Source organism: Nocardioides sp. GCM10023255 (assembly GCF_042653125.1).
GTDB lineage: Bacteria > Actinomycetota > Actinomycetes > Propionibacteriales > Nocardioidaceae > Nocardioides.
In genome coordinates this window covers 55573-113243 of sequence record NZ_JBHSHU010000002.1, presented here as the reverse complement: position 1 = coordinate 113243, position 57671 = coordinate 55573, and the positions used below count along the sequence as shown (strand labels likewise).

Genomic DNA, 57671 nt, shown 5'->3' with positions numbered 1-57671 from the left:
GGTTCCCTGCGGCGAGTACTTCGGGGTCCGCGACCAGGCGCTGCTCGCGCACGCCACCCAGATCGACCCCGACGGCTTCTGGTTCGCCGTCCCGCGGGAGCTCCAGGAGAAGGTCTGGCCGACCGAGGACTACGAGCTCGTGGTGAGTCACGTCTCCACGACCACCCCGGAGGACGACCTGTTCGCCGGCATCGACACCCCCGCCTGAGAGACTGGTCCCATGCCGTTCGACGCGCTCCTCGCCAGCCCCGTGCTCAGCCCGGTGCTGCCCTTCGTCATCAGCCTCGTCGACGAGAGCCCGGAGCCCGAGGACGTCAAGGCCGGGTGGACGGCCTTCGCGATCTTCCTGATGCTCGCGGCCGCGGTCGTCGTCCTCGGTTTCAGCCTGGTCAAGCAGCTGAAGAAGGCGCAGGCCGCCAAGGACGCCGGGGTGTACGGCGACGAGCCGGAGCAGCCCGCCGCCGAGCCCGAGAACCACGACCAGCAGCCTCGCTGACCCCGAGGTCCGCACCGGCCGGGACGTTCCGCACTACGGACCTGCCTCCGCACCACCCAGACTGATCGGGGAGTGGGAGCGACCGAGCCCCCACCGGGCCGAGGGGACACGTGGTGGCGACGAGCGGGCAGGTGCATCCGTCCGGTCCGGGGCGGGTGGTGCCGCTCGGGGGCCGGCGCCGGGTCTGGGCTGCCGTGCTCGCCCTGCCGATGGTGCTCTCGCTGACGCTGGGCCTGCTCGACCCGCTCGAGGGCGGGATGGCCCTGCTCGTCGGGCTGGTGCTGGCGGCGCTCGTGTGGACGCTCTCGCGCGTGCCGGTGCCGCGGTGGGCCGGGTTCACCGCGCTGGCGGCGGTGGTCCTCGGCGCGGCGGCACTGCTGTGGGCCGGGGCCACCCCGGACGACGACGGCGGCCGGTCGTGGGCGTCGGGACTGGTCCTCGGGGTGTTCGTCGTCGGCTACGAGGTCTCCGTCCTCGCGACGGTCGTGGGCGGCGTGATCTTCGCGGTGCGGGTGATCCGGCAGGCCCGCCCGCCTCGACCCGCCGAGCCCGGTGGCTCCTGACGGTCCACCTCCACGACGCCGACGGGCCGCTCCGGTCAGCGGGTGCGCACCAGCTTCACGAGGCAGTCCCAGGCGGTGCGTGACTCGTCCCCGCCGTGCCCGTCGGCCACGGTGCGGGCCACGCGTCCGGCCCGCAGGGTCTCGAAGCCGGCGCCGGCCAGGTCGTCCAGCACGTCCTCGGCCGTCATCAGCACCGCCGGGTCCTGGGGTCCGCCGGTGCCCTCGGCGAGGTTGGTCGAGTCGTGGGCGACCAGCAGGAACGTGCCGCCGGGCCGCAGGGCGGCGAAGGCGTTGCGCACGGCCGCGCGGCGCTCGTCCACCGGGAGCTGCAGGTAGGCGACCACCGCGACGTCGTACGCCGTGTCGGGCTGCCAGGTGGTCGCGTCGGCGCACACCCATGTCACCGAGCCGGTGAGCTCGCGATCGGCCACGAGGCGCCGGCCCTTGGCCAGCCCGACCTCCGAGAAGTCGACGGCCGTGACGTCCCAGCCGCGCTCGGCTAGCCAGATCGCGTTGCGGCCCTCGCCGGCCGCCAGGTCCACGGCGCGCCCCGGGGCCAGCCCCTCGAGCTCGGCGGCCACGAACTGGTTGGGCGTCACCGACCAGACCAGCTCGGCGGCGGCGTACCTCTCGTCCCACGCGGTGGCGTCCATGGCGCCACGCTACTGCGCCGCGGGGCGCGGGAAACGTCCGTTCGTCCCACCGCGCTGGGACCTGGTGCCCTGCTCGCCCCCGGCGGCCGGACGGGAGGCTGCTGGGGGCACGTCACCGGAGGCCTGCCGCAGGAGGAGTCGCGAGATGGACGCTCGAGGAGCACGAGGATGAGGGGGTCCGAAGCCGTTCCCAGGCCTGCCCGCACCGCCCTCCCGTTCCGCGAGGTCGTCGAGCTGGCCTGCCGCGCGCCGAGCGTCCACAACACCCAGCCCTGGGTGTGGCGGGCGGGGGGCTCACGCCTGCGGCTGTACGCCGACCGCAGCCGCCAGCTCCCGCACGCCGACCCCGACGGGCGGAGCCTGGTCATCAGCTGCGGGGCGGCGCTCCACCACGGGCAGGTCGCGGCCAGGGGGCTGGGCTGGGAGGTCGCCGTGGAGCGGTGTCCCGACCCGGGCGACCCCGACCTGCTGGCCACGCTGGACCTGACCCCGGGGCGTGTTGTCCCCGCGGCCGAGGAGCAGCTGGAGGCGCTGCAGGCGCGCGCCACCGACCGGCGCCGGTTCACCTCGTGGCCGCTCCCGGCCGAACGGCTGGACCGGCTCGCCGAGCAGGCCCGCGAGTGGGGCGCGCTGGTGATCTCGCTGGTCGACCCGGCCAAGCAGACCGACGTGGAGGAGATCCTGCGCCGGGCCGAGGAGGTCGAGCGCGCGGACCCGGCGTACGCCGCGGAGGTGGCGCCGTGGGTCCGGGCGGAGGGGCCCGAGGGCGTGCCGGCGTCCAGCATCCCGGAGATCAACCCGCACCGGCCCGCGATGCCCTCGCGCTACCACGAGGGAGCCATGGCCGACCCGCAGGTCGAGAAGGTGGAGTTCGTCGAGGGGCTGCTCGCGCTGGCCACGGTCGACGACGACCAGGTCTCCTGGTTGCGGTGCGGCGAGACGCTCAGCGCGCTCTGGCTGGCCGCGGTCCGGCACGGGCTCTCCCTGCTGCCGCTCAGCCAGCCGACGGAGGTGCCCGAGACCCGGGAGCGGCTGCGGCGCGACGTGCTCGAGGGCCTCGGTCGGCCGCAGCTGCTGGTGCGGCTGGGCTGGCAGGAGATCACCCGCGGCGAGCTGCCGAGGACGCCACGGCGCCCCGTGGAGGAGGTCCTCCGCTTCGACTGACGCGGGCCTGCTCAGTCGCCCACGACGCGACCGTGCGGGCGGCCCGGGTCGTCGTACGCCGGGCTGTGCTCCCCGGCGCGCAGCGCCTCGAGCTGGGCGCACACCGCGACGCCGTAGAAGAACGCCATCGCCGAGAGCAGCGACCACAGCAGCAGGGCGACGATGCCCGCCAGCGGCCCGTAGGTGCTGCCGAAGGAGGAGCTGAGGTGGACGTAGACCGCCAGCGCCCCGGTGGCGAGCAGGGTCAGGACCACGGAGACGAACGCGCCCAGGGCCAGCCAGGACAGCGCGGGCTGACGGCGCCGCGGCGCGTGGTCGAGCAGGACCGCGATCGCGAAGACCAGCAGGGCTATGCCGGCGGGCCACCGGACGACCTGCCAGACCAGCAGCTGGTCGTGGGTCCAGCCGTACTGGCTGGTCATCGCCTCGCCGAAGGACCCACCCGCGACGAGCATCAGGAAGCCCACGCCGACCGGAGCGGCCAGCACGCCGGTGAGCACCGCGGCCCGACCGTACTTCGCCAGGGCCGGCCGGTCGCGCCGGATCCCGTAGATGCGGTTCGAGCCGCGCTCCACCTGGGCCATGGCGGTCGTCATGGAGACCAGCGCGAAGCCCAGGCCCAGCACCAGCGCCAGCTCGCCGGCCTCCTCGCTGGTGCTCGGCCCGCCGACCGCCCCGGCGAGCGCGTCGCCGCCGTCGGAGCCGGGGGAGACCTTCTGGATCGTCTCGGCGACCACCCGGGCCGGGCGCTCGTGGTCGAGGTCCGCGGCCAGGCCGGTCAGCGCCAGGAGGAACGGCACCACCGCCAGGCACGCCTGCAGGGCCAGCGCCCGGCTGTTGGTGAACCCGTCGCCGTACCGGAACCGCACGAAGGAGCCCACCGCGATCCGGCGCAGCCCGTGGTGCCGGACCAGCCGCCACGCGTCCTCGGCGTCGAGCTCGTCGCCGTCCATCTCGGTGGTGACGGGGACGGTCCGTGCGGTGGTCATGCGCTGAGCCTAGGAGGGAGTCCGCCGGGGCGCCCGACGACCTTCACCGGGCTTTCATCCGGGGGACGTAGCGTCGAGAAGAGAAGAGACCGCGCGGTCGGTCGACAGGAGCGGAGATGGGCAACCTGGTCGGGCACGTCACCTCGCTGCTGACGTCGGTCCCCGCCCCGCTGGCCCTCGCCGTCATCGGGGCCCTGGTCTTCGCCGAGGCGGCCCTCTTCGTCGGCTTCGTGCTGCCGGGGGAGACGGCGGTGCTCCTCGGCGGGGCGCTGGCCTCGGCCGGGCACCTGTCCTTCGCCGAGCTGCTGGTCGTGGTGGTGGTCGCCGCGATCGTGGGCGACAGCGTCGGCTACGAGGTGGGTCGGCTGGCCGGCCCCCACCTCCTGGAGTCGCGGCTGCTCCGGCGCCACCGGGCACGGCTGGAGGTGGCCCGGTCCCGCCTGCAGCGCAAGGGCGGCGTGACGGTGGTGGCGGGGCGGTTCACCGCCCTGCTGCGCGCCGTCACCCCCGGGCTGTGCGGCATGAGCGGGATGCCGTACCGCCGATTCCTGCTCTTCAACGCGCTGGGCGCGCTCGCCTGGGGCACCGCGGTGTGCGTCCTGGGGTTCGTGGCCGGCAAGTCCTACCAGCGGGTGGAGGCCAGCCTCGGCGGTGTGGGCGCGGTGCTCCTGCTGCTCTTCGTCGTCGCCGGCGTGGTGCTCTGGCACCGTGGGCGCGCGGCCCGGACGGCGGCGCTGTCGGACCGGGACGACCCGTCGCGCTGACGGGTCAGTGCACCAGCGGGTTGTCGTCCGACCGGAAGTTGGGCGCCCACGGCGCCCCGGAGATCCCGATCCCCGCGAACGCGCCCGCCGCCACCGCCGCGAGGCGCTGCAGCCCCTCGACCTCGTGGTCGGTCGGCACGTCCACCTCCTGCCAGTAGGCGCCGATCGCGCCCACCGCCGGGTTCCCGATCGGGACCATGACCAGGCTGCGCACGAACGTCGGCCGGTAGGCCTCGCGCGGGATCCGCGCGGAGACGTCGATGTCGGGGACGACCGCGGGCAGGCCGTTCGTCATCGCCCAGCCGCTGATGCACTCCGACATGGGGAACCGTTGTCCCTTCCACAGCGGGGCGATCGCGTCCTCGTCGGCGTAGAAGCAGCGATCGTCCTCGCGCAGCACGAAGGTCGCGCCGTCGGCGTGGGCGATCCGGCGCGCCGCCGTGCGCACCACCGCTCCGACGTCCTCGAGGGTGCGGGCGCTCTCCAGCGCCCGAACCTCGCTCGTCGTGGGTCCGTTCCTCACGTCAGCTCACCTCTGAACCGCAGCTTCCCCCGAAGTCCTTGCACTGGGGAGCGTACGCCGTGCGGTGGCGCCAGGCGACGGTTCACGGCAGGTGGACGCGGCTCAGCCGTCGCCGAAGCGCGGCGACAGCGCGTAGCGCATCAGCACCACGTCACCGATCGGGCGGGTCTCGACCAGGGCGGCCCGGCGCCCGTCCCGCCACGGGAACCGCCCGTCGCCCACGAAGCGTGCCGCTCGCGGGTCACCGACGAAGAGCGGCGCCACGACCACGTGCAGCTCGTCGGCGAGGTCGGCGGTGAGGAACTGGGTCAGCACCGACCCGCCGCCCTCGACCAGCAGCCGGCGTACGCCGCGACGGTGCAGGTCCTCGCCGATGCCGCGCATGTCGACGCAGCGGCCACCGTCCACGACGGTGGCGACGGCCGCCAGCCGCCGCCGGGCCTCGTCCAGCGCCCCGGTGGGGCAGTAGACGAGCTTGGAGCACTCGCCGGTGCTGAAGAACGCAGCACACGGGTCGAGCCGGCCCCGCCGGGTCACCGTCACCTTCCTCGGGCTCTCGGGGAGCCCCGCGGCGCGCCGCTCGAGCACGCGCACCGGTGAACGGACGAGGAGCCGCGGGTCGTCGTTGCGGACGGTCGCGGCACCGACCAGGATCGCGTCGCTGCCCGCCCGCACCTCGTCGACGCGGTCGAGGTCCGCCGCGTTGGACAGCAGCAGCCGGGCGTCGGAGCCGTCGTCGAGGTAGCCGTCGAGGGACATCGCGCAGCTGAGCACCGTGTAGGGACGATCAGCCATGGGAGTACGCCGCCTCCCGCCGTCGTCGGCCGTGGGTGCGGCCGAGCAGCAGCGCAGCGCCGGGCAGCGTCGCCGCCAGGGCCATCACGCCGTAGACGACGGCCACCGTGACGCCCTGCTCGGCACCCGCGCCGGTGGCGGCGAAGGCCCACGCGGCCACCCCCTCCCGCGGGCCCCAGCCGGCGACGTTCACCGGGACGGCAGCGCCCAGCAGCACCAGGCCGGCCAGCGGCAGCACCCGGTCGGGCGGGACCGTGACGCCCGCGGCGTGCACGGCCACGACGAAGACCGCGGTGTGGCCGAGGACCGCGACGGTGGAGGCGACCACGACGCCCGGCAGCACCTCCCGCGCGAGCAGGACGTGCCGGAGCTCCGCGGCCGTGCGGCGCAGCGGCGACGGGGTGGTCGCCGGCCACGCGCCGACGACCGGCCCGAGGGCCACGGCGGCCGCCAGCACCACGACCAGGACTGCGAGCAGCACGGCGAGCAGCACCGCATGCCGGCGCACCGGCGAGGGCAGCAGGAGCAGCACCAGCAGCGTCAGCGACACCTGGACCGCCTGCCCGGCGCACCGCTCCCAGACGACCGAGCGCACGCCCCGGCCGAGGTGGCCGGCGTCGCGGCCGTGGCGGACGGCGCGGTGGGCGTCGCCGAGGACCCCGCCGGGGAGCGTCGCGTTGAGGAACTGGGAGCGGTAGCACGCGGCGACGGCGGTGCCGACCGGCACGTCGACCCCGAGCCGCCGGGCGACCAGGCTCCACCGCCAGGCGCAGGCCAGGGTGGTCAGCGCGGTGAGCGCGAGGGCCGCGGCCAGGGGCGCCGAGCCGGTGCGGCGCAGCCCGTCCAGGAACGGGTCGATCCCGACCTCGGCCAGCAGGACGCCGATCAGGGCGGCGCCGGCCACCGGCCGCGCGACCCGGCGCACCCGGGCCCAGGCCTGCCCGTCACCACCTGACCGTCCCATGCCCCGTCCTACGACGGGGGCCGGCAGCCGGTTCACCGGCGCGCAGGTCATCGGCGCACCTCCTCCAGCACCGCGGACATCCGTGCCGACACGTCCGCCCAGCCGGGCAGCTGCGCGCGGCGTCGTACGGCGGCGTCGCGGAGCGCGGCGCGCAGCCGGTCGTCGCCGAGCCAGCAGCGCAGCGCGTCGGCCAGGGCCGCCGGGTCGTCCGGGGGGACCAGGAGCCCGGCCGGTGCGTCCTCGCCCCCGCCCAGCGCCTCGGACACCCCGCCGACGTCGGCCGCGAGGACCGGGATCCCGTGCGCCAGCGCCTCGGTCACGACCATGCCCCACGTCTCGGTCCGGGAGGGCAGGACCAGCAGGTCCGTCCGGGCGAAGGCGTCCTCGAGCGCCGGCCCGGTGCGGGGCCCGGCGAGGTGCACGCGGTCGCCCAGACCGAGCTCGCGGACCTGGTGGGAGAGCCGGTCGACGAAGCCCGGGTCCAGGTCGAGCGCGCCGACGCAGAGGCAGCACCACGGCAGGTCGGCGGTCCGGCCCAGGGCCTGCAGCAGGACGTCGTGCCCCTTGACGGACGTCACCGCCCCCACGCAGAGCAGCCGCCCGCCCCGGGCGGACCCGGGAGCGGCAACGCCGACGTCGGCGCCGGGGGAGACCACCCGGACCCGCGCTGCCGCCAGCCCCTCGTGCTCGAGCAGCCAGCGGCGGGTCCAGGCGCTGGTCGTGACGACGAGGTCGGCGCTCGTCAGCACCGCCCGCTCGGCTGCCCGCACAGACGCCGCGGGGGACCCGAGACCGAGCGGCAGGTGCACGAGCACGACGAGGCGGAGCCGGGTCGCCGCGGCCGGCAGGGACTCCGGCGCCGCGCACGCGACCAGCCCGTCGGCGAGCACCACCTCGCCGTCCGGGACGCCGGCCAGCAGGTCGGCCAGGGCGTCGCGTGCGACCTGGTCGGGCCGCGGCCAGGTGCCGGGCACGCGCAGCTCGCGCACCGTCCACCCGAGGGCCCCCAGCCCGTCGCAGACCCGCCGGTCGTAGGTGTTGCCGCCGCTGGGCCGGGTCGGGTCGTCGATCCCCTCCGGGACCACGACGTGCACGGCGCGGCGGACGTCCACCGCGCTCACAAAGCTCGCTGGTAGCTCGCCCACGCCACGTGCGACTCGTGCAGCGTCACCGTCAGCCCGGTCACGCCGCGGGCCGCCTCGCCCAGCTCGCCGGCGTGCACCCGCTCGGCCAGCCGGTCGGCGACCAGCCGGGCCAGCACCTCCGTGGTGGTGTTGACCCCGGCGAGCTCGGCCTCGTCGTCCAGGTTGCGGTAGCCCAGGGCGGCCAGCACCTCTCGGAGCGCCTGCGTCGCACGACCGATGTCGACCACGATCCCGTCCTCGTCGAGGTCGGGACGGGCGAAGGCGGCGTCGACGACGTACGTCGCGCCGTGCAGCCGCTGGGCCGGCCCGAAGACCTCCCCGCGCAGGCTGTGGGCGACCATCACGTGGTCGCGGACCGTCACGGTGAACACGGCTCTCACCCCTCCTCGTAGCTGATCGTGTGGCAGATCCCCGGGACGGTCCCGGCCGTGAGCCCGGCCATCAGGTCCGGGAGCTCGGTGAAGTGCGACGTGCCGGTGAGCAGGGCGTCGTAGGCCGGGTCGCGCAGCAGGCCCAGCGCGATCCCGAGTCGCTGCGCCCGCGTACGACGCGCGCTCCTCGAGGGCGCCACCGTGCCCACCTGGCTGGACCGGATGGTGAGCCGTCGGGAGTGGAACTGCCCGCCGAGGCAGAGGCGGGTCTGCAGGTCGCCGTACCAGCTCAGGTCCAGCACGACGCCGTCGGTGACCAGCAGGTCGAGGGAGAGCTGGAGCCCCGCGGAGGTGGCACTGGTGTGCACCACCAGGTCGCGGCCCCCCTCGGCGTCGGGCGGCAGCGCGAACCCGGCACCCAGGGCGGAGGCGGTCCGCGCACGGTCGGCGTCGACGTCGACCAGCTGGACCTCGACGCCGGGGTGGCGCGCGAGCAGCCGGGCGACGCAGCAGCCGACCATGCCCGCGCCCACGACGGTCACCCGGTCGCCCACCAGCGGAGGGTGGTCCCACAGCGCGTTGACGGCCGTCTCCAGGGTGCCGGCGAGCACAGCACGCGACGGCGGCACATCCTCGGGGACGACCGCCACGGCGCCGGAGGGCACGACGTACCGGGTCTGGTGGGGGTGGAGGCAGAACACCGTGCGGCCCCGCAGGTCGGGAGGACCCTCCTCGACGGTGCCGACGTTGAGGTAGCCGTACTTCACCGGACCCGGGAACTCGCCCTCCTGGAAGGGGGCCCGCATCGCGGCCCGCTGGTCGGGTGGCACGGCGCCGCGGAACACGAGCGTCTCGGTGCCGCGGCTGACCGCGCTGCGCACCGTCCGCACGAGCAGGTCGTCGTGACCGCGCGGGGGCAGCGGGACGGCCCGGATCTCGCCACGGCCGGGCTCGGTCACCCAGAACGCGTGCGCCTCGTCGGCCACGGGACCACCTCTCGTCGCGGGTTTGAACCACGGGGTCGTTGTGTGCGTACCACTCTGGTACCCGACGGCACGGAGGAACAGTGGTGGCGGTTCAGACAGCAGCGAGGACCCGGCCCGGTCGCGTCCTGGGGCCGGCCGACCGGGTGACGCTGGTCCGGGCGGTCCTCGCGGTGGCCGTCGCGGTCCTGGTCGTGGTGGCCAGCACGCGTGGTCCGCTGCCGGCGGCGCTCGTGGGCTGGCTGGTGGCGCTCGCCTCGGTCGCCCTCGTGCTGGACGCGGTGGACGGCCACGTCGCCCGCCGGACCGGGACCGCCTCTGCGTTCGGTGCCCGCTTCGACATGGAGACCGACGCGTTCCTGATCCTGGTGCTCTCGGTGTACGTCGCGCGGACGACCGGGTGGTGGTGGGTGCTCGCGATCGGCGCCGCGAGGTACCTCTTCGTCGCCGCCCGCCGGGTGCTGCCGCGGCTGCGCGGGACGCTGCCGCCGCGTCACTGGTGCAAGGTGGTGGCCGCCCTGCAGGGCGTCGTCCTCACCGTGGTGGCGTCCGGGCTCCTCCCGTCCGCGCTCGCCGCCGTCCTGCTGCTGGTCGCGCTGGCGCTGCTGGCCGAGTCGTTCGGCCGGGAGGTCGTCGACCTGTGGCGTGCCTCCGCGGGCCCGGCGCCCCGTGAGTCCCGGCCGGTCCGGCCGGTGGTGTCGAAGGCCGCGACGGTGCTGGCCGGCCTGGTGGTGTGGCTGGCCCTGGTGCTGCCGAACGAGGCGACCCGGCTGACGCCCGCCGCCTTCGTGCGGATCCCGCTCGAGGGCCTGGTGGTGCTGGGCCTGGCCCTGGTCCTGGCGCCGTGGGCACGGCGTACGACGGCGCTGGTCGCCGGCGTGACGCTCGCCGCGCTGGTCCTCGTCAAGGCCCTCGACATGGGGTTCCACGCCGTCCTGGACCGGCCGTTCGACCCGCTCGCCGACTGGACCTACCTCGGGCCCGGGTACGGCGTCCTCGGCGACTCGGTCGGTCGGGCGGGCGCCCAGGCAACAGCGGCGGCGGTCGTGCTGGCCGTGGTCGCGGTGCTCGTCCTCGTGCCCTGGGCGGTGCTGCGCTCCACCAGCGTGGTGGCGGCGCACCGGGACCGGTCGGCCCGGGCCCTCGTGGTGCTCGGGGTGACGTGGGTGCTGTGCGCGGTCGCGGGCGTCCAGGTCGCCCCGGGAGGCCCGGTCGCGTCGACCAGCGCAGCCGCGCTCGCCGTCGACGAGGTGGGTCGGGTGCGGGCCGACCTCCACGACCGGCAGGTGTTCGCCGCCGACATCGGCAGCGACCGGTTCCGCAGCACCCCGGGGGACCGGCTGCTGACCGGCCTGCGCGGCAAGGACGTGCTGCTGGTCTTCGTGGAGAGCTACGGCCGGGTCGCGGTGCAGGACTCGTCGTTCTCACCGGGCGTCGACCGGGTGCTGGACGCAGGTACCCGCCGGCTGGCGCGGGCCGGCTTCTCGGCCCGGAGCGCCTTCCTGACCTCACCGACCTTCGGGGCTGCGAGCTGGCTGGCGCACTCCAGCCTCCAGTCCGGGCTGTGGGTGGACAGCCAGCAGCGCTACGACCAGCTGCTCTCCTCGGACCGGCTGACGCTCACCAGCGCCTTCGAGCGGGCCGGCTGGCGCACCGTCTCGGACGTGCCCGCCGACACGCGGGACTGGCCCGAGGGTGCGCGCTTCTACGGCTACGACGCGATGTACGACGCGCGCAACGTCGGCTACGCGGGGCCGTCGTTCAGCTACGCGAGCATGCCGGACCAGTACACCCTCGCGGCGTTCCGGCGCCGCGAGCTCGCCCCGGCGGGCCGGCGACCGGTCATGGCCGAGATCGACCTGGTCTCGAGCCACCACCCGTGGACGCCGCTACCGCATCCGGTGCCGTGGCAGGAGGTGGGGGACGGGTCGGTCTTCGACGGCATGCCCGAGCGGGGTGCCCCACCCGAGGAGGTCTTCCGCGACCCGGAGGCGGTGCGGGCGGCGTACGGCCGGTCGATCGAGTACTCCCTGGGCACCCTCGTCTCGTGGGTCCGCGCCCACCCCGACCCGGACCTGGTGCTGGTCGTCCTCGGTGACCACCAGCCGCACTCCTACGTCACCGGACCCGACCCCGGCCACGACGTCCCGGTCAGCGTGGTCGCCCACGACCCGGCGGTGCTGGAGCGGATCTCGGGGTGGGGGTGGCAGGACGGCCTGCGGCCGCACCCGGACGCCCCGGTGTGGCCGATGGACGGCTTCCGGGACCGGTTCCTCGAGGCGTACGGGCCGGGCTAGGCCCCGTCCGGCGCCGAGCCGGGTTCCAGCTGCTCGGTCAGCAGGCCGATGAACTCGTCGGCCATGTCGAGCTGGCGGCGCAGCCTCTCGCGCCGCTCGCGGGCCTGGTCGAGCACCTCGAGCAGCCGTGCGGCGGCGGCGTCGTACGCCGGACCGCCGCCGTCACGCGGTGAGCCGTCGGCCGGGTGGAGGGTCTCCAGCACGTCCATCACCTCGGCCATCTCCTCGAGGCTGAACCCGAGCGGCTTCATCCGGCGGATCACGAAGAGGCGCTCGACGTCGGCCTCGGCGTACAGGCGGAACCCGCCGTCGGTGCGGCCGGAGGGACGGAGCAGGCCGATCTCGTCGTAGTGGCGCAACGACCGCTACAGCCAGTTCGGCTACGCCGGCGACCCCGAGCGTGTCGTCGTCGACCTGACCGCCTCGCACGTGTGGGACGCCTCGACCGTGGCCGCCCTCGACGGCATCACCACCAAGTACGCCTCGCGGGGCAAGAGCGTGGAGATCTGCGGCCTCGACGAGGCCAGCGCCTCGATGCACGACCGGTTGAGCGGGTGGCTCGCCGCCCACTGAGCCGGGTGCCCAGGGGTGCCCCCGTAGTCGCGCTGCGCTGACCGCGACCGGCTGTCGCAGTCACGACATGTCGCATCTGTGAACCCTGACGCCACTGCCGCAGGACCTGACCGGGTCGCAGGCTTGTTCCGCTCCGCAACGAAAGGAACCCCCGCATGCCCCGGCACCCACGCAAGGTCCTGGCCCTCGCCCTCGCGGCGGCCGTCCTCGCGACCCTCCCGCCGGGAGGCGACGCCGCCCAGGCGTCGCCCCCCGGGTCCATCCCGACCTCCGCACCCCCGTCCGGCGCCTCGGCCGGCGATGGGGACACGGTCACCCTGATCACCGGTGACGTCGTCACCGTGGCGTCAGCCGGACGCGGTCGGTACGCGGCCTCGGTCGACCCAGGGCCAGGCCGCGACCGCGTCACGTTCCAGACCTTCGAGGTCGACGGTGATCTGCGCGTCATCCCCGCGGACGCCGTCCCCTACCTCAGCTCGGGTCGGTTGGACCCGGACCTGTTCGCGGTCTCCCGCCTCCTCGAGGACGGCTATGGCGACGAGGACCGCGCCGACCTGCCGCTCATCGTGGAGTACGGCGAGGGCCCCCGCACCGCGTTGCGGGATCCGGGTGTCACGCGCACGCACGCCCTGGCGAGCGTCGACGGTGGCGCCCTGAGCGTCCGGCACGACCGCCTCGACGACCTCTGGAAGACCATCGCCACCGATGCTCCGGGGGTCGCCGCTGCCTTCGACGGCGGCGTCGCGCGGGTGTGGCTGGACGGCCGGGTGCACGCCGTGCTCGACCAGAGCACCGGCCAGATCGGTGCACCGACCGCGTGGGACCGGGGCCTCGACGGCACCGGGGTGGACGTGGCGGTGCTCGACACGGGTGTCGACCTGGACCACCCCGACCTGGCCGCCCAGATCGCGCTCACCCAGGACTTCACCGGCAGTGGCAGCGTCCAGGACGGGTTCGGTCACGGTACGCATGTCGCCGGCATCGTCCTCGGCACCGGCGCCGCCTCGGACGGCAGCCGGCGTGGTGTCGCCTCGGGAGCGCGGCTCTTCGCCGGCAAGGTCCTCGACGACTGGGGCTTCGGCCAGGAGTCGTGGGTCATCGAGGGCATGGAGTGGGCCGCGGACAACGGGGCCGACGTCGTGAACATGAGCCTGGGCGGGGGCACCGGCAGCGACGGCACCGACCCGCTGAGCGAGGCGCTGGACCAACTCTCCAAGGACACCGGCACCCTGTTCGTCGTCGCCGCCGGCAACGAGGGCATGGACGAGTCGATCGGCAGTCCCGGCGTCGCCTCCGAGGCGCTGACCGTCGGCGCGGTGGACCGCGACGGCTCCTTGGCGCCGTTCTCCAGCCGTGGACCGCGTTCCGGCGACCTCGCGGTCAAGCCGGAGATCACCGCTCCGGGAGTCGGCATCGTGGCCCCCCGGGCGTTCCACACGTGGCTGGGCGAGCCGGTCGATGACCACTACACCCGCGCCTCGGGCACGTCGATGGCGACACCGCACGTCGCCGGGGCGGCCGCGATCCTGGCCCAGCAGCACCCGAGCTGGACGGGTCGCCAGATCAAGTCCGCGCTGGTCAGCAGCGCCGTGCGCAACCCCGACCTGCACCCGTTCCAGCAGGGCAACGGGATGGTGCGCGTCGACCGGGCGATCAGCGAGCCGGTGTTCGGCGCGGGCGTCGTCGACCTCGGCATGTTCATCGAGGGCACCGACACCGAGCCGGTCGTCGTGGAGACCGACTACGTGAACACCTCCGAGGAGGACATCACCCTCGACCTGGCCCTGGACGTCACGAACCTGCAGACCGGTGGGAGCGAGAACGATGCGGTGTCGCTGCAGCGCGACAGCGTGTTCCTCCCCGCCGGCACGAAGGCGACCGTGCGGATCGACGTCGACCCGGCCGAGCTCGGCCGCGGCCGGAACGCCGGCTACCTGACGGCCACGGGTCCTGACGGTCTCAAGATCTCGACCGCCCTGGGTGCCGGGGTCCAGCCACCGACGTACCAGGTCACGTTCAAGGGCGTCGGCATCGACGGCGGGATGTCCGGCGTACCCAGCCTCACCCTGTTCGGCAGCGGCACGACGCCGGACCAGATCAGCTTCATCCACTACCAGGTCGGCAGCGTCACCCTCGACGTGCAGGCCGACACCTACATCATGACCGCGCTCATGGAGCACGGCGCACCGCTCGACGAGCAGGTCACCTACCTCGTCGACCCCGAGCTCGAGGTCCAGGGCGACATGACCGTGGTGCTCGACGCACGGGACGGCAACCCGATCCAGGTGGAGACACCGAAGCCGGCCGAGCAGCAGGGCATCCTCAGCTACTACGCCCACCGGGTCATGCCCGGCGGTCGCCAGGTCGACCAGGGGGTGATGCACTTCAGCACCGTCCAGCAGATCAACGTGTCGCCGACGCGGCCGCTGGACGGCGGTGAGTTCGAGTTCGCTTCGCGCTGGCAGCTGGTCGCGCCCATGGTCGCCGCCGCGGTCGATGGCGTCCACGGCGACTGGGACATCAACCTGCTGCACACCTCGCCGACGTTCCCGGGCACGAAGAGGCTGCCGCTGGCCTACGGCGGCACCGGGACACCGGCCGAGCTCGACGACCTGGCCGGGAAGGCCGTGGTCGTGGAGAGCGATCCCGAGGTCTCGGAGTCGCAGCAGATCGAGGCGGCGGCGGACGCCGGTGTGGCCGCGCTGCTGATCGTGCGGCCGGCGGACTTCAGCGCCTGGACGGTGTGGCGCCCGGTCGGCGACCGGCTGCCGATCCCGGCGATGGTGGTCGCCCACGATGACGGCCAGGAGCTGCTCGCGAAGGCCAGGTCCGGGGTCTCGAAGCTGAGCCTGGCGCTGGAGACCTCGAGCCCCTACCTGTACGACGTGCTGACCGTGAACGACGGCGTGGTCCCGGACCGGATCGTCCACGAGGTGACGTCGGCCGACTCCGCGCGGCTGAAGGTGGACTACGGACACATGGGTGGCTTCCCGTGGGAGAAGGAGCAACGGTTCGGCTGGCGTCCGTGGCAGCACTACGCCTGGAACGACACCCAGCGATTCGTGCAGACGCGGAAGGTCCGCTCCGAGTGGGTCAGCGCCGGCGACTCGCTGTGGCAGCACCGCGTCGACCATGAGTACTTCTGGGACGACATGAGCCCGGTCGCGACCGGCCTGGTCGGCCCCGTGCAGAAGTACGCCGCGGGCACCGGTGCTGAGTCCTGGTTCACGCCGGTCGTCCGGCCGGCCGCCCCGGGCACGCCGGGTGCTCCCGTGTCCACCCGTACGGCCACGGCGCTGTCGTTTGACATCCCTGCGTTCGTCGACGCCGGCCACCACTGGGGCTCGCTGCGGTGGGGGTGGCCCGGGGAGACCGCCCACCTCGCCGTGCGGCGTGACGGCGTGCTGCTCGGCCAGGCGGACTCCGGCCGACTCGACCTGCCCACCACCCCGACCGGGGCTGCCTACCGGGTCCGGCTCACCACGACGCGCTCGGACGAGGAGTGGACCTCCGCGACCCGGACGAGCACGGAGTGGCGGTTCTCGTCGCGGGCGCCCGCGGGCACCGGCGCCGAGGCGTTGCCGATGCTGCAGGTCGACTACCGGGTCGGCCAGGTCCGCACCGGCGGGACCGGGAAGCCGGAGGTCCGGCTCGGCCTGGACTTCCGCGATCAGCGCACCAGGGCCGCCCGGGTGGACACGGTGGTCGTGAAGATGTCGAGGGACCATGGGACGACGTGGGCCCGGGTGCCCGCGACGCGACTGTCTGGCAGCGGGTGGAAGGCGCTGCTGCCCGTCGGGAAGGCGCGCGCCGTGTCCCTGAAGCTGGTCGCGACCGCCCGCGACGGCCGCCAGGTGCGTCAGACGGTCGTCGACGCCGTGCGGCTGCGGTAGGTCACGACAGCGCCCGGCGGCGCCCCAGCAAGTAGGCCAGCTCGACGCGGGTCTCGACGTTCATGGACACCATGAGCGTCGAGACCCGCCGCTGCACGGTCCGCAGCGAGACCCCCAGCTGGGATGCGATGGCCTTGTCGGGCACCCCGGAGACCACCAGCGACAGCAGGTACCTGTCCTCCGGGTGCAGGTCGAGCAGGTCCGGGCCCTCCGTCACGTCGGTCGCCGAGATCCGGCCCAGCGGCGTGGCGCGTTCCCACAGCTCCTCGAACAACGCCACGAGCACCTGGCAGAGGACGCTGTCGTGCACGACCGCCGCCGTCGGTTCCTGGCCGCGAGCCACCGTCGTGGTCAGCGGAAGCACCGCGGTGGAGCGGTCAGCGACCGCCAATCGCACCGGCAGCGACGGCAGCACCCGCGCCTGTTCCCCCCGCTCGATGCCGGCCGCGATGTTCGCCACCATGCCGGGCTCGGTCAGCAGTGGCCGTTCGTAGATCACCCGGTAGGGCACCCCCCGGTCCAGCGCGCGGAGCTCTGCGGTGTTGGCCTCGCTGGGCAGCGCGACTGCGTTGGCCTTGCACAGCCAGAGCATCTCGTGCCGCGCCTGCTGCTGCACAGCCTCGAGGGTGCCGCGCAGTGTCGTGCTTCCGGTGATCACCTCCAGCAGCCGGACCGGCTCCTGGCGTCGTCGCGACGCGTAGAAGTCCTCACTGAGCTGCGAGGTCAACGTCGACAGGGCCTGTGCCGCCGTCGTCAGCTCGGCCAGCCGCGGGCGGAGCGCGGTCGCCGGGTCGACGGCCAGCACCTGCCCGTGGCCGGACCGCACCAGGCCACTCGTGGTGAGTCGCCGGATGGCGGAGGCGACCTGGTCCGTGGTCAGTTCCAGGGCGGACTGCAGCCCCTCGGGGGTGATGGCGCCGACGCCGACGATGAGCCGGTAGACGGCGAACTCGTCCGGCGTCAGCCCGAGCATGTCGATCAGCCGCTCGGATGCAGCAGTGTCGCCGGTGTTGGGCACGGCCGTTGCCACCGCGACCGGGGAGGTCGTGTTCATCTCTCGCTCCTTCCGCGCCACAGCCAGACGCCGCGATGTGAGCCTGACCGCCGGGATCGACACATCAGCCTGAGGCCGCTGCGGTTCTGGCGCCAGCGGATTTCGGGTCGTGCCGCCGATCGGTCGGCTCGACCCTGGGGTCCTGACCTGTCGTGCGGCTGTCGCTGGCTGTCGGTGCGGCACCAGTTCTGGACAGGGGGTCGACAGCGAGCACCGGCGGCGGCAGCGCGGGGGTGTGGCCGGCCTGGTCCGGATCCCGTCGGCGGGCATGGACATGTCCGGGCTCTTGACTTTTGCATGCGCATGCATAAATCTGTGACCCAGTTCACGCCCGACGCGGGGGGCCGGGCAGAGTCGATCGGCACGAGGCCGGTCCGGCAACAGGAGAAGGGCATGAAACGCATGCGCACATCTCGTCTAACCCTGCTCGCGGCCTCGTCCGCGACAGTTCTCGCCCTGGGCCTCTCCGCGTGCGGCTCGTCGGGCGACGACGGCGGCTCGGGTGGCTCCGGCGGTTCGTCCAGCTCGTGCGAGCCGAGCGGTGGGAAGGTCAACCTGACGTTCTCCACCTGGGTGCCCGGCATGGACAAGGTCGTCGACGTCTGGAACAAGCAGAACCCCGACATCCAGGTGAAGGTCAACACGGTGGCCGCCGGCAACTCCGGGACCTACCAGAACTTCACCAACGGCCTGAAGGCCGGCACGGCGCCGGACCTGGGGCAGATCGAGTACGACACCCTGCCCAACTTCCGACTCCAAGACGGGCTGGCGAACATCGCGTCCTGTCCGGGTGTGTCGGACGCCGAGAGCAAGTTCGTCCCGTGGACGTGGAGCCAGGTCGACTTCAACAGCAGCGACGGCGTCTTCGCGATCCCGCAGGACAGCGGACCGATGGCTCTCTTCTACCGCAAGGACATCTTCGACAAGCTGGGTCTCAAGGCGCCCACCACCTGGGACGAGTACGCGCAGGCCGCCGCCAAGATCCACGCGGACGACCCGAAGCGCTACATCACGTTCTTCTCCCAGAGCGACCCCAACTGGTACACCGGGCTGTTCTGGCAGGCCGGGGCCCAGCTGTTCGACACCAGCGGTGACAGCGTGTCGGTCACCATCTCGCCGAACTCCCAGGTCGACCAGGTCAACTCGTACTGGCAGGACCTGATCGACAAGAAGCTGGTCGCCACCAACCTCCAGGGGTTCTCGACCGAGCTCTACAAGTCGTGGAACGACGGCGAGGTGGTCAGCTGGATCAGTGCCGCCTGGGGCTACAGCACCATCCGCGACAACGCCCCGGCGACGAGTGGCAAGTGGGCGGTTGCTCCCATGCCTCAGTTCACCGCGGGCGACCAGGCTGCGGGCAACTGGGGCGGTTCCTCCACCGCCGTCTTCAGCAGCAGCGAGCACCCCGCCGAGGCGGCGAAGTTCGCCATCTGGCTCAACACCGACCCGGAGGCCCTGACCCTGGAGAACGAGCTGGGTGGGCTCTACCCGGCGGCGACCGCCGGCCTCGACCTGCCGGCCCTCCAGAAGGGCGTCCCCTTCTACGGGGACCAGAAGATCTTCGACGTCTTCAAGAGCGCCAGTGGCGGCGTCGACGACAGCTTCGAGTGGGGCCCCACGATGACCGACACCTACGGAGCTCTCAAGGACGGCATCGTGAGCGCCCTGTCCGGCAACGCCACCTTGGACGACGCCACCAAGTCTGCCCAGGACAAGACCGTCGAGTCGCTCAAGGCACAAGGCATCTCCGTCGCCGAGTGACCCTGCTACCAGCACGAGCGCCGGGCTCGACGCACGTCGAGCCCGGCGCCGGATCGGAGAACCGATGACCGTGCACGAGATGCCTGCGGACGTGTCCGGCGAGGCACCACGTCAGGGCAGGTCGCGGGTCGGCCTGGCACCCGCGCTCTTCCTGCTGCCCTTCCTGATCCCCTTCGTCCTGTTCTACCTGCTGCCGATCATCTACGCGTTCTGGCGCAGCCTGCACAAGATCACGCGCACCGGCGGGGTGTTCGGCACTCCGCAGGAGCAGTTCGCCGGGCTCGCGCAGTTCGGCAACGTGCTCGACGACGCGGACTTCCGGTCCAGCGTCGTGCGGGTCCTGGTCTTCGGGGTGGTCCAGGTGCCGGTGATGCTCGTGACCGCCTTGATCCTCGCGCTGCTGCTCGACTCGACCCTGGCGCGGTTCAAGCGGACCTTCCGGATCGCCTACTTCCTGCCCTACGCCATCCCCGGCGTGATCGCGGCGCTGATCTGGGGCTTCATCTACAGCCCCAACCTGTCGCCGATCGTCAGCGCCCTGGGCGACGTGGGGGTCCACCCCCAGTTCCTCAGCTCCCAGCTCGTCCTGTGGTCGATCGCCAACGTCGTCACGTGGACGTACACCGGCTACAACATGCTGATCCTCTACTCGGCACTCCAGGCGATCCCGCAGGAGATCTACGAGGCGGCGAAGATCGACGGCGCGGGGAACTGGGCGATCGCGACCCGGATCAAGATCCCGTCGATCCTGCCGGCGCTCGTCCTCACCGCCGTGTTCTCCATCATCGGCACATTGCAGCTGTTCACCGAACCGATCGTGTTCAGCAAGATCGCGACCACGATCACCTCGACCTACACGCCGAACATGGTGGTCCTCAACGCTTCGCAGAACAACTACGACTACGCCGCCGCGCTCTCGGTGACGCTGGCCCTCGCGACGTTCGTCCTGTCCTTCGGGTTCCTCAAGATCACGCAGCGGCGGGCGGAGTCATGACCGTCACCGCCACCCCACCGCCCGCTCGCGCCGACCGGGGTCAGTCGCGCCCCGGCCGCAGGAGCGCGGTGAAGGACAGCCCCGGCAGCGTGGCCGTGGCCGTGGGCTTCCTGATCCTGATGGCCACCTACTTCATGGTCCCGGTCTACGTGCTGGTCACGGCCTCGACCAAGACGCAGGCGGAGCTGAGCCAGGGCGGGGGACTGTCACCCAGCGGCTCGCTGCTGTCGAACGTCACCTCCCTGTTCGCCGAGGACGACCACGTCTTCGTCCACTGGCTCGTCAACAGCGTGATCTACGCCGTCGGCGGTGCCGCCATCGGCACCCTGCTCGCCTCCATGGCCGGGTACGCACTGGCCAAGTACTCGTTCCCGGGCCGCGAGCTGATCTTCAACATCGTGCTCGGCGGCGTGCTGGTGCCGGCGACGGCGCTGGCCCTGCCGCTCTTCCTCCTCTTCGCCTACGTGAACCTGACCAACACCTACTGGTCGGTGCTGCTGCCGTCCATCGTGAGTCCGTTCGGCGTCTACCTCTCGCGGGTGTTCGCATCCGCGTCGGTGCCGAACGAGCTGATCGAGGCAGCGCGTCTCGACGGCGCCAGCGAGTTCCGGATCTTCTGGCAGATCGCCCGGCACCTGATGGCCCCGGCCCTGGTGACCATCTTCCTGTTCCAGTTCGTGGTGATCTGGAACAACTTCTTCCTCCCGCTGATCATGCTGCAGAACCAGAAGCTCTATCCCGTCACGCTCGGGCTGTACACCTGGCAGTCGCAGGTCTCCCGCGCCCCGAACCTCCAGGTCCTGGTCGTGGTGGGGTCCCTCGTCTCCGTCATCCCCCTCATGATCATGTTCCTGCTGCTGCAGCGCTTCTGGCGCAGCGGCCTCTCCGCGGGGGCGGTGAAGTGATGGACCGGCTCACCGAACGCCTGCAGGGCATGGCCTTCGGCGGTGACTACAACCCCGAGCAGTGGTCCCCGGAGGTGTGGCTCGAGGACATGGCCCTGATGCGGGAGGCCTCCGTCAATCTCGTCACCGTCGGCGTCTTCGCCTGGTCCCTGGTCGAACCCCGTCCCGGGGAGTTCGACTTCACCGTGCTCGACCAGGTCCTCGACCTCGCGCACCGCAACGACATCGCGGTCGACCTCGCCACCGCCACCGCCTCGCCGCCGCCGTGGTTCACCCGGCTGCATCCCGACGCGATGCTCGTCGACGCGCAGGGAGTGCCACGCACGCACGGGGCGCGCCAGGCGTACTGCCCCTCCTCGCCGGCGTTCCGCGAGGCGGCCGCCCGGCTCTGCAGCCGCATCGTGGACAGGTACGCCGACCACCCGGCGGTCGTCCTGTGGCACGTCTCGAACGAGTACGGGGACCACAACCACCACTGCTACTGCGACGTGTCCGCGCAGTCGTTCAGGACCTGGCTCGAGCAGCGCTACGGGTCGCTGGCCGAGCTGAACCGGGCCTGGGGCACCGCGGTGTGGAGCCAGCGCTACGCCGACTGGGAGGACGTGCTCCCACCTCGCGCCGTCTCGTACAAGTCCTTCGCCAACCCCACCCAGCAGCTGGACTGGTGGCGTTTCAGCTCCGACGAGTTCCTCGCGCTGTACCGCGCGGAGGCGGCCATCATCCGGGGTCGCAGCTCCCTGCCCGTGACCACCAACTTCATGAGCTTCTTCAAGCCGATCAACTACCACCAGTGGGTGGGCGAGGTCGACTTCGTCAGCAACGACGACTACCTGCTCTACGTCGATCCCCGCCGCGAGCAGCGCACGGCGATGGCGGCAGACCTGATGCGCTCGCTGGCCCGGGGCAAGCCGTGGCTCCTGATGGAGCACTCCACGTCGGCGGTGAACTGGCAGCCGCGCAACCTGGCGAAGACGGCCGGGGAGATGCGCCGCAACTCGCTGCAGCACGTCGCCCGAGGTTCCGACGGAGCGATGTTCTTCCAGTGGCGGGCGGCGACGTACGGCGCCGAGAAGTTCCACAGCGCGATGCTGCCCCACGCCGGGACCGACACAGCCGTCTGGCGCGAGGTGTGCCGGCTGGGCAGCGACCTGCGACGGCTGGCCCCGGCCATCGGCAGCGTGGTGGAGAAGCCGCGCGTCGGCATCGTCCTGGACTGGGAGTCGTGGTGGGCGGCCGAGCTGGACTCCCATCCCACGGTCGACGCCACACCGATCACCCAGATCCGCCGCTGGTACGGCGTGCTGTGGGATCACGGCGTCGTCGTGGACTTCGTCGCACCGGACGGTGACCTGACCGCCTACGACCTGGTCATCGCCCCGTCGTGGTACCTGGTGCGCGACGAGGACGCCGGGCGGGCCGCCGACTTCGTGGCGGCGGGGGGCAACCTGGTGCTGACCTACTTCTCGGGGGTCGTCGACGAGAACGACCACGTCCGCACCGGCGGCTATCCCGGAGCCTTCCGTGACGTGCTCGGCCTGGTCATCGAGGAGTTCGCGCCTCTCCTCGCGGACGAGCAGGTCCAGCTCAGCGACGGCGGCGTCGGCTCGATCTGGACCGACCGGGCCCGGGTCACCACCGCCGAGGTCCTTGCCGGGTACGTCGACGGTCCCTCGGCGGGGTCCCCGGCCGTCACGCGCAACGTGGTCGGGGAGGGGGCGTGCTACTACGTGGGCACCGAGCTCGGGGAGGCCGACCTGGTGCGTCTGGTCGGGAACCTGCTGGCGGGCGTGGGCATCGAGGCCTCCCCGCACCCGCCCGGCGTCGAGATCATCCGCAGGACGTCGGCGGACCAGGCGTACCTGTTCGTCCTCAACCACACCTCCGAGGAGGCGCTGGTGGCTGCGTCGGGCCACGAGCTGCTCGACGACCGCCGGGTCGACGGCGAGCTCCGGGTCCCGCCCGGCGGGTGTGCCGTGGTGCTGGAGGCACCACCGGGGCCGTGAGCGGCACGTCGAGGGCGGACGAGCACCGGTCCGGTCGGCAGACCGGCCTCGGCTAGCGTACGGCCATGAGTCGCGCCGCGGTCCGCACCGTCACCATGGCCGACGTGGCCCGCGAGGCAGGCGTCTCCCAACCGACGGTCAGCCGCGCGCTCAACGGCGACACCCGCGTGGCCACCCGCACCCGAACGGCCGTGCTGGAGGCCGCCGACCGGCTCGGCTACGTGATCAACCGGGCGGCCCGCACCCTCGCGGGCAGCTCCACCAACTCCATCGGCTTCGTCATCGCCGAGCACGAGGCCCACGTGTGGGGCAACCCGTACATCCCCCGGATCATCTCCGGGATCAGCAGGGAGCTGGGCGAGCAGGGCAAGCAGCTGGTCCTCTACGTCGCGCAGAACCGGCACGACCAGGAGAAGCTGATCCAGCACGTCTCCCGGGAACGCACGGTCGACGGCTTCCTGATGATCACCGACAACCGGTCCGACCACTTCCTGAGGTTCCTGCTCGAGCGACACGTCCCGGTGGTGGTCGGGGGGCGACCCCTGGGCCTGAAGCAGGCCAGCTACGTCGACGTGGACAACATCGCCGGCTCGGTGGCGGCCACCAGCCACCTGCTCGACGTCGGCTGTCGCCGGATCGGGATGATCACCGGCCCCCAGACGACCGGGGCGGGAGTGGACCGGCTCGTCGGCTACCGACGCACCCTGGTGGCCCACGACCTCAAGGACAGCGGCGCGGTCTACTGCGCCAAGGACTGGGGCATCGAGGAGGGCTACTCGGGGATGCTCGAGGTCCTGCAGGAGCAGCCCGACCTCGACGGGGTCTTCGCGGCCGGTGAGCTGCTGGCGCTGGGTGCTCTCTCGGCACTGCGAGCAGCCGGGAGACGGGTCCCCGACGACGTCCGGTTCGTCGGCTTCGACGACTCGCCGGCCGCCAGCCGCAGCGACCCGCCGCTGAGCTGCGTCGCGCAGCCGGTGGAGGAGCTGGGCCAGCAGATGGCCGCCCTGCTGCTGCGTCAGCTCGCCGGGCAGGAGGAGACCAGGCACCTGATGCTCCCGGTCCAGCTCAACGCCCGCGCCTCGACCCTCGGACGGGACGTCTAGCTGGGAGCGGGTCCGGGGCTGCACCACACCCCGGGCGTGTGCACCTCGTGCACGACCCGCAGCTCGGTGTCCGCATCGCCCAACGGGTCGGGACGCAGCTCCTCGCTCGCTCGCCAGGAGTACCGGTCCTCGGGCGGCGCCCACCGGGCGTGCTCCGCCAGGGCGAGCGGGATCAGCCGCATCCGGGCGCGGGCCCAGTCGAGCGTCCAGGGGCCGTCCTCCGCGATGCTGCGGACGGAGCGGAACTCCAGGTAGACGGTGCGCCGCAGCTCGTTGGCGACCGCGGGTGGCGAGCCGTGGATGATCATGTCGTCGTGGACGAGCACGTCGCCGGGCTGCAGCTCGACCTCGACGGCGCCGGGCATGTCCCAGCCGTGCTCGTCGGCGAGGGCGCACGTGTCGGCGCCGAGGCGCTGCGAGCCGGGGACGACCCGCAGCGCTCCGCGGCCGCTCACCGACGCGTCGAGGTAGACGCCGACGTTGAAGATGCGGTGGCGTCGTGCGTGGACGGCGTCCTGGTGCCAGGGGATGGGCGCTCCGTCACCGGCGGACTTGAAGACCATGGACTCGTAGGTGGGCACGAAGTCGGGGCCGGCCAGGCTCTCGGCGATGCCGAGGACCTCCGGGCTGCCGAGCAGCTCCAGGGAGGCGGCGCGTCCCTTGTCGTGCAGGTAGTCGACGCGGTACATCACCTGCCCCGAAGGGCGCGAGGCGTACAACCAGTCGCCCGGGCGCTCCCGGTCCGGGTCGGAGCCGTCGGCCACCCAGCCCTCCGCGGCTCGCTGGAGGCGCTCGAGGAGCGGCGCCGGGATCCGCTGCTCCAGCACCAGGAACCCCTGCTGGTCGAAGCGCTCGACCTCGGCGTCGGTGAGGGACCAGGCCCCGGGAGCCGTGGGGGCGGATGCCCGGGTGCGGTCGTCGGGCGGCAGGTGGGTCGAGGACGAGTCGATGGCCATGGACACGACGCTAGCTGCCCTCATCCGGGCAATACTTCACTCATGGTGGCGCGTTCTTCCCGGATCCTCGCCGACGGCGGCGTGGAGCACCAGACCTCCGGCTTCGCGTGCGGGCTGAGCTCCTCCCCGGCCATGGCGCGAGCGCACCGGCACGACGACGTGGAGGTGGTCCTGTCGCTGCGCGGCACGGCCGTGCTGGACCTGGCCGGCACGGTGTTCCACGTCGGCCCCGGCGAGTGCGCCGTGTTCTGGGCCGGGATGCCGCACCGGATCGTGGAGACCAGCGAGCCCGACCCGGCCGCCCGCGGGGACGTCTCCCTCCGCTGGGTCACCGTTCCCCTCGTCGAGGTCCTGGGATCCCCCCTCCTGCCGGCGGCCTTCGCCGGCGAGCTCCTGCGGGGCGAGCTGCTCACGTTCGTGGCGCCCGTCGCACTGGAGGCGAGCATGCAGACCTGGAACGAGGAGATCGGCTCCGAGCCGCTCCTCACCGCGGCCGCGCGCCGGGAGGCCGAGGCGTTGCTCCTCCGGGCGAGCCACCTGGCCCGCCCCGACGGGCGGCCCGCCGCTCCCGAGGAGTCGGGCTCTCGTGCCCTCGCCACCGCGATGGCCTCCTGGATCTCCCGACACTTCCGGGAGCCGGTCTCCCTCGCGCAGGTCGCGGCCGTCGCGCACGTGCACCCCTCGACGGCCGCGGCGACCTTCCGGCGTCACCTGGGCGTCACGATCGGTGACTACGTGTCGCAGTGCCGGATCGCCGAGGCCCAGCGGCTCCTCATCTCCACCGACGCGACCACGACGGAGATCGCCGTGCGCGCCGGCTTCGGCTCGACCAGCCGCCTCTACGCCCACTTCGCCGATGCGCTCGGCATGCCGCCGGCCGCCTACCGGCGCAGCATGCGCTGATCCACGGGGACGCGGAGGCGAGCGCCCCGGTGCCCGACCGGCTGAGCGCGCGGGCCGCCACCCCTGAGCCGCCACCGGCCGACGGTTAGGTTGGCCAGATGTCCAACCGGCTACGCGACGCGACCTCGCCGTACCTCCTCCAACACGCGGAGAACCCCGTCGACTGGTGGGAGTGGGGGCCCGAACCGTTTGAGGAGGCCCGGCGCCGCAACGTGCCCGTGCTGCTCTCGGTCGGGTACGCCGCCTGCCACTGGTGCCACGAGGTTCCCCGGTCAACGGCTGTCGACGGTAATCTGCGAAACCGCAGGTCAGCGGCCTAGTGGCGGTTCGCGTCGAATCGGCGAGCGCCGCCGTTGGACACCGTTTCCGGGGCTTCGTGCATCACTCTCGTGCATCACTCGGGCGGTCCCGGCTACTGGAAAGATCTACTGAAACATCGGTGTTGCAGTAGATCAGCGCAGCGACCAAGACGCGCGGGGGTCCTTGGGTCCCTGACCGTCCCAGGTAACGAGTTCAAGCTTGCGCAGAGTCTGCAGGTGTCGTGATGCCGTCGGTCGGGCGATGCCGGCCAGCTCGGCGATCTGGCCGGTGCTCATGGGGCGACCCTCCAGCCGGAGTGTGTCCAGCACCTTCCGTGCGGCTTTCGGCAAGCTAGCCCGGACGTCCTCGGGCAGCGCGTCGGCTGAAGAAAGGACAAGGCGAACTGATCCACTCGATTGCGAGTAGATCGGGTCGGTCAGGCCGAGGGACCGCATTTCACCGAAGATTCGTTTGATGCCCTCGCCGAGTTCCCGGGCGATCCCCAGATCGGAGCAGACGCGGACAATGCGAGGGTTGCGGGCGTAGCGGCTGATGGAGAGCGGCTTGGAGGGATCGGCGAGCCCTGGGAAGCGCCCTGGGTTCTCGATCTCGATCCGGTTAGGGAAGATCTCGACTCGAACGTGGTCTCCCGCCATGGAGTAGGACCGGTGAAGCACCGCGTTGACGAGTCCTTCGAGCCAGACGTCACGCGGGATGATCGGTCGTGGTTCGAACCTGCCACTCGGCGCCAGGGCCTGCACCCGGGGGAGCCACTCCTCGATCACCTTCGCGGCCTTCGTGATCTGCTCGGGGATGGAGCCTTCACATCGGACGTCGCCGCCTTCGTACAACGTCATCGCGGCACCGGTGCCGCGGTCGGTGTCGGCATAGCGCAGCACACGAACCACTGCGCTCGGGAACAGCGACTGTGGCCGTTGTGCGAACAGCAACCAGCCGGCGACCGTGAGCCGCCCGTCGCGGGTGAGGAGGTCGCGTGCCGCGAGCATGCCTTCTGGGGTGGCTGCGCCGATCGAAAGCTGATACGCAGCGACTTGGCCGGAGTCAAGGTCGACGACCTCGGCGTCGACGCCAGTGCCGTCGAACGGGGCGCTGCCCCGGTCGTACTCCAGTTCTCGGCGCTGTGCGTATCCAAGCCGCCGCGACTCATCTCCGACCCGCAGGTAGACATCGCCCCTGGTGGTTTCGTGAACACGTTCCCCTGGGTCGACTCGCAGGACGAGCAGGACTCGGCTGTCGCTCGTGGTGAGTTCGGTTGTCGAGCACCGCACGACGGGCGTGGTGAAGTCGAACGCAGACTGGCGCAGGGCGTTTAGGCGGTTCTCCTGGACACCTTCCACGGTCCCGTCGTGGATCCCGACGATGACGTAACCACCCTCGGCATTGGCCATCGCCACCAACGGGACGGCAAGGTCCCTGGGGTTGATGCGACCGGATTTTCGCTCGAACCACTGGCTTTCGGGCAGGGTGGCGAACTGCTTGACTGCCTCGTCAGGGGGCAGGGCAAGCACGCGATCGACGACGCCTGGATGCACGCAACTACTGTAACATTGTTCCAGTACATCCCAGCAGGCGAGTAGAGGACGGTGGCGTGTGAGCACGATCTCGTGGACCACAGTCGACCCTGACACGATTGAGCGAATCATCGCAGTGGGCCTGTGTCGTAGGCACAAACGAGCCCGGCGCATCAAGCCGTCGCAGGGCGACGGCGGTCTCGACGTCCTCGTGCCGGTGCCGGGTGGGTCCCAGCTTCAGGTTGAGGACTATCAAGTCAAGAAGTTCGCAGACGTCCTCAATGACTCGCGGGAGCGTCAGATCGAGAAGTCGTTGAAGCGAGCGATCAAGACGCACCAAGAAGAGAGCTTCGGCTACAAGATCTCCAAGTGGCACCTCACGCTGCCAATGGATCTCACGCGCGAGCAGGAGAAGTGGCTCTTTGACCTCGCCGACGGCCTGGACTGCCCATTCCCGGTCGAGGTGTTCGGACTGACCGAGATCGAGGAGTTGCTGCTGGAGTCTCCCGACATCCGTGAGTACTACGTCGGCGACGGCATGGACAGACTCCGAGAGTTGTTCGTGCAGATGAGCAATCTCAATGGGCTCACCAACCTCAGGAACCTAGCCGCAGATCCGCTTGCCGTCGCTCCTTCCGACGTCACGCGCGCACTCGTCGACCTTCACCGCCACCTGAACGCCGCCGACCCGCACTTCGACTACGACTTTGAGGTGACCAACGAGCTGCCGGTGCTCGCGGTCGTCGCAGGACGGATCGCCAGCGTGGTGGGACGTGATGACCCAAACGACCCCTACATCACGTGGCACGTCTCGACGAAGTACGACACCGCTCTCGAAGACCGCAGCATCCCCGGCGGCTACACGGTGTACCCGGATCGGATGACACCCGAGCAGCGAACCGCATGGGAGCGGTGGCACCTGTACGGCACGCCCGTGGAGTTGGAGGGGGATGTAGTCGGTGATGTCCACGTCGACCTCCCCGGCGGACTCGGCGGGAATCTCCCGGACGGTGAACAGGTACTGCGGATCGGACCTGCCGTTGGCGAGTTCGACGGCGAGCCGGCCGGACGTGCGCTGTGGGTCATCGAGGACGCGGACGGAGCAAGCTTGGCCGAGCGGCTGTTCACGTTCCGAGTCAAGGGGCGTGGGCTTGGGGGTGGCGAGCACCGTCATGGGGTCGATGCAGACGGGTATCTGTCGGTCGATCTTTTCGCGCGACCAGGGGAGGTCGCGGAGCGTTCGCTGCAGGTACAGCTCCACGCGGAAGGCGCACACTGGGTAGGGGAACCGGTGCAGCGCATCGGACCTGCGATTCGGTTCGCCGCCGCGTTTACGAAGGGAAACCTACTGCGGCCGCGAGACGAGTTCGGTCTCAAGGTCAGCACCGAGGCGTTCCCGCTGCGTGGCGAGTCGCCGATCCCGATGACGGCGGTGGAAGCGGTCGAAGACCTCATCCGCATCAGCTCGGCGACCCGGCGTCCGATCGGATTGCCGGCCAACATCATCGCGCTGGCCCAGCAGAGGGGCGTCGGGCTGCGCATCATCGCGGACACGGTCTCCGGTCTCGATCCGCTGGTCGGTATCGCTGAACTGGTGGTGCTGCACGAGGACGATCCAGCAGCGTTCGAACACCTTGTCGCTCAAACAGAGGCCGGCACGCTCGTGGTCCCTTGGGACGTTCCGTTCGACCTCCTCGGAGGGGACTTCACCTTCTCATTCAGCCTGGAGGTCATGGGCGAGGTCACTCTTGAGCCCGACGAGCCGAGCGAGTCCGCCGCAGAGCGCGGCATGAAGGCTGTCCGACTGATCCCGACCGCCAGCACGCGCGGTCGGATGCGCTGGTCCCCGGACCAAGGGGCGCGTCCGAGCGCCTCGGGCAGCCCGGGGGGTGGATGATGAGCCATCTCACGCGGGGTGCCTTCGTCGCTTGGCCTGCGGGAGAAGGTCGGTGATCGCGATCGGCTCCCGCTCGAGCGCGACGAGCGCGTCAAGAGCTGCCTGAGCCAACTCCATCCGCTTCTCCTCCCACGCCAGGAGCTGGTCGAGGCGCCAGCGGTCGGGATGTGTCATCACCGGCGGCGGCACCAGTTCCCGGTCCTTGAGGTTCTGGTAGCCCTTCGTCTTGCCCCAGCCGTAGCGCGCCATCACCTCGCTCGCGCTGAGGAACACGTGGCGCGGGTCGTTCATGGGTCTCACACCGCGTTCGGCTTGCCGAGCACCGGCTGAGAGGCGAAACGCTGCATCCGGATGAAGGTCCGCAGGTCGCCGACCGTCGTGTAGAGCCGCCGGCCGATCTTGAAGAACTCCGGGCCTGTGCCCTCCTGGCGCCACCAGCGCACGGTGTTGACCGGTGTCCGCAGGATCTCGGCGACGTCATCGAGCGTGAGGAGCTCGTCGTCGTGGCGCGCGTGGAACGGGACGTCGTGGGTCTTGCTGTTCATGGTTCCTCCTGCTTGTCGAAGGCCCGCGAGGATCGTGGGCGACAGGTAGGTGTGTGGGCCGCGCCGCGTAGAGCACCAAGTACGTCCGATCGGATATCGTCGAGAAATGGATCGGGCGTACCTGATCGAAGTCGCACGACGAGCTAGCGGTCTGACGCAGGCCGAGCTCGCCGCCAGATCCGGTACGTCGCAGGCGACAATGTCGGCGTACGAACGAGGTCTGAAGTCGCCCACGCTCAAGGTCGCCGCGCGGATCCTCGAGGCGGCGGGGTACGACCTCAACCTGCGCCGGCTCATCGACTGGGTGGAGCAGGAGGCGCCCGGAGTCGGGCGCTTCTGGGTGCCGAGCACCCTCTGGCACGTCGAGACGCCCGACTGCTTCGCGGTCCTGGCGTTCCCCGACCTCGTCGGTGACGGGCCGATGCGCGAGTGGGACATGCACGACCGCGCACAGCGCAAGGGCGTCTACGAGCAGTTACTTCAGGGTGGCTCTCCCGAGGAGATGATCCGCTGGATCGACGGCCCCCTCCTCGTCGACGTGTGGGACGAACTCCACCTACCGGACGCGGTCCGCGAGGCGTGGAAGTGGCCGCTTGTGATCGCGCGGGGACCGACCCACCCGGACACCGTGCGGATCCTGGGCCGAGGGGACGACTCGTTCACGGCTGAAGCGTGGGTCCGCGGACACGAAGCGGTGCCAAGGAGGGCGCCGGCTCCGAAGGAGCCGCGGGTGCGGTTCATCCGGACGCGCTTCGACCCGCGGCCCCCGGAGCCGACGGCGAGCGGCGACGGGATGAAGCCGGCAGCGACCGTCGCCAAGATCGCCGAACGGCTCGCCACGCAATTGGCGACGTCGCGGCACCCCTCCGCCCCGGCCACCTGGAACGCTGGAGTCGCGTTCGCACGGAGGTGGGCCGACCTGGGCAACGGCCACACCGTTGTGCTTGCACCGAGCGGACCGGGATGCGTCGTCGGCGTCACGGTCGAGCCCTATGACGACCGGCTCAACGTCGGCCACCAGCTGATCACGCTCTGGCGATCGGACTGAGCTCGAATGACTTCCTCCGGCTACGGGTCTCCAGCAGCTGCGCAGACGGCGCTTCAGAATCCGATGCCCGGGCCCGATGACGACGGCGCGGGGCGGCGGTGGTCGAATTCGGGCGGAAGGCTCGGAATCGGCCGGCGCTTGCGGGCCTTCGGACCGTAGCGTTCGATCGCCTCGGCCGCCGCCTCCCGTGCGTGGGCCGGCCCGAGGTCGGCACGGTCCCGTCCGAACACGTCGCACCACTGCTTGCGCGCATCCTCGACGGATTCGGCGACGAGGTGCGCGACGTTTCGCTCGCGGCCGCGTGTCATCCCGACGTACGCCGACGCTGCTCCGCTGTGCTCGCCGAGCAGCACATGGCTCTCGGTGACAGTGGCGCCTTGCGCGCCGTAGGCGGTCGTGGCGTAGGCGAGCTCGACATCGTGGCGCACGTAGTCAGGCGGCAACACACGAGTCCCCGCCTCGCCCCTGACGGTGAGCGCGCCGCGTTCGCACGAGACGACGGTCCACAACTCGCGGTTCGCGACGTCGGCATCGCGGTCGTTGCGCCGGGTCGCGATGGTGTCGCCGACGCCGAGCCGTTCACCTGCCGCGGTCAGCACCTGCTCGTCGACCTCACCGGTCGCTTTGCGGATCCGGTGCGCGAAGGCGTTGATCCGGCCCACCTGCTCGCGGGTGTCGGCGACGACGAGCTTGCCGACGCTGGCTTCAGCGGCAAGGCGTCGGGTGCGCTCGACGCCGCTTCCGTGGATGACGATCTCGCCGCGGGCGAGGAGTTCATCGAACATCTCGCCAGGAGCGGTGCCCGTCCGCAGCCGCACCGACAGCTCGGCATAGCAGGGGTCCTTGAAGCGGCGTACGCCGTCGAGCTGTTGCACCCGATCGGGTGCGTACCTGATCGCCAGATCCAGGACTCCGCCACGGCCGACGGCGGGGAGCTGATGGCGGTCGCCGACCAGCATCACCAGGGCCTTGGTCTCGTCGGCCAGACGGAGTAGCGCGCGGGCAGTGTCCTGGTCGACCATGCCCGCCTCGTCGACGACGAGCAGGTCGCCTCGACGCAGTCGGGCGCTGATGTCGGGCACGGAGTCGCCTCGACTCCACCGACCGTCCTCGTCCCAGCGGAAGCCGTGCTGGTGGAGCAGCCAGGCCGCGGAGTACGACGCCGCGCCGATGGCGCCCTCTGCGACCTGGGCCGCCTTGAGGGTCGGTGTCACCACGACCATCCGATGCCCGGCGGCGATCGCCCGCTCCCGGGTGGCGGCCAGCCGGGCGGTCTTGCCTGCCCCGGCCGCGCCCTCGATCACGGTGATCGTCTTGGCCTCGGCACGAGTCGCAAGGCGACCGACGATCTCGTGCTCGACGGCCAGCACGTCGACCGACGTGAACGAACGCACGTGCTCGGGCACGTCCGATCGCGGGAGGAGCGCGCGTGAGGCGGCGATGACGCGAGCCGTCAGATCCTCTGCCAACTCACGACGCACGGCCCGGTCGACCACGCCTCCGCCGGACGCGATGATCCGCTCGACCTCACCCCGGGCGTCGGCAGCGTTCCACGCCGAGCGACGTGAGCCCAGCCGGACGAGAGCCAGTTCGACGACACCGTCGCGGTCGACGGTGCCCGTCCGCAAGGTGCCAACCGGAGCGCCCCGGGCCGGGGCGACGTAGCCGAGCTCGTTCAGCTCCTCGATCCACCGCTGACGCAGATCATCGCCGCTGGTCGGCACGACCTTGTCGGGTCGGGCGTCGGCCCATGCCCGTCGGTCCCACGCCTGCCGCAACGCCGGTCCGGGTTCCTCGCCCGGATGGTCGGCCCGCCACTCGGCCTCGTAGGTGTCGATGTTCGCCTCGATCTGCTTGGCGCGGGCGCTGAACGCCCCTGAGTAGGCCGCCAGCTCGACGACCTCGCCCGTCTCGGCGTCGAGTGTGAATCCATGCCGCGCGAGTGCCTCGCGGAACGCCGGATTGGTCATCACTGCCGCGTGCCCGATCCCGTTGATCGCCTCCAGGCTGTCGCGAACCCCGACCGTGTGGAGTCCTCGCCACGCGCCGGCAGCGAAAACTCGGGAGTTGACCTGGAGGTGCAGGTGTCGATGAGGGTCGCCGGCCCGGGAGGTGAAATGGCGTACGACGGCCGCCTCGACCTCCTCGACAGGCACCTGCACCTGCCGATCGCGCGGCCCGACGCGCGTCGTCGCGTGACTCGCCAGCCACCCGATGATCTCCTCGGCCGCGGCCATCTGAGCAGCGTCGTAGGCCTCTGCGATCTCGGGGTTCAGGGCTGCCGCGAGCGACCAGGTCTTCGGCCCGTTGACCGTGACCTCGACGAACCGGACGCCCTTCTCGCCCTTCCGCAACCGCCCCTTCGCAAGGTCGGTGTTGACGTCATAGCCAGCCACCCATCGCTCGTACGTCTCGCCGTCCATGTCGGCTCGGCGCTCGACGCCATCGGGGGTCGCGTTGAAGTGCATGGCGACCCCGCTGCCCTCGGCGAGGTAGTAGTCGTCCGCCCGGGACCGATCGGCCTCGACGTAGTGTCGGGCGGCGGCTGCTGCGCCGCGGTAGATCTTCATGCCGCCATGCATCGAAATCACCTCCGTCAACAGCCATCGACAACCGTGAAACCGCAGGTCAGCGGCCACATCGGCGCCCGTCCCACTGCGAAACTTCGTAGCATGCGTGCAGCTTCATGAGGGGTTGAAGAAGGGCGATCTGGACGGTTGGTTTGGGAGCCGATGGTGGTCGTCAGTGAGTGTTGAGGGCGAAGGTGACAGGGAACGAGCGATTGGGGGTCAGGGAGAGCGGAGGCGAGTGTCAGTTGGGCTCGGGCTGGTCGGGGTCGATGTTGGCCGAGCGGAACTCATCCCGTAGCGCGTCGAGGCGACGCTGGCCCTTCGGAGTGTCGGCAAGCCAGAACGTCCAGCCGTTCTCGGACGAGCCGCTCGCTGCCCTCGCCGCCCCGGACGGGGTCGTGAACGGAACATCGTCGAGCACGATCTGGCCGAGGTCGTCGATCTCGGCGACGGCGTCAACGGAGTCACGCGCCGGCACCAGAATCGTTCCGGCCGGCAGCAGGCCGGACGCGAGCAGATCGGCAACGCTGGCGGAACCCGGCGAGTCCGCTGAGCTGGTACCTGTCTCCGTGGCGCCGGCAGATTGGACTGGCGGATATGTCGCGGCGTAGTCCGACTCCGACACCCGCTCGAACGCCTTCCGAACCACCGCGGCGATCAGCCTGCGGCGCTGGGCAAGGAAGTCGGTGAACGACAACTCGATCCAGCCATCAGGCAGGGCGTGGTGCTCGAGTTGCGTCGCTAGGCGAGAGGAGTCCAGGTGGGCCTTCGAGGCGACCTGCTCGGGCCAGTACTTCTCCGGCGCGTCGTCAGAGATGGCGATGTTGTCGTTCCACTCGACCAGCGCCATGTTGGCGATCTGGTTGATCTGCCGCGTGTCTTTAACCTTGAGTACGTCGCGGAGGTACGCCCGCGGGAACAGGTGATGCCGCTCGATGCCCTTCTTTGCGATGACGGCAGGATCGAGCCGCTCGCGAACCTTGCCGGTCGACAGCAAGGCATCTGCGTCGAGAATGTTGAGCGCGGCGAAGTAGGCGAACAGCGCAGGGCTTCGCGACGCGGACGTCGAGAGTTCGTTGGGAAGCGTGATCGTCCAGAAGTCGCTCGTCAGGGTGTCGTCGACAACCTTGTTGAGTGCCGCCACGAACCCGACCTCGGCGGCCAGCTCTTCGACCTGACGGAAGTCCTTTTCTGCGAGCGTCTCGAACGAGCCGGAGTAGCGCGAAGTCGTGTGTGCCATGAAGAACCAGCGCGCCACCGCCTCGCGGAGTTGGTCGAGCGGCACGCCGTGGTCGACCCGGCCGATGAGCCAGATGGCGTAGGTGAACAGGACGACGTTCTGGCTGGAGATCATCTTCGCTCCGCGGTAGCCCGCGCGCTCCAGACAACGCAGGTACTCGTGCCAGTTCGTCAGATCGAGCACCTTGGCCTGCGATTCCTGAAGCCGCTGGAACTGCTCGTCCCGGAGCTCCACCGTCGTCACCCCGGTCTCCAGGTCCTTGCCGCGCAGGATGGAGTACGCATGCTTGAGGACGGCGCGGCGGAAGGCGAGCGCGATTGACACACGCAGCAGTTGATCGGGCTGCGGCGCGATGTACCAGTTGAACGGCGAGGCGGCGGAGGTCGAAGGGACCTTGCATCCGCGAGCGAACTCCTCGAGCTGCTTTCGCCCCTTCTCCCAGAAGACGCTCATCAGCGTCAGGATGAAGTCGGCCTGGTTGAGCTTGACGCCCTCGGAGTTGATCCGAACGAACACCTCGGCGACCTGCTCCTCGTCGACCGACGAGTCGAGCTCGACGACGTTGAACGGGTAGTTCTGGAGGTCGCGGACACGGTCGATTGCGTCTTCCCAGTCATTCCGTGTGGCCGGGTCCAGTTCCCCGCGGGCCTTCGCATGGGCCGCGAAGAACGCTGAGACGGTACCGCGGAAGTCAGTCCAGAGAGCCGTGACGTCGTCGAGGAACTCGGGGTCGTTGCCGATCGCGATGTCCCAGACCGAAAAGTGGCCGTCCCGTGGCCGGAATGCCAGCTTGACCCGCGACTCCGAGTAGTCCTCCCGCACGACCGCTTCGCCGGTAAGCACGGAGTACAGGGACGTGAGGCGCTGCTGACCGTCAACGATCAGCCAGCGGGCGACGCGGGCGTCCTTGTCATCGACGCCGATCTGCCGTGCGCCGACCTCGGCGCCGGTCTCCCAGAAGAGCAGGTAGCCGACTGGGAAGCCGCGGTACATCGAGTCGAAGAGATCGCGGACCTTCGAGTTCGACCACACGAACGGCCTCTGCAGCTCGGGCAGCGCGACGTCGCCGCGATCGATGTTGTCGACGAGGTGACGGAGCGTGAACGAGGTGCTGCGGAAGACGGTCTTGGCCATGGCTGCTCCAGGAAGCGTGTGCGTGGTCACCAGCATCCTGCCAGCGGACAGCGACCCGAGTCGGTCGTTCTTCCCGAACGGAGTGCTGGTCGCCCATAGGCTGACGCCCGTGAGCGGCATCGAAAAGAAGGCGTTGAAGGAGACCGAGATCCGTACTCGGTACATCACGCCTGCGATCGTCCGCGCAGGTTGGGACCTCGAGAAGAACCAGGTTCGTGAGAACTACACGCTCGCCCCGGGCAAGGTCGTGGTCCGAGGGAAGCTCCATGCCCGAGAGGCCGCCAAGTTCGCCGACTACGTTCTGTTCCTCAAGCCAGGCCTGCCCCTGGCGGTCGTCGAGGCCAAGGACAACAACCACAGTGTCGGCGCAGGCATGCAGCAGGCCCACGGATACGCCGACCGCCTCGACGTGCCGTTCGTGTTCAGCTCCAACGGTGACGCGTTCCTGTTCCACGACCGAACCGCGACGTCGGGGCCCATCGAGCGAGAGCTGAGCCTGGACGAGTTTCCTTCGCCGGAGGAGTTGCACCGCAGGTGGCGCGTCTGGAAGGGGATCGAAGCCGGCTCCGAAGAGACTCAGGTTGTCGAGCAGGACTACTACTTCCAGGGCAAGGAGCTCCGCTACTACCAACTCCAGGCCGTCAATCGCACTGTCGAGGCCGTTGCACACGGCCAGAAGCGCGCGCTCCTCGTCATGGCCACCGGCACGGGTAAGACCTTCACGGCCTTCCAGATCATCTGGCGTCTCTGGAGGTCAGGCCGCGCTAAGCGCGTCCTGTTCCTGGCTGACCGCAACATCCTGGTCGACCAGACCCGAGTCAACGACTTCAAGCCTTTCGGCACCGCGATGACCAAGATCACTAACCGGACCGCAGACCCGTCGTTCGAGATCTTCCTCGCCATCTACCAGGCCATCACCGGTACCGAGGACGAGCGGAACATCTACAAGCAGTTCTCGCCCGACTTCTTCGACCTCGTCGTCGTCGACGAGTGCCACCGTGGCAGCGCCCGCGAAAACGCCCAGTGGCGGGAGGTGCTCGACTACTTCAGGGGCGCCGTCCAGGTCGGCCTGACGGCCACGCCGAAGGAGACGACTGACACCTCGAACATCACGTACTTCGGGGAGCCGGTGTTCACCTACTCGCTCAAACAGGGTATCGATGACGGATACCTTGCGCCGTACAAGGTCGTGCGTATCGACATCGACCGTGACCTCGCCGGCTGGCGTCCTGAGGCGGGCAAGACGGACAAGCACGGGCAGTTGATCGAAGACAGGATCTACAGCCAGCGGGACTTCGACCGCGAGATGGTGCTGGAGGAACGGACCAAGCTCGTCGCCAAGAAGGTCACCCAGTACATCGAGGAGTCTGGCGACCGATACGCCAAGACCATCGTCTTCTGCCAGGACATCGATCACGCCGAGCGGATGCGCTCTGCCCTCGCCAACGAGAACAGTGACCTCGTCGCAGAGAACCGCAAGTACGTCATGCGCATCACCGGGGACGATGCGGAAGGCAAGGCCGAGCTGGACAACTTCATCGATCCCGAGTCGCGCTACCCGGTGATTGCCACCACCAGCGAACTGATGTCGACCGGCGTCGACGCCCAGACCTGCAAGCTCATCGTCCTCGACCAGTCGATCAGTTCGATGACCAAGTTCAAGCAGATCATCGGACGAGGCACTCGCATCAACGAGGAGCACGGCAAGTTCTACTTCACGATCATGGACTTCCGCCGGGTGACGGAACTGTTCGCAGACCCCGACTTCGATGGCGCGCCTGTGGTCATCTACACGCCCGGTCCGGACGACCCGGTCGATCCGCCGGACGGCCCAGGGCATGAGGGCGGTCCCGACGAAGTAGAGACGCCTCCACTTGATCCACAGATCGTCCAGCCAGACCCGCCTGAAGGGCGCCGGAAGTACGTCGTCGGCGACGTGCCCGTCGAGCTCGTCGCCGAGCGTGTCCAGTACATGGGTCCTGACGGCAAGCTCATCACCGAGAGTCTCACCGACTACACGCGAAAGCGCGTCGTAGACGCATACCCGACTCTCGAGGCTTTTCTGACCCGCTGGAGCCAAGCCGACAGCAAGCAGGCGATCATCAACGAGCTGCGCGACCAGGGCGTCTTCTTCGAAGCGCTCGCCGACGAGGTCGGCAAGGACTTCAGTCCGTTCGATCTTGTGTGCCATGTCGCGTTTGGCCAGCCGCCCCTCACTCGTCGCCAGCGCGCGGACAACGTCCGCGCCACTGGGTATTGGGCCAAGTACTCGTCCAAGGCTCAGGCGACCCTTCAGGCGCTCCTCGACAAGTACGCCGACCAAGGATTCGAGCCGGACCACGATGCCAAGGTCCTGAGGGTCGAGCCGTTCTTCCGGATCGGCACCCCGATGGAGATCGTCAACGAGTTCGGCGGCAAGAATGGGTTTGACTCCGCTGTTGACGAGCTGGAGCAGCACCTCTACGCGCCAGCGCAGTAAGGAACCTCTTGAGCACTATCAGCGCCACCGTGAAGACGATCCAAGACATCATGCGGCAAGACGCCGGCATCGACGGCGACGCCCAGCGGATCGGGCAGCTCGCCTGGATGTTCTTCTTGAAGATCTTCGACGACCGCGAGGCCGAGGCTGAGCTGTTGGATGACGACTACAAGTCGCCGATCCCCTCAGAGCTGCGTTGGCGCACCTGGGCGGCACCGAAGGAAGGCATCACCGGGGACGCCTTGCTCGCCTTCGTCAACAACCAACTCTTCCCGACGCTGAAGGAGTTCGCGGAGACCTCGACGAGCGGCCGGGCGAGCGTCATCGGCAACGTGTTCCAGGACGCCTTCAACTACATGAAGAACGGGACCCTGATCCGCCAGGTCGTCAACAAGATCAACGAGATCGACTTCAACCGCTCAGAGGATCGACACCTGTTCGGGGACATCTACGAGCAGATCCTCAAGGACCTGCAGAGCGCAGGCAACAGTGGTGAGTACTACACACCCCGCGCGGTCACACAGTTCATGATCGACATGGTTGCGCCCCAACTCGGCGAGACGGTTCTCGACCCGGCCTGCGGAACTGGCGGCTTCTTGACCGGCGCGATCGAGCACGTTCGCGCGCACCACGTCCGAACGCCGGACGATGAAGCGAGACTCCAGGCGTCAATCCGTGGTGTCGAGAAGAAGCAACTGCCGCACCTGCTGTGTACGACCAACATGCTGCTCCACGGCATCGACGTGCCTACCAACGTCGCCCACGACAACACACTGGCCCGGCCGCTGCGCGATTACGGCAACAAGGACCGGGTCGACGTCATCCTGACCAACCCTCCCTTCGGCGGCACCGAAGAGCCCGGCATCGAGAACAACTTCCCGCAGGCGTACCGCACCCGCGAGACCGCCGACCTGTTCCTGGTGCTCATCGAGCATCTGCTGAAGGAGGGCGGACGCGCGGCGGTGGTCCTGCCCGATGGCACCCTCTTCGGTGACGGCGTGAAGGCCCGCGTCAAGGAGAAGCTGCTCACCGACTGCAACCTCCACACCGTGGTCCGGCTCCCCAAGGGCGTCTTCAACCCGTACACGTCGATCGCGACGAACCTGCTGTTCTTTGCGAAAGGTCAGCCGACCACCGACATCTGGTACTACGAACACCAGTACCCGGTCGGTTACAAGAACTACTCGAAGACCAAGCCGATCCGTATCGAGGAGTTCGAGGCGGAGAAGGCATGGTGGGGGAGCCGAGTCGAGTCTGAAGTCGCGTGGAAGGTCTCCATCGACGACATCAGGGCGAGCAACTGGAACCTCGACGTTGCCAATCCGAACAAGGTCGACGCTGAGCACCGCAACCCCGATGAACTGCTTGAGGAGTACGAAGCGCTACTCGGTGAGATTGAGCAAACGCGCACGAACCTCCGCGACGCCCTCCTCGCGGCGATCGAAGTCGGGCTGACGTGAACCGCGAGACGTTCCTCGACTCCTTTGGCCACGTGGCAGAAGCGCCTGGTGGCATCAACAAGCTTCGGACGCTGATCCTCGATCTGGCTGTGTCGGGAAACCTCGTCGACCAAGACCCGGCCGACGAGCCCAGCGCTCAGGTGATCGAGCGTATCGGGAACGAACGGGCGGGCCTCATTGCGGCGAAGGAGATTCGAGCACCGACACAACGTGGCGAGATCCCCGAGGGAGACAAGCCGTACGAGCTTCCGGGTACCTGGTCATGGGCGTGGCTCTCGGACGTCTTGCTCAAACTGACAGACGGCACGCATCACTCACCGCCCAACGGACCGAGCGGCGCGTATCCCTACGTCTCGGCGAAGAACGTCAAAGACGGCTACATGGTGCTTGATGAATTGACTTTCGTGTCGGCGGAGCATCACGAGGAGATCTGGGCACGGTGTGATCCCCGGCCCGGGGATGTGCTGTTCGTGAAGGACGGAGCAACCACTGGAAATGCTGCTCGGGTTGAGCTCAGCGAGCCCTTCAGCATGCTTTCAAGCGTGGCTCAGTTGCGCCCTGGGCCCGGTCTGAGCGATCGCTACCTGTTGATCGCGATGAGGTCGCCAACTGTCAGGTCCGCGCTTCGCGGAGGCATGAAGGGCTCCGCGATCACCAGAACGACTCTCTCGAAGTTGGCGAAGGTGGTGTTTCCCCTGCCGCCCACAGCAGAGCAGCTCCGCATCGTCGAGCGCGTTGACGAGCTGATGGGATTGTGCGATGAATTGGACGAGCAGCAAGGTGCGCGCACCGAGGCGCGCTCGGCACTCACCGCTTCCGCGCTCCATCGCGTGGCTGACGCCGCAATGGCGGAGGACGTGCGTGCGGCTATCTCATCGTTCGCCGAGCGAATTGCCCTCCACCTCGCGCCCGGGAACGGTGACCTTGCCGCGGCCAAGCGCCTACGACAGACGATCTTCGACCTCGCTGTCCGAGGGCGCCTGACATACCAGGACCCGGCCGACCTGCCCGCAGCAGTGCTGCTCGATCAGATCGCTTCCGAGCGCGACCGCCTGATCCGGGCCAAGGAGATCCGCAAGCCCAAGAAGTTCGATGAGGTGACGGCTTCCCTCGGCGACGCGGATCTGCCAAGCGGCTGGGCATGGGCACGAGCTAACCAGTTCTTCATCGCTAGTGACTCAGGCTGGAGCCCCCAATGCATGGTCGAGTCGGCGGGCCCCGGTGACTGGGGTGTTCTCAAGACGAGCGCCGTGTCGCGGGGGGTGTTCGACCCAGACGAGAACAAGAAACTTCCTCGCACGTTGGAGCCGCGGCCCAAATTGGAAGTTCAGCCGGGCGAGTTCGTCATGATTCGCGCCAGCGGGTCGAAGAGCCTCGTCGGGCGAGGGGCCATCGTGACCGAGACGGAGTCGCGTCTCATGCTGTCGGACAAGCACATCAGGCTGACCTTTCTCCACGAGGCGTCCACCCGCTACTGGGCGATCTTGAACGAGAGCACTGCAGTTCAGGCGTATTACTCCGATGAATCCTCGGGAACCAGCACCATGAGCAATGTGACGCGCGATCGCATTGGAGCACTCGCTGTTGCGGTCCCTCCGCTCGCGGAGCAGCTACGAATCGTGGAGGCCGTAGACACGCTCTTGGGTCTGTGCGACGACCTGGAGCAGCAATTGATCGCAGCAGGTTCGCTGCGGGAGGATCTGGCCGCCTCGATTGCCGCACACTCCGTTCCCAGCCGTCCTCGAGAACTCTGTTAGTCAGGCGCGACGGCCTCGAGCCGTTACTGAAGCAATGCGGACAGGTCTACGGGGTCGCGGTACGCGCCGATCCGGGCCAGCGTGAGTAAAACATCTCGGATCGATGCCTTGCCCAGGTTGTGCGCGAGTTGATCTCCCAGTGCCAGCCGCACGAGCCGCTCTTCATCAGCGGTCCCGTACTGAACGGTGACTTCATCCACGTAGTAGCGATCCTCGACCGACTCGACGACGGCATCGACATCGTCGCGCACGTTGCCTGAATCGGCTCCGTCGATGCGGATCACCCGGGCGAGACCGCGGAGTGCGATCTGCTTGAGCACGGTGTCGCGGAGACCACCTTGGATCGCATCCCACGTCGCGCTCGACACGGAGCCACGTTCCTTGAGTGCCTGTCCATAGGTCGCAAACCTGAACGCGGCGGTTCCGTTTTGGTATGTGAGCAAACGGCCGTTCATGAACCAGCCGTCGCTGCGATCCTCGCCGTCGTCCACGTTCAGGCCGAGATAGCCGCGCTGCGGTGTCCAGAGGAGCCAACCCTGTCCGCAGATCCGAGAGAGCTCGATGTCCCGAAGCTCGTCTGCCAGATCTTCTAGGTGCTTCAACGTCGTGCGGCTCGCGATGTACAGCCAGAACGATGGGTCGTCAGTGACTGCTGGGTCCTGGAGGAGCCATGGCAGGAGGTCGCGCGCCTCCTGACTCGTGAAGGGAACGGTCGATTCGTCAACCTGCGGGACGACCGCCCCGTGAGCGGCGGATACGACGGATGCAACCTCACTCACGCTCGACAGTGCGTCTTCACTCAGAACGTCGGCGAGCTCGTTGAGCGCCTCCGGGGTCGCTTCAAGTACGGGCCTCGCCTTGTCCTCATCGAGCAATCCCTGGCCGGAATGGAGAATCTTGGCCGCGACGGCGTTGGTCAACGGCGACGCTGGATACTCGCGACGCTCGGTGAACAGGTCAACGGTGGCAGCGTTCGTTACCAGGACAGATTTCGCGTCGTTTGGTGAGATGGATGGCCGCTCAGTCGTGCCTGTGGATCCACTCGAGGGGCCGACTGACAGGAAGATGGGGGCGAGCGGGGCGAGTCGCTCGACATCGTGGCCCGCATCGAGCTCCTGGTAGGAGCGGCGAACGTACAGGGGGCGGTCGCCCTTACGCCCGGGCCAAGTGAGTACAAGGTCCGGTGCCGCGCTGTGGTTGAAATGCCCAGTGTCCTCGATCAGGACCCCAGGGTTCATCTCCTCCACGGAAGCGATCACAGCGGCCTTAACCTTGCGGACGTACTCCAGCAGGTCGGTCTCGCCCTCGGCGGACGACATTGCTTCTGTCAGTGTTGCCACAGCCCAGGCCCCTGTCGATTCAGTACGGTCATGACTTGCCGAAGTTCTTGAGCGGTGAGGGTGACGTCCATCTGCTTCTCATCGAAGACAAGGAGCCAGATGCCCGACGCGACTCGACGCGCCAACTTCTCGTCGACATCATGCCCCTCGCCTAGGACATCTTGATTCGCCGGATCGTGAACGGCTTCGAGGAGGTAGTCCTCGGTGCGCAGCGACGCCCACGTATCGGTGGCGAACGGGTTGCTCGTTACCCAGAGGAAGTCTTCGTTCCAGTCGCCGACGAGCTCGATCTGCTTCGCATGGGCGCTGTAGGCGATCGCTAGGAAGCGGCGGAACTCCTTGAGCTGACCGCCCTTGGTCTTGTAACGCTTGCACTCGACCGAGAGCCCGCGACGTTGGCTCTTGTCGCCCAGATGATGTCCGCGGAGGTCGAACTTCTTCTTCCCCGACAGCAGCGGAACCGTGCAGCGGGTGCCGTCTTCGTAGGCGTTCGCGGGAAACTCCATCCAGGTCGTCGCCTCGAGCCATGCTTTGACCATGCCGACGCCTTCGCGTCCGCGCTCCTGCACCTCCTCATCCGGCATGGCGACGAACCTACGGCTTAGCTCCTGCCCCTGCGGGGATTTGCGCTCGTGAGCACATTGAGCCGTCCGACTAGTCGTGGGGTCTAGCGCTCTGCGAGCTTGTTGACCGAGCCGCGCAGGGCGTCCTCGCCAGCGCGGACGTAGTGGTTGAGCACCGTCGTGAGCTTGTCGCCGAGGTACTGTGCGACGACTTCCCAGGGTTCTCCGAGCTCCTCGTGGAACCACTTCGTCGCGGCGTGGTGGCGGAGGTTGCGGTAGACGATCGTCTTCGGCCAGGCGTTGTCAGGGTCGTTCTCTTCGACCCACTCGCGGACGCGGTGCCAGCGGTTGTTGTGCATCTCGGGCTTCACGGGCAGGCCACTGACGGTGTCGACGAAGAGCCAGAGCTCGTCCTCGGGCGGGACGGGGTAGTTCCACCAGCCGAGGTTGCGGTTCCTAGACCGTGCCGCCAGCGAGGCGCGGCGCTGGCGCTCGGCCTCTTGGGCGTTGATCACCTGCTGGAGTGACGCTTTCGCGGGGAGGCCGAGCAACTCCTTGACGCGGGGGAGCAGCTCGTCGTGCATGAGCGACCTCGGCAGCGGGACCTCGTGAAGCATGTGGTTCTTCACCGGGCCGCGGAAGCCGGGCGCCTTGCGCGGCGTGATCCAGGAGCCGTTGACGTGGACGTAGCCGTGCTCGAAGAACACGTCGATCGCACGCAGTGCGTTCTGCTCGCCGAGGCGCAGGCCGCCGAAGCCGGCGACGCGGATCTTGGTGCCGAGCAGCGGAAGCCGAGTCATCAGCGGATCAGTGCCGTCGGGACCGCACAGCTGATCGGCACCTGCCGCCATCGCGCGGACCTGGCGCGTCTCGGGTCGAAGCCGAGGATCGACGTACTGCGCGGTTGCTCCGTGGAGGACGTTGGCCCGCCCGATCGACAATCCGTCGAGCGGATCGATCGACCTGTCCAGCCAGCCCAGCCTCCACGCCAGCTTCCGCATGGCCGCGAGCTGCCCGCGGAGGTCCTCGCGACCGCGCTGGGAGAAGAGCGTCTTCGAGCCCTTCTCCATGACGAGGCGGCTGTGATCGATCCGCCACTTCGTCACCGGCACATCGCCGATCGTCGGGAGGATGTGGGCGTTGAGGCGGGACTCGCGCTGCTCCATCGTCCGCGGCTGCTTGCCCCGCTCGATGCTGTCCTTGAGGTACTCCTCGCCGAGCATCCGAATGGTCCGCGACGCCCGGACATCGGCACCGACGGGCATTGCCTGCTCGGTGTCGAGCGCGGCCTCGGCCTGGGCGAAGATCTTGCGCGCTTCCTCTTCAGAGGCGGCTCGGCGGAGTACCCGCTTCCACGGCTCGCCCTCGCCGGCCGGCGCCTTGAAGTACACCTGGTACTTGTTGCTGCCCGGCGCGGGCGCGTAGAGCCGCACCCGCCACGGCCGCGTGCTGCCGCCGAGGGTGCGCGGCTTCCCCTGCGCGAGCAGCTTCGGCTGAGAACGGGTCGCCACGAGACCTCCTACGCTGGAGAAGCCATCGTACGCCTTTTCGTGCATCACTCTCGTGCATCACTCCAACGGAAGTGATGCACGTGCCACTCGTCAGGAGTCATAGGAAATGGCCAACCGCCTTGCCCACGCGACGAGCCCCTACTTGCTCCAGCATGCGGAGAATCCGGTGGATTGGTGGGAGTGGGGACCGGAGGCGTTCGAGGAAGCAAGGCGCCGTGATGCACCAATCCTGCTCAGCGTCGGGTACGCCGCCTGTCACTGGTGCCACGTGATGGCGCACGAGTCGTTCGAGGACGACGTCGTCGCGGGCTACCTGAACCAGCACTTCGTCAGCATCAAGGTCGACCGCGAGGAGCGGCCGGACGTGGACGCGGTCTACATGCAGGCCACCACGGCGATGACCGGCCAGGGCGGCTGGCCGATGACCTGCGTGCTCGACCACGACGGCAACCCGTTCTTCGCCGGCACCTACTTCCCGGACCAGCCCCGGCACGGGCAGCCGTCGTTCGGGCAGCTGCTGCAGGCGCTGGTGGACGCCTGGCAGAACCGTGGCGACGACGTGCGCCGCGTCGCGGACAACCTGCGCGAGCACCTGCAGCGGCAGGCCGCGCTGGCTCCCGGCTCGATCGACGGCGGCACCCTCGACGCCGCGGTGCAGACCCTTGCGAAGGAGTTCGACGGGCGCAACGGCGGCTTCGGCGGGGCGCCCAAGTTCCCGCCGTCGATGGTGCTCGAGCTGCTGCTGCGCCACGTCGCACGGACCGACGACGACGCCGCGCACGCGATGCTCGACGCGACCTGCGAGGCGATGGCGCGCGGCGGGATCTACGACCAGCTCGGCGGTGGCTTCGCGCGTTACTCGGTCGACGCCGGGTGGGTGGTGCCGCACTTCGAGAAGATGCTCTACGACAACGCCCAGCTGCTCGGCGTCTACGCACGCTGGGGCGGGCCGCTGGGTGATCGGGTCGCCCGCGAGACGGCCGACTTCCTGCTCCGTGAGCTGCGCACGGCCGAGGGTGGGTTCGCCTCCGCGCTGGACGCGGACAGCGAGGGGGTCGAGGGCAGGTTCTACGCCTGGACCCCCGAGCAGCTGGTCGAGGTGCTCGGGCCCGACGACGGGGCGTGGGCCGCCCAGGTCTTCGAGGTGACGCCGGAGGGGACCTTCGAGCACGGCGCCTCCACGCTGCAGCTGCCCCGGGACCCGGAGGGACCGGGCGCGCAGCGACTGGCCGACGTCCGGGCCGTGCTGCTGGCCGCGCGCGAGACCCGGGTCCGGCCCGAGCGCGACGACAAGGTGGTCGCCGCCTGGAACGGCCAGGCCGTCTCGGCCCTCTGCGCGGCCGGGCTGCTGCTCGGCGAGCCGGCGTACGTCGACGCGGCGGTCGCCGCCGGTGAGCTGCTGGCGACGACGCACATGGTGGAGGGCCGCCTGCGGCGGGTCTCCCGGGACGGCGCCGTCGGGCGGCACGCGGCGGTGCTGGAGGACCTCGGCTGCGTGGCGTCCGGCTACCTCGCGCTGCTGCAGGCCACCGGGGACGCGGTCTGGCTGGAGCGCGCACGGGTCCTCCTCGACGACGCCCTCGAGCGGTTCCGGGCCGAGGACGGCGGCTTCTTCGACACCGCGGCGGACGCGGAGGCACTGGTCGCCCGGCCGCGTGACCCCTCCGACAACGCCAGCCCCTCCGGGCTCTCGGCGACCGTGCACGCGCTCGCGAAGTACGCCGCGCTGACCGGCTCGGGGCGGCACCGGCAGGCCGCCGAGGAGGCGCTCGCGACGGTCGCGACCCTCGCCGAGAAGGCGCCGCGGTTCGCCGGCTGGTCGCTGGCCGCCGCCGAGGCGATGCTCGACGGGCCGCTGGAGATCGCGGTCGTCGGGCCGGCCGGCCCGGACCGCGACGCGCTCGAGCAGCGGGCCCGCCGCATCCCCGGCGCGGTGGTGGTGGTCTCCGACGGGCCGCGCGACGACGTCCCGCTGCTCGCCGGCCGGACCGCGGTCGACGGCCGGGCGGCGGCGTACGTCTGCCGGGGCCAGGTCTGCGAGCGCCCCGTCACCGACCCCGTGCTGCTGCCCGGCGGGTGATCCCGGCGATCGTCGGCCCCGGCCTGCCGGGCCGGACTTCTCAGCCGGTTCCTGATGTTCTCGGGCGTTGCACCGGCTGAGAACGTCAGGAATCACCGGTGCACCGGTGATTCCGCCAAGCCATTTCGTGGCGCCCTACCGGGGGGTAGGTTCGGCATCACCCTCTGAGTGAAGGACGTCACATGCCTGCGGAGAGCTACGACTACGTGATCGTCGGTGCCGGGAGCGCTGGGGCGGTGCTCGCGGCCCGGCTGAGCGAGGACGCCGCGGTGAGCGTCCTGCTCCTCGAGGCCGGCGGCGAGGCCGATGCCGACGAGGTGATGATCCCGGCGGCGTTCCCCACGATGTTCAAGACCCGCTGGGACTGGAACTACACGACCACCGAGCAGAAGCAGCTGCACAACCGGCGCGCCTACTGGCCGCGGATGAAGGCGCTCGGTGGGTGCTCGTCGATGAACGCGATGATCTACATCCGCGGCAACCGGGCCGACTACGACTCCTGGCGCGACCAGTACGGCGCGGCCGGCTGGGGCTACGAGGACGTGCTGCCGTACTTCAAGCGGGCCGAGGACAACGCCCGGCTGGGCGGCCCGTTCCACGGCCAGGGCGGGCCGCTGCACGTCGAGGACCGTCGCTACACCCACGACCTGAGCCACGCCTTCGTGGACAGCGCGGTGAGCGCGGGGCTGAAGCCGACCGACGACTTCAACGGTGCCGAGCAGGAGGGTGCCGGCCTCTACCAGGTGACCTGCAAGGGCGGCCGGCGCTGGTCGACCAACGAGGCCTACCTCAAGCCGGCCCGCGGCCGGTCCAACCTCACCGTCGCCACCGGCGCCCTCGCGTGCCGGGTCGAGCTCGAGGGGGAGCGGGCCACCGGGCTGACGTTCCGCCAGGGCGGCACCGAGCACACCGTGCGGGCAAACCGGGAGGTGCTGCTGTGCGGCGGGGCGATCAACAGCCCGCAGCTGCTGATGCTCTCGGGCATCGGCCCCGGCAACCACCTCGCGGAGGTCGGCATCGAGAGCAAGGTGGACCTCGGCGGTGTCGGGGCCAACCTCCAGGACCACCCGGTGGTCCCGCTGCTCTGGTACACCCGCGGCATCAGCGACCTGGCCCAGCTCAACAACGTGCGCAACTTCGTGCGGTGGAAGGCCCGCGGCTCCGGGCCGCTGGCCTCGAACGTCGGCGAGGCCGGCGCCTTCTTCGCCAGCCGCGACGGGCTGCCCGCCCCCGACATCCAGATCCACTCGGCGCCGTCGGGGTTCTACGACAACGGCTTCAACGAGCCGACCAGCCGGATGTTCACGGCCGCGCCCACGCTGGTGTCCGTGGCCAGCCGCGGCTCGATCCGGCTCCGGTCCGCCGACCCGTCGTGGCACCCGGCGATCGACGCGGCGTACCTCGAGGACCAGACCGACCTCGACGCGCTGCTCGCCGGCGCGCGGCGTACCTGGGAGATCTGCACGCAGGGCGCCGTCAGCCGCTTCCTGGACCGGCCGTGGAACCTGCCGGACAACCCCTCCGACGAGGACCTCGTCGAGCACATCCGGACCTGGACGCAGACGCTCTACCACCCGGTGTCCACCTGCGCGATGGGCTCGGGGGAGGCCGTCGTCGACGCCGACCTCCGGGTCCGCGGTGTCGAGGGGCTGCGCGTGGTCGACGCCTCGGTGATGCCGGCGGTCCCGCGCGGCAATACCAACGCCCCCACGATCATGGTCGCCGAGAAGGTGGCCGACGAGATGAGGAGGTCGCGATGACGCAGATCGAGGACCGGACCGCCACGTTCGACTCGCTGAACCCTGCGACCGGCGACGTCGTCGGCACCCACCCCGTGCACACCGAGGAGGAGGTCCGGGCCGCCGTCGGGCGCGCCCGCGAGGCCGCCGCGTGGTGGTCGGCGCTCTCCTTCGACGAGCGGGACCGGCACCTCTCGGCGTGGAAGGGCGTGATGACTCGACGGGTCGCGCAGCTCGCGGACCTGATGCACCAGGAGACCGGCAAGCCGCACGGCGACGCCCTGCTCGAGGCCGCGCTCGCGATCGACCACCTGGCCTGGGCGGCCGGCCACGCCGAGAAGGTCCTCAAGCGGCGGCGGGTCTCGCCGGGCCTGGTGATGTCCAACCAGGCGGCGACGGTGGAGTACCTCCCGCTGGGCGTCATCGGCGTGATCGGGCCGTGGAACTACCCGGTGTTCACCCCGATGGGCTCGATCGGGTACGCCCTCGCGGCCGGCAACGCCGTGGTCTTCAAGCCCAGCGAGTACACCCCCGGCGTCGGGGAGTGGCTGGCCCGCACCTTCCTGCAGGCCGTCGGCCGGCCGGTCCTGCAGGTCGTGACCGGGTACGGCGAGACCGGTGCGGCGCTGTGCCGCGCGGGCGTCGACAAGGTGGCGTTCACCGGCTCGACCGCGACCGGCAAGCTCGTCATGGCGGCCTGCGCTGAGACGCTGACCCCGGTGGTGATCGAGGCCGGTGGCAAGGACGCCGTGATCGTCGACGAGGACGCCGACGTCGACGCCGCCGCGGACGCCGCCCTGTGGGGCGCGTGCAGCAACGCCGGGCAGACCTGCACCGGCGTCGAGCGGGTCTACGTCCACGAGAAGGTCTACGACGACTTCCTCGCCGCCCTGACCGAGAAGGCCCGGGGCCTGCGCGCGGACGACGGCCCGGACGCGCAGATCGGGCCGATCACGATGCCCAAGCAGCTCGACGTCATCCGCCGCCACATCCAGGACGCGCTCGACCGCGGTGGCCGGGCGGTGGTCGGCGGGGCCGGTGCGGTGGGGGAGCGGTTCGTGCAGCCGACGATCCTCGTCGACGTGCCGGAGGACTCGCTGGCGGTGCAGGAGGAGACGTTCGGTCCGACGGTGACCGTGGCGAAGGTGCGCGACATGGAGGAGGCGATCGCCCGGACCAACGCGACCCGCTACGGCCTCGGGTCGACCGTCTTCGGCAAGGAGCGCGCGATGGAGATCGCCGCCCGGATCCGCTCGGGGATGACCGCCATCAACGGCGTCATCACGTTCGCGGCGATCCCCAGCCTGCCGTTCGGCGGCGTGGGCGACTCGGGCTTCGGCCGGATCCACGGGCCGGACGGGCTCCGGGAGTTCACCTACCCGAAGGCGATCGCCCGCCAGCGCTTCAAGCCACTGCTGACGCTCACCTCGTTCACCCGCACGGAGAAGGCGGAGTCGCAGCTGGCCCAGATGATCACGATGCTGCACGGGCGCGGGACCACGATCCCGAAGCGCTAGGGCACGACTCTCAAGCCGGGGCGCCTGCTGCGCGGGCTCTCGCACCCGATCTGGCGGCGTTGTCGGCGACTCGTCGGGACTCCGTCCCGCCTTCGCGCCTCCGCCTTGCCAGGTACGGCGCGAAACCCGCTCGCGACGGCGCCGACTTGAGAGACGCGCCCTGGCAGCCGCACGGCGAGCCCGCCCCGAGCCGGGCTCGCCGCGTGAGCCGCGGTCGGCCCGTCAGCCGGCCGCGGCGGTCCGCACGTCCGGGGCGCCGAGCCGCGCGGCGTCCGCGGTGCGGTCGTCCGGCTGCTGCTGGGAGTCCAGCTCGGCCGCGACCCGGGCGCGGTAGTGCTCGACCTCGCCCTTGACCCGGGCGTCGTCCCACCCGAGCACCGGGGCCACCAGCGCCGCGACCTCCTCGGCGGCCGCGACCCCGCGGTCCGGGGTGTCGATGGAGATGCGGGTGCGCCGGGTCAGGATGTCGTCGAGGTGCAGGGCCCCCTCGGCGAGCGCGGCGTAGTAGGCCTCCACCCGCAGGTAGAGCGGCGCGTCGTGCAGCGGCTCGGCGAGGTCCGACCGCTCCTCGAGGAGCGCGAGAAGCTCTCCGACGAGCGAGCCGTAGCGGCCCAGCAGGTGCTCGACCCGTGCCGGGTGCAGCCCCGACTCCGCAGCCAGCTGCTCGCGCTGGTTCCACAGCGCGGCGTACCCCTCCGCGCCGACCAGCGGGATGGTCTCGGTGCACGAGGCCGGCACCTTGCGCGTGAAGGAGTGCGACACCGCGTCGACGGCGTCCTTGGCCATCACGCGGTACGTCGTGTACTTGCCGCCGGCGACCATCACCAGGCCGGCCACCGGGCTGACCACCGCATGCTCGCGCGAGAGCTGGCTGGTGTCCTCGGACTCGCCCGAGAGCAGCGGTCGCAGCCCGGCGTACACCCCCACCACGTCCTCGTGGGTGAGCGGCGTCTTCAGCAGCCGGTTGGCGTGCTCGAGCAGGTAGTCGACGTCCGACCGGCTCGCCGCCGGGTGGGCCAGGTCGAGCTCCCAGTCGGTGTCGGTCGTGCCGATCAGCCAGCTCTCGCCCCACGGGATGATGAACAGCACGCTCTTCTCGGTCCGGGCGATGATCCCGGACTGCGCGTGGATCCGGTCGCGGGGCACCACGATGTGCACGCCTTTGGAGGCGCGCACGTTGATCTGCCCGCGACCACCGACCATCTCCTGGATCTCGTCGGTCCACACCCCGGCGGCGTTGATGGTCTGCCGCGCCCGGATCTCGAGCCGCTCCCCGGTCTCGAGGTCCAGCACCCGGGCACCGCTGACCCGGTCCCCCTCGCGCAGGAAGCCGGTCACCCGGGTGCTGGTGGCGCACAGCGCGCCGTAGTGGGCGGCGGTCCGGGCCAGCATCATCGTGTGCCGCGCGTCGTCCACCTGGCCGTCGTAGTACTTGATCGCCCCCACCAGGGCGTCCTTGCGCAGCGACGGGAACTCGCGCAGCGCCTGACGCCGGGTCAGGTGCCGGTGCGTGGGCACGCCGTGGCGCCCGCCCATGGTGTCGTAGAGCAGCACGCCGCTGCCGACGTAGAACCGCTCCCAGACCCGGTGCTGGAGCGGGTAGATGAACGGCACCGGGCGGGCGAGGTGGGGGCAGAGCCGGTTCAGGATCAGCGAGCGCTCGCGCAGCGCCTCGCGGACCAGTCCGAAGTCGAGCTGCTCGAGGTAGCGCAGGCCGCCGTGGATCAGCTTGCTCGAGCGGCTCGAGGTGCCGGAGGCGTAGTCGCGTGCCTCGACCAGCCCGACCCGCAGGCCGCGGGTGGCGGCGTCCAGCGCCGCGCCGGCGCCCACGACGCCCCCGCCGATCACCAGCACGTCCAGCGGCTCGCGCGCCATCTCGCGCAGCGCGGCCGCGCGACTCTCCGGGTCCAGTGGCGTGGCCCTCGACGTCGACGCGATCACTTCACGTCCACCCAGTCCAGGGTGCGGGTCACGGCCTTGCGCCAGCCGGCGTACCCCTCCTCGCGCTGCTCCTCCGACCACTGCGGCTCCCAGCGCTTGCTCTCGTTCCAGTTCTGGCGCAGCTCCTCGGGGTCCTTCCAGAAGCCGACCGCGAGCCCGGCGGCGTACGCCGCGCCGAGCGCCGTCGTCTCGGCGACCACCGGCCGGCTGACCGGCACGCCGAGCACGTCGGCCTGGATCTGCATGCAGAGGTCGTTGGCGGTCACGCCGCCGTCGACCTTGAGCACCTCCAGCTTCACCCCGGAGTCCTTCTCCATGGCGTCGGCGACGTCGCGGCTCTGGTAGCAGATCGACTCGAGCGTGGCCCGGGCGAGGTGGGCGTTGGTGTTGAACCGCGACAGGCCCACGATCGCGCCGCGCGCGTCGGAGCGCCAGTACGGCGCGAACAGGCCGGAGAACGCGGGCACGAAGTAGACCCCGCCGTTGTCGGGCACCTCGCGCGCCAGCGTCTCGCTCTGGGACGCGCCGCTGATGATGCCCAGCTGGTCACGCAGCCACTGCACCGCGGACCCGGTCACCGCGATCGAGCCCTCGAGCGCATAGACCGGGGGCTGGTCGCCGAACTGGTAGCACACGGTGCTGAGCAGGCCGTTCTCCGAGCGCACCAGCTCCTTGCCGGTGTTGAGCAGCAGGAAGTTGCCGGTGCCGTAGGTGTTCTTGGCCTCGCCGGGGGCCAGGCAGACCTGGCCGACCATCGCGGCCTGCTGGTCGCCGAGCGCGGCCGGCAGCGGGACCTCCGCGCCCAGCGGACCGTCCTCCAGCGTGTGGCCGTAGAGCGACGGGTCGGACGAGGGCCGGATCTCGGGGAGCATCTGGCGGGGGATGCCGAACATCTCCAGCAGCTCGTCGTCCCAGTCCAGGGTCTCGAGGTCCATCAGCATGGTCCGGCTGGCGTTGGTCACGTCGGTGACGTGGACCCCGCCGCGCGTGCCGCCGGTGAGGTTCCACAGCAGCCAGGAGTCGGTGTTGCCGAAGATCGCGTCGCCCGACTCGGCCGCCTCGCGCACGCCGTCGACGTTGTCCAAGATCCACTGGATCTTGCCGCCCGAGAAGTACGTCGCCGGCGGCAGCCCGGCCTTGCGGCGGATCACGTCACCCCGGCCGTCGCCGTCGAGCGCCTTGGCGATGCTGTCGGTGCGGGTGTCCTGCCAGACGATCGCGTTGTAGTAGGGGCGACCGGTCTTCTTGTTCCACACCACGGTGGTCTCGCGCTGGTTGGTGATCCCGAGCGCCGCGAGGTCCGACCCGTTCATGCCCGCGCGGGCCAGGGTGGTCTTGATGACCGAGCTGGTGCGCTCCCAGATCTCGAAGGGGCTGTGCTCGACCCAGCCCGCCTTCGGCATGATCTGCTCGTGCTCGAGCTGGTGGCGGGCGATCTCGTTGCCGCCGTGGTCGAAGATCATGAAGCGCGTGCTGGTGGTGCCCTGGTCGATCGCTCCGACGTACTCGGTCATGGTGTGCTCCTCGCGGTGGTGGGGTTTCGGTGACGGGGGTCAGGCGCGGGTGGACGCGGCCGGGGTGCGGTGGTGGACGCGCGGCTCGCCGGTCGGGACCTCGCCGACCTCGTCGTCCTCGTCGTCGTCGGGCATGAAGCGGCCGATGGCCAGCCGGTAGGCGCCGGCGCCGAGCAGGCCGCCGATGAGCGGGCCCACGATCGGGACCCAGAAGTAGAGCGAGCCTCGCTGGTCCTCGAAGGCCGTGCCGTAGCCGGTGATGAACGACGCGAGCCGGGGGCCGAAGTCACGCGCGGGGTTGATCGCGTAGCCCGCGTTGGTGCCCCAGGCCATCCCGATCGCGACCACGATCAGGCCCACGATGAACGGCGCCATCCAGGCGACCGGGGCGTCGTTGCGCGAGTCGGTGACCGCGAGGATCAGGAAGAGCAGGATCGCGGTGCCGATCACCTGGTCGAACAGCGCCGTGCTGGTGCTGACGTCCAGGGCGCCGTTGCCCGGCAGCGTGGAGAAGATGCCCTGCGTGGCGATGGTGTGGCCGGGGTCGACCGTGGCGATCGCGTCGGCGTAGACCCAGCGCACGAGCAGCGCCGCGACGAACGCTCCGGCGGTCTGCGCCAGGGCGAAGGGCAGCACCTTGCGCCACGAGAAGCCGGCGAACGCCGCCAGCGCCACCGTGACGGCGGGGTTGAGGTGGGCGCCGCTGATGCGGGCCGCCGTGTAGACGCCGAAGGTGACGCCCAGTCCCCAGGCCCAGGCGATGGAGTCGTGGTCGCCGAGCGCCCCGTCCCCGGTGACGACCTGCGCCACCACTCCCACTCCGAACAGGATCAGGATCATGGTGCCGGCGAACTCTGCCACGAGCTCACCCACCAACGTCCGCTTTCCGAGATGTGCCACGACTGCTCCTCGTGTCGACGTGCTTGGGATGTGGCGTGGGACGTTAGGCAGGAGTGACGGCCACCACAACGGCCTGCGTTCGGCATCGTCGAACGCGGCGTCGTTCGCCATCGCCGAACCGGCGAACCGTGCTCCGCCTTGCCGGTGTGGCTAGGGTCACACCATGCCCGCCCGCGTCCAGTCCGTCGAGCGTGCGGCGGCCATCCTGCAGGCCCTCTCGGCCGAGAACCGGCCGACCAGCCTGGCGCACCTGGCGGACACGCTGGGCCTGGCCAAGGCCACCGTGCACGGCCTGGTCCAGACGCTGCGCGACGTGGGCTTCGTCGACCAGGACCCCGACTCCGGCCTGTACGCCGTCGGCGCGGGCCTGCTCCAGCTGGGGGCGACGACGCTCGACCACAACGAGCTGCGGGCCCGGGCGCTGAACTGGACCGACGCGCTCGCCGCGCGCACCGGCCAGGCGGCCCTGCTCGGCACCCTGGACGGCGACCGGGTCGCCGTCGTGCACCACGTATTCCGTCCCGACGGCAGCCGCCAGACCTCGCTGACCGGCACGGTCCAGCCGCTGCACGTCGACGCCCTGGGGAAGGTGCTGCTCGCGCACGACCCCCGGGCACTGCGCCGCCTGGCCGGCCGGGAGCTGGAGAGCCACACCTACCGGACCATCACCGACCCGGCCAGCCTGCGCCGCGAGCTCGCGGACGTCCGCGACCACGGCTGGGCGGCCGCGGTGGAGGAGGCCGAGCCGGAGGCCGTCGGGCTGGCCGCCCCGGTCCGGGACCGCGCCGGCTTCGTGGTGGCCGCGGTCGGTGTGGTCGGCCGGGTCGACGGGCTGTGCGACGGCCGGCAGCGGCCGCGCCAGGCGCTGGTGACCCAGGTCGTCTCGGCCGGCCGGTCGATCTCGCGCGAGCTCGGGCACGGCCGGCCGTGACGACGCAGTACGTCGCCGCCGTCGACCAGGGCACCACCTCGACCCGCTGCCTGCTGTTCGACCGCGAGGGCCGCATGGTGTCGGTGGCCCAGCGCCAGCACCGCCAGTCCTACCCGCGGCCCGGCTGGGTGGAGCACGACGCCGAGGAGATCTGGAACATCACCCGCGAGCTGGTGCCGCAGGCGCTCCGCGACGCCGGGGTGGGTCCCGAGCAGGTGGTCGGGCTGGGGGTCACCAACCAGCGCGAGACCACTGTCGTGTGGGACCGCGCGACCGGCCGCCCGGTGGCACCGGCCATCGTCTGGCAGGACACCAGGACCGCCGGCGGGCTCCCGGAGCTGGTCGGGCACCTCGACGCCGAGGAGCTGACCCGCCGGACCGGGCTGCCGCTGTCGGCGTACCCCTCCGGCCCGAAGCTGCGCTGGATCCTCGACAGCGACCCGGCGATCCGCGAGCGCGCCGAGCGCGGCGAGCTGCTCTTCGGGACCATGGACACCTGGCTGGTGTGGAACCTCTCGGGCGGGCTGCACGTCACCGACGCCACCAACGCCAGCCGCACCCTGATGATGGACCTCGAGTCGCTGACCTGGGACCCCGAGCTGCTCGAGGCGATGCGGGTGCCGGCCTCGATGCTGCCGGAGATCAGGCCCTCGATCGGGGTCCTCGGCGTGACCCGGGACCCGGTGCCGGGCATCCCGATCAGTGCTGTGATCGGCGACCAGCAGGCCTCGCTGTTCGGCCAGACCGCCTTCGAGCGGGGCCAGGCCAAGTGCACGTTCGGCACCGGCAGCTTCCTCCTGATGAACACCGGCACCGAGGTCGTGCGGTCCCGCTCCGGGCTGATCACGACGGTCGCGCACACGGTGGAGGGAGAGCCGACGACGTACGCCCTCGAGGGGGCGGTGGCCCAGGCGGGCGCCCTCGTCGAGTGGTGCCGCACCAGCCTCGACCTGATCCGCACCGCCGCGGAGATCGAGACCCTCGCGGCGAGCGTGGAGGACAACGGCGGCTGCTACGTCGTGCCGGCGTTCTCGGGGCTGTACGCGCCGTACTGGGAGAGCGAGGCGCAGGGGATCGTGGTCGGGCTGACCTCCTACGTCACCAAGGGGCACATCGCCCGGGCGGTGCTGGAGGCGACCGCGTGGCAGGCCCGGGACGTGGTCGACGCGATGATCGAGGACGCGCAGGTGCCGATGACGTGGCTGGCCGTCGACGGCGGGATGACCGCCGACAACCTGCTCATGCAGACCGTCGCCGACGTGCTCGACGTGCCGGTGATCCGGCCGATGATGGCCGAGAGCGTGGCGCTGGGTGCGGCGTACGCCGCAGGGCTCGCCGTGGGCTACTGGCCCGACCGGCAGGTGCTGCGCTCGCACTGGCACCGGGCCGCGGAGTGGCGGTCGCGGATCACGGCGGAGCGCCGGGACGCCGAGCTCGCCGCGTGGCACCACGCCGTGTCGCTCTCCATCGCCTGGGGGCGGGGGCCGGCGCCGGGCGGGCGGCCCGGGTCAGCGTAGGGCGTAGGTCGCCAGCGAGACGCCGACGTAGTGGGAGACGAACGCGAGGATCGTGAAGGTGTGGAACACCTCGTGGAAGCCGAACCAGCGCGGCCACGGGTTGGGGCGCTTGAAGCCGTAGACCACGCCACCCATCGTGTAGAGCGCGCCGCCGACGCAGATCATCGTGAAGGTGGCGATGCCCACCCCGACGCCCAGCTTCGTCGCACCGTCGAGGAAGGAGGGGATGAAGAAGATCGCGGCCCAGCCCATGGCGATGTAGAGCGGGACGTAGAGCCAGCGCGGCGCGTCGGTCCAGAAGACC

Annotated in this window: 46 protein-coding genes and 2 pseudogenes (2 of these 48 only partly in view); 25 read left to right on the top strand and 23 right to left on the bottom strand. The window is 70.3% G+C overall.

The window, feature by feature from the left end; all coding sequences use genetic code 11:
* The 3 genes from mca to ACFO9I_RS02850 form a co-directional block, all read left to right on the top strand.
* Positions 1-208 carry the 3' portion of a mycothiol conjugate amidase Mca gene (gene mca, locus ACFO9I_RS02860; protein WP_379177595.1) on the top strand. It extends 689 nt beyond the left edge of the window, so only the last 208 of its 897 coding nucleotides appear in the window; the start codon falls outside the window, past its left edge; the stop codon is at positions 206-208.
* A 12-nt stretch (positions 209-220) separates the two neighbouring features.
* Positions 221-496, top strand: coding sequence for a hypothetical protein (locus ACFO9I_RS02855; RefSeq protein WP_379177593.1), 276 nt, complete (start codon positions 221-223; stop codon positions 494-496).
* A gap of 113 nt (positions 497-609) precedes the next feature.
* A complete protein-coding gene (locus ACFO9I_RS02850) occupies positions 610-1059 on the top strand; it encodes a hypothetical protein (RefSeq protein WP_379177591.1) in 450 nt (149 codons plus the stop codon).
* Positions 1060-1094: 35 nt separating this feature from the next.
* Here the strand turns inward: ACFO9I_RS02850 and ACFO9I_RS02845 are convergent, their stop codons facing one another.
* The gene (locus tag ACFO9I_RS02845) at positions 1095-1712 is read right to left on the bottom strand and encodes an SAM-dependent methyltransferase (protein WP_379177589.1); all 618 of its coding nucleotides are present in this window, start codon (positions 1710-1712) and stop codon (positions 1095-1097) included.
* Positions 1713-1880: 168 nt separating this feature from the next.
* On the opposite strand from ACFO9I_RS02845, the gene ACFO9I_RS02840 reads away from it, so the two are divergent.
* Positions 1881-2876 (top strand): Acg family FMN-binding oxidoreductase, encoded by a 996-nt coding sequence (locus ACFO9I_RS02840; RefSeq protein ID WP_379177587.1) that lies wholly within the window; start codon positions 1881-1883, stop codon positions 2874-2876.
* Positions 2877-2887: 11 nt separating this feature from the next.
* Here the strand turns inward: ACFO9I_RS02840 and ACFO9I_RS02835 are convergent, their stop codons facing one another.
* On the bottom strand, positions 2888-3865 hold the full coding sequence (locus ACFO9I_RS02835; RefSeq protein WP_379177585.1) for a YihY/virulence factor BrkB family protein: 978 nt from the start codon (positions 3863-3865) through the stop codon (positions 2888-2890).
* A gap of 116 nt (positions 3866-3981) precedes the next feature.
* On the opposite strand from ACFO9I_RS02835, the gene ACFO9I_RS02830 reads away from it, so the two are divergent.
* On the top strand, positions 3982-4629 hold the full coding sequence (locus ACFO9I_RS02830; RefSeq protein WP_379177583.1) for a DedA family protein: 648 nt from the start codon (positions 3982-3984) through the stop codon (positions 4627-4629).
* Between the two features lie 4 nt (positions 4630-4633).
* On the opposite strand, the gene ACFO9I_RS02825 is transcribed toward ACFO9I_RS02830, so the two are convergent.
* The 6 genes from ACFO9I_RS02825 to ACFO9I_RS02800 form a co-directional block, all read right to left on the bottom strand.
* A complete protein-coding gene (locus ACFO9I_RS02825; RefSeq protein WP_379177581.1) occupies positions 4634-5152 on the bottom strand; it encodes a GAF domain-containing protein in 519 nt (172 codons plus the stop codon).
* A 102-nt stretch (positions 5153-5254) separates the two neighbouring features.
* Complete coding sequence (locus ACFO9I_RS02820) at positions 5255-5947, bottom strand: RibD family protein (protein WP_379177579.1); 693 nt, start codon at positions 5945-5947, stop codon at positions 5255-5257.
* Entirely contained in the window at positions 5940-6911 is a 972-nt protein-coding gene (locus tag ACFO9I_RS02815; protein ID WP_379177577.1) for a lysylphosphatidylglycerol synthase domain-containing protein, read from the bottom strand. Before ACFO9I_RS02815 ends, ACFO9I_RS02820 begins: the two co-directional genes overlap by 8 nt.
* Before the next feature lie 47 nt (positions 6912-6958).
* Positions 6959-8032 carry a glycosyltransferase family 4 protein gene (locus ACFO9I_RS02810; RefSeq protein ID WP_379177575.1) on the bottom strand — a complete coding sequence of 358 codons (1074 nt, stop codon included), beginning with the start codon at positions 8030-8032 and terminating at the stop codon, positions 6959-6961.
* The gene (locus ACFO9I_RS02805; RefSeq protein ID WP_379177573.1) at positions 8029-8427 is read right to left on the bottom strand and encodes a 6-pyruvoyl trahydropterin synthase family protein; all 399 of its coding nucleotides are present in this window, start codon (positions 8425-8427) and stop codon (positions 8029-8031) included. Before ACFO9I_RS02805 ends, ACFO9I_RS02810 begins: the two co-directional genes overlap by 4 nt.
* 5 nt (positions 8428-8432) lie before the next feature.
* A complete protein-coding gene (locus ACFO9I_RS02800) occupies positions 8433-9413 on the bottom strand; it encodes a zinc-dependent alcohol dehydrogenase (protein WP_379177571.1) in 981 nt (326 codons plus the stop codon).
* 83 nt (positions 9414-9496) lie between these two features.
* Between ACFO9I_RS02800 and ACFO9I_RS02795 the strand changes: the two genes are divergently transcribed.
* Positions 9497-11707 (top strand): CDP-alcohol phosphatidyltransferase family protein, encoded by a 2211-nt coding sequence (locus ACFO9I_RS02795; protein ID WP_379177569.1) that lies wholly within the window; start codon positions 9497-9499, stop codon positions 11705-11707.
* On the opposite strand, the gene ACFO9I_RS02790 is transcribed toward ACFO9I_RS02795, so the two are convergent.
* Positions 11704-12066, bottom strand: coding sequence for a MerR family transcriptional regulator (locus tag ACFO9I_RS02790; protein ID WP_379177567.1), 363 nt, complete (start codon positions 12064-12066; stop codon positions 11704-11706). The two genes, ACFO9I_RS02795 and ACFO9I_RS02790, sit on opposite strands and share 4 nt — an antisense overlap.
* Positions 12067-12112: 46 nt before the next feature.
* Here ACFO9I_RS02790 and ACFO9I_RS02785 point away from each other — a divergent pair.
* Positions 12113-12280, top strand: a pseudogene (locus ACFO9I_RS02785) (sodium-independent anion transporter); the annotation flags it as partial.
* 155 nt (positions 12281-12435) lie between these two features.
* Entirely contained in the window at positions 12436-16173 is a 3738-nt protein-coding gene (locus ACFO9I_RS02780; protein ID WP_379177565.1) for a S8 family serine peptidase, read from the top strand.
* A gap of 1 nt (position 16174) precedes the next feature.
* Here the strand turns inward: ACFO9I_RS02780 and ACFO9I_RS02775 are convergent, their stop codons facing one another.
* On the bottom strand, positions 16175-17227 hold the full coding sequence (locus tag ACFO9I_RS02775; protein ID WP_379177563.1) for a LuxR C-terminal-related transcriptional regulator: 1053 nt from the start codon (positions 17225-17227) through the stop codon (positions 16175-16177).
* 393 nt (positions 17228-17620) lie between these two features.
* On the opposite strand from ACFO9I_RS02775, the gene ACFO9I_RS02770 reads away from it, so the two are divergent.
* The 5 genes from ACFO9I_RS02770 to ACFO9I_RS02750 all read left to right on the top strand — a co-directional run bounded on the left by ACFO9I_RS02770 (position 17621) and on the right by ACFO9I_RS02750 (position 23993).
* Positions 17621-18988, top strand: a complete 1368-nt coding sequence (locus ACFO9I_RS02770; RefSeq protein ID WP_379177561.1) for an ABC transporter substrate-binding protein — start codon at positions 17621-17623, stop codon at positions 18986-18988.
* Positions 18989-19052: 64 nt separating this feature from the next.
* On the top strand, positions 19053-19982 hold the full coding sequence (locus ACFO9I_RS02765; RefSeq protein WP_379177559.1) for a carbohydrate ABC transporter permease: 930 nt from the start codon (positions 19053-19055) through the stop codon (positions 19980-19982).
* 68 nt (positions 19983-20050) lie between these two features.
* On the top strand, positions 20051-20887 hold the full coding sequence (locus ACFO9I_RS02760) for a carbohydrate ABC transporter permease (protein WP_379177557.1): 837 nt from the start codon (positions 20051-20053) through the stop codon (positions 20885-20887).
* Positions 20887-22890, top strand: a complete 2004-nt coding sequence (locus ACFO9I_RS02755; protein ID WP_379177555.1) for a beta-galactosidase — start codon at positions 20887-20889, stop codon at positions 22888-22890. The genes ACFO9I_RS02760 and ACFO9I_RS02755 overlap by 1 nt, the downstream gene beginning before the upstream one ends.
* Before the next feature lie 65 nt (positions 22891-22955).
* The gene (locus ACFO9I_RS02750; RefSeq protein ID WP_379177553.1) at positions 22956-23993 is read left to right on the top strand and encodes a LacI family DNA-binding transcriptional regulator; all 1038 of its coding nucleotides are present in this window, start codon (positions 22956-22958) and stop codon (positions 23991-23993) included.
* Here the strand turns inward: ACFO9I_RS02750 and ACFO9I_RS02745 are convergent.
* The gene (locus ACFO9I_RS02745; protein WP_379177551.1) at positions 23990-24949 is read right to left on the bottom strand and encodes a phytanoyl-CoA dioxygenase family protein; all 960 of its coding nucleotides are present in this window, start codon (positions 24947-24949) and stop codon (positions 23990-23992) included. The genes ACFO9I_RS02750 and ACFO9I_RS02745 overlap by 4 nt on opposite strands.
* Positions 24950-24991: 42 nt before the next feature.
* Between ACFO9I_RS02745 and ACFO9I_RS02740 the strand changes: the two genes are divergently transcribed.
* The gene (locus tag ACFO9I_RS02740; RefSeq protein ID WP_379177549.1) at positions 24992-25852 is read left to right on the top strand and encodes a helix-turn-helix domain-containing protein; all 861 of its coding nucleotides are present in this window, start codon (positions 24992-24994) and stop codon (positions 25850-25852) included.
* Between the two features lie 98 nt (positions 25853-25950).
* A pseudogene (locus ACFO9I_RS02735) lies at positions 25951-26112 on the top strand (DUF255 domain-containing protein); the annotation flags it as partial.
* Between the two features lie 192 nt (positions 26113-26304).
* Here ACFO9I_RS02735 and ACFO9I_RS02730 read toward each other — a convergent pair.
* Positions 26305-27705 (bottom strand): ATP-binding protein, encoded by a 1401-nt coding sequence (locus tag ACFO9I_RS02730; protein WP_379177547.1) that lies wholly within the window; start codon positions 27703-27705, stop codon positions 26305-26307.
* Positions 27706-27763: 58 nt separating this feature from the next.
* Here ACFO9I_RS02730 and ACFO9I_RS02725 point away from each other — a divergent pair, with 58 nt between their 5' ends.
* Positions 27764-29581 carry a hypothetical protein gene (locus ACFO9I_RS02725; RefSeq protein ID WP_379177545.1) on the top strand — a complete coding sequence of 606 codons (1818 nt, stop codon included), beginning with the start codon at positions 27764-27766 and terminating at the stop codon, positions 29579-29581.
* A gap of 9 nt (positions 29582-29590) precedes the next feature.
* Here ACFO9I_RS02725 and ACFO9I_RS02720 read toward each other — a convergent pair whose 3' ends face one another.
* Positions 29591-29872, bottom strand: coding sequence for a hypothetical protein (locus tag ACFO9I_RS02720; protein WP_379177543.1), 282 nt, complete (start codon positions 29870-29872; stop codon positions 29591-29593).
* 5 nt (positions 29873-29877) lie between these two features.
* Positions 29878-30126 carry a helix-turn-helix domain-containing protein gene (locus ACFO9I_RS02715; RefSeq protein WP_379177541.1) on the bottom strand — a complete coding sequence of 83 codons (249 nt, stop codon included), beginning with the start codon at positions 30124-30126 and terminating at the stop codon, positions 29878-29880.
* A 106-nt stretch (positions 30127-30232) separates the two neighbouring features.
* Here ACFO9I_RS02715 and ACFO9I_RS02710 point away from each other — a divergent pair, with 106 nt between their 5' ends.
* Entirely contained in the window at positions 30233-31174 is a 942-nt protein-coding gene (locus ACFO9I_RS02710) for a helix-turn-helix domain-containing protein (protein WP_379177539.1), read from the top strand.
* 53 nt (positions 31175-31227) lie between these two features.
* Here ACFO9I_RS02710 and mobF read toward each other — a convergent pair whose 3' ends face one another.
* Both mobF and ACFO9I_RS02700 read right to left on the bottom strand, forming a co-directional pair.
* Complete coding sequence (gene mobF / locus ACFO9I_RS02705; protein ID WP_379177537.1) at positions 31228-33744, bottom strand: MobF family relaxase; 2517 nt, start codon at positions 33742-33744, stop codon at positions 31228-31230.
* A gap of 241 nt (positions 33745-33985) precedes the next feature.
* A complete protein-coding gene (locus tag ACFO9I_RS02700; RefSeq protein WP_379177535.1) occupies positions 33986-36118 on the bottom strand; it encodes a GmrSD restriction endonuclease domain-containing protein in 2133 nt (710 codons plus the stop codon).
* Between ACFO9I_RS02700 and hsdR the strand changes: the two genes are divergently transcribed.
* Genes hsdR through ACFO9I_RS02685 form a run of 3 tightly spaced genes read left to right on the top strand, consistent with a single transcriptional unit; the run spans position 36084 to position 41814 of the window.
* On the top strand, positions 36084-38597 hold the full coding sequence (gene hsdR / locus ACFO9I_RS02695; protein WP_379177533.1) for an EcoAI/FtnUII family type I restriction enzme subunit R: 2514 nt from the start codon (positions 36084-36086) through the stop codon (positions 38595-38597). The genes ACFO9I_RS02700 and hsdR overlap by 35 nt on opposite strands.
* A gap of 8 nt (positions 38598-38605) precedes the next feature.
* The gene (locus ACFO9I_RS02690) at positions 38606-40057 is read left to right on the top strand and encodes a type I restriction-modification system subunit M (RefSeq protein ID WP_379177531.1); all 1452 of its coding nucleotides are present in this window, start codon (positions 38606-38608) and stop codon (positions 40055-40057) included.
* The gene (locus ACFO9I_RS02685; RefSeq protein ID WP_379177529.1) at positions 40054-41814 is read left to right on the top strand and encodes a restriction endonuclease subunit S; all 1761 of its coding nucleotides are present in this window, start codon (positions 40054-40056) and stop codon (positions 41812-41814) included. Before ACFO9I_RS02690 ends, ACFO9I_RS02685 begins: the two co-directional genes overlap by 4 nt.
* A 23-nt stretch (positions 41815-41837) precedes the next feature.
* Here ACFO9I_RS02685 and ACFO9I_RS02680 read toward each other — a convergent pair whose 3' ends face one another.
* The 3 genes from ACFO9I_RS02680 to ACFO9I_RS02670 all read right to left on the bottom strand — a co-directional run bounded on the left by ACFO9I_RS02680 (position 41838) and on the right by ACFO9I_RS02670 (position 45228).
* Positions 41838-43154: a hypothetical protein gene (locus ACFO9I_RS02680; RefSeq protein ID WP_379177527.1), complete on the bottom strand. Its 1317-nt coding sequence runs from the start codon at positions 43152-43154 to the stop codon at positions 41838-41840.
* Positions 43142-43738 carry a hypothetical protein gene (locus ACFO9I_RS02675; RefSeq protein WP_379177525.1) on the bottom strand — a complete coding sequence of 199 codons (597 nt, stop codon included), beginning with the start codon at positions 43736-43738 and terminating at the stop codon, positions 43142-43144. The genes ACFO9I_RS02680 and ACFO9I_RS02675 overlap by 13 nt, the downstream gene beginning before the upstream one ends.
* An 83-nt stretch (positions 43739-43821) precedes the next feature.
* The gene (locus tag ACFO9I_RS02670) at positions 43822-45228 is read right to left on the bottom strand and encodes a hypothetical protein (RefSeq protein ID WP_379177523.1); all 1407 of its coding nucleotides are present in this window, start codon (positions 45226-45228) and stop codon (positions 43822-43824) included.
* A 106-nt stretch (positions 45229-45334) separates the two neighbouring features.
* Here ACFO9I_RS02670 and ACFO9I_RS02665 point away from each other — a divergent pair, with 106 nt between their 5' ends.
* The 3 genes from ACFO9I_RS02665 (at position 45335) to ACFO9I_RS02655 (ending at position 50564) form a co-directional block, all read left to right on the top strand.
* On the top strand, positions 45335-47308 hold the full coding sequence (locus ACFO9I_RS02665) for a thioredoxin domain-containing protein (protein ID WP_379177521.1): 1974 nt from the start codon (positions 45335-45337) through the stop codon (positions 47306-47308).
* Between the two features lie 182 nt (positions 47309-47490).
* Complete coding sequence (locus ACFO9I_RS02660; protein WP_379177519.1) at positions 47491-49068, top strand: GMC family oxidoreductase; 1578 nt, start codon at positions 47491-47493, stop codon at positions 49066-49068.
* Entirely contained in the window at positions 49065-50564 is a 1500-nt protein-coding gene (locus tag ACFO9I_RS02655) for an aldehyde dehydrogenase family protein (RefSeq protein WP_379177517.1), read from the top strand. The genes ACFO9I_RS02660 and ACFO9I_RS02655 overlap by 4 nt, the downstream gene beginning before the upstream one ends.
* A gap of 222 nt (positions 50565-50786) precedes the next feature.
* Here ACFO9I_RS02655 and ACFO9I_RS02650 read toward each other — a convergent pair whose 3' ends face one another.
* From ACFO9I_RS02650 to ACFO9I_RS02640, 3 genes are all read right to left on the bottom strand, one after another.
* Positions 50787-52439, bottom strand: coding sequence for a glycerol-3-phosphate dehydrogenase/oxidase (locus ACFO9I_RS02650; protein ID WP_379177922.1), 1653 nt, complete (start codon positions 52437-52439; stop codon positions 50787-50789).
* Between the two features lie 62 nt (positions 52440-52501).
* A complete protein-coding gene (gene glpK / locus ACFO9I_RS02645) occupies positions 52502-54019 on the bottom strand; it encodes a glycerol kinase GlpK (RefSeq protein ID WP_379177515.1) in 1518 nt (505 codons plus the stop codon).
* 39 nt (positions 54020-54058) lie between these two features.
* The gene (locus ACFO9I_RS02640) at positions 54059-54919 is read right to left on the bottom strand and encodes an MIP/aquaporin family protein (RefSeq protein WP_379177513.1); all 861 of its coding nucleotides are present in this window, start codon (positions 54917-54919) and stop codon (positions 54059-54061) included.
* Positions 54920-55082: 163 nt separating this feature from the next.
* Here ACFO9I_RS02640 and ACFO9I_RS02635 point away from each other — a divergent pair, with 163 nt between their 5' ends.
* On the top strand, positions 55083-55850 hold the full coding sequence (locus ACFO9I_RS02635) for an IclR family transcriptional regulator (protein ID WP_379177511.1): 768 nt from the start codon (positions 55083-55085) through the stop codon (positions 55848-55850).
* Positions 55847-57367 (top strand): glycerol kinase GlpK, encoded by a 1521-nt coding sequence (glpK, locus tag ACFO9I_RS02630; protein WP_379177509.1) that lies wholly within the window; start codon positions 55847-55849, stop codon positions 57365-57367. The genes ACFO9I_RS02635 and glpK (ACFO9I_RS02630) overlap by 4 nt, the downstream gene beginning before the upstream one ends.
* On the opposite strand, the gene trhA is transcribed toward glpK (ACFO9I_RS02630), so the two are convergent.
* Positions 57359-57671: the 3' end of a PAQR family membrane homeostasis protein TrhA gene (trhA, locus tag ACFO9I_RS02625; RefSeq protein ID WP_379177507.1), read on the bottom strand. It continues 407 nt past the right edge of the window; 313 of the gene's 720 nt are visible here — the last part of the coding sequence; its start codon lies off the right edge, out of view; its stop codon occupies positions 57359-57361. The two genes, glpK (ACFO9I_RS02630) and trhA, sit on opposite strands and share 9 nt — an antisense overlap.

Coding starts and splice junctions, on each gene's coding strand:
- ACFO9I_RS02740 (WP_379177549.1), top strand. CDS start 24,992: ATGGTGGCGCGTTCTTCCCGGATCCTCGCCGACGGCGGCGTGGAGCAC.
- ACFO9I_RS02635 (WP_379177511.1), top strand. CDS start 55,083: ATGCCCGCCCGCGTCCAGTCCGTCGAGCGTGCGGCGGCCATCCTGCAG.
- mobF (WP_379177537.1), bottom strand. CDS start 33,744: ATGAAGATCTACCGCGGCGCAGCAGCCGCCGCCCGACACTACGTCGAG.
- ACFO9I_RS02720 (WP_379177543.1), bottom strand. CDS start 29,872: ATGAACGACCCGCGCCACGTGTTCCTCAGCGCGAGCGAGGTGATGGCG.
- ACFO9I_RS02770 (WP_379177561.1), top strand. CDS start 17,621: ATGAAACGCATGCGCACATCTCGTCTAACCCTGCTCGCGGCCTCGTCC.
- ACFO9I_RS02815 (WP_379177577.1), bottom strand. CDS start 6,911: ATGGGACGGTCAGGTGGTGACGGGCAGGCCTGGGCCCGGGTGCGCCGG.
- ACFO9I_RS02755 (WP_379177555.1), top strand. CDS start 20,887: ATGGACCGGCTCACCGAACGCCTGCAGGGCATGGCCTTCGGCGGTGAC.
- ACFO9I_RS02715 (WP_379177541.1), bottom strand. CDS start 30,126: ATGAACAGCAAGACCCACGACGTCCCGTTCCACGCGCGCCACGACGAC.
- ACFO9I_RS02665 (WP_379177521.1), top strand. CDS start 45,335: ATGGCCAACCGCCTTGCCCACGCGACGAGCCCCTACTTGCTCCAGCAT.
- ACFO9I_RS02660 (WP_379177519.1), top strand. CDS start 47,491: ATGCCTGCGGAGAGCTACGACTACGTGATCGTCGGTGCCGGGAGCGCT.
- ACFO9I_RS02835 (WP_379177585.1), bottom strand. CDS start 3,865: ATGACCACCGCACGGACCGTCCCCGTCACCACCGAGATGGACGGCGAC.
- ACFO9I_RS02765 (WP_379177559.1), top strand. CDS start 19,053: ATGACCGTGCACGAGATGCCTGCGGACGTGTCCGGCGAGGCACCACGT.
- ACFO9I_RS02675 (WP_379177525.1), bottom strand. CDS start 43,738: ATGCCGGATGAGGAGGTGCAGGAGCGCGGACGCGAAGGCGTCGGCATG.
- ACFO9I_RS02840 (WP_379177587.1), top strand. CDS start 1,881: ATGAGGGGGTCCGAAGCCGTTCCCAGGCCTGCCCGCACCGCCCTCCCG.
- ACFO9I_RS02855 (WP_379177593.1), top strand. CDS start 221: ATGCCGTTCGACGCGCTCCTCGCCAGCCCCGTGCTCAGCCCGGTGCTG.
- ACFO9I_RS02820 (WP_379177579.1), bottom strand. CDS start 5,947: ATGGCTGATCGTCCCTACACGGTGCTCAGCTGCGCGATGTCCCTCGAC.
- ACFO9I_RS02775 (WP_379177563.1), bottom strand. CDS start 17,227: ATGAACACGACCTCCCCGGTCGCGGTGGCAACGGCCGTGCCCAACACC.
- ACFO9I_RS02830 (WP_379177583.1), top strand. CDS start 3,982: ATGGGCAACCTGGTCGGGCACGTCACCTCGCTGCTGACGTCGGTCCCC.
- ACFO9I_RS02700 (WP_379177535.1), bottom strand. CDS start 36,118: ATGGCCAAGACCGTCTTCCGCAGCACCTCGTTCACGCTCCGTCACCTC.
- glpK (WP_379177515.1), bottom strand. CDS start 54,019: ATGACCGAGTACGTCGGAGCGATCGACCAGGGCACCACCAGCACGCGC.
- ACFO9I_RS02655 (WP_379177517.1), top strand. CDS start 49,065: ATGACGCAGATCGAGGACCGGACCGCCACGTTCGACTCGCTGAACCCT.
- ACFO9I_RS02845 (WP_379177589.1), bottom strand. CDS start 1,712: ATGGACGCCACCGCGTGGGACGAGAGGTACGCCGCCGCCGAGCTGGTC.
- ACFO9I_RS02710 (WP_379177539.1), top strand. CDS start 30,233: ATGGATCGGGCGTACCTGATCGAAGTCGCACGACGAGCTAGCGGTCTG.
- ACFO9I_RS02750 (WP_379177553.1), top strand. CDS start 22,956: ATGAGTCGCGCCGCGGTCCGCACCGTCACCATGGCCGACGTGGCCCGC.
- ACFO9I_RS02780 (WP_379177565.1), top strand. CDS start 12,436: ATGCCCCGGCACCCACGCAAGGTCCTGGCCCTCGCCCTCGCGGCGGCC.
- ACFO9I_RS02650 (WP_379177922.1), bottom strand. CDS start 52,439: ATGGCGCGCGAGCCGCTGGACGTGCTGGTGATCGGCGGGGGCGTCGTG.
- ACFO9I_RS02745 (WP_379177551.1), bottom strand. CDS start 24,949: ATGGCCATCGACTCGTCCTCGACCCACCTGCCGCCCGACGACCGCACC.